The following is a 57671-nucleotide window of genomic DNA, read 5'->3' as shown; positions in this document are numbered from 1 at the left end:
CCCATACATAGTAGTTTTTATTGTAATTATAACTGTCGATATCCCAGTATGAGGTATGTTCCATTATTTCGTTGTATTTCTGATTGTCTGATATCTCATAAAGCAATTTCTTATACTCGTTGAAGGAGTACTTCATTGCCTTTCTGTTTACTAATAGTCTGATTCTACTGTCAAGGTTAATCACACGTCTTGCAACCGCTTTCTTAAGCTGCTTTCTTGTGTTTACCTTTTCAAGTCTGCCATACGCAACTACATTGCCTCTTGCAGCAACTACAGTCCCACCTGTATCTGCACTAACACTCTCAGAAAATGTTGGCAAAAACGACAGGCTAAGGAGTATCATCATCGACAACAACAACTTAAAATAGATTTTTTTCATCGTTACCTCCAAATTTCTAATATTGACGATAATACTATATCATATATAGTTTACTTTTTATTTAAATATTTTATAACTTTTATATTACGTTTTTATAAATCGGGTAGGAGGCGATGACTAACCGCCGTCCTCTCACAGCACTGTACGTACGGTTCTCGTATACAGCGCTTTCAATAGTTGACGTGCACAGACTGATAGGCTGTGGCTAAATCATAAAAGCCACTGTTTATCAGTCTTTCTTTTGTCATTGCCATATTTATGGCAACCGTATGTGTTGTAAACCAATAGCCACGTCTGCTGTTTGCCGCTTTCCATGCCAGGTCTTTAGGAACACCCATTCCCCTAAGATTTCTGTATCTAGTTCGCACACGTTTCTTCCTCTCCATCTATCTGCCTCATCTATCATGCATGATTCCGTGTAGTTATCGGACTTTGGCTTGTTATGCAGTCTTATCCTCATGCATAACCTCATATGAGATTTCTGTTCGTCAGACCAGAGATTTGCCCATGAATTAGTATCTTCCTCATATCCAGCTTCCTTCAGATTCGAGGTCGCCCTCGACACCCTTGCTTTCGGCTATATCCTTCCCACTACCGGGCGGATTCGGGACTTTAACCCGTTAGAAACGTGCGCCGCTAGGCGCACCATTAAAAAAGGAACCGATTTCTCGATTCCTTTAAGTTAATACTATTTAATTTTTATATTTCATAAAGCTGATTATTCTCGATTCTGCAGAGCAAATAGCTTGCGTTCTCGCCAAGTAATACCCAGTACTTAGTGGCGAAACGCCACTAACTGGGCAATGGCTGCGCCCTTGACCTGCTAAAAGGGCTTTGGACTTAAACTTGATTAAGCCTTTACCTACAGAGCTTGTATAAAGTTCTGTGTTTATCACTTTTCAAATAATGATTTATTAATCAATATCTCAAACACTTATGCTCTTTGTAATATGGTTAAGTTAAATATAAATAGCAATTGGGATAATCATAATAACCGGTGCACTTATGACGGTCTTAATTCCACCATCACCAAAAAACTGGTTTAACGATGGATCCGAAAATAAATCCTTAAATTCTTTCATTTTATCTAATTGAAGCTTAGAGAAAACAGTATTTCTAAGCAGACTTATCTCACCATCTTCCATAGAAATTTGAATAACTTTACCTAATATCTTATAGTTTCCATCAGTAACTTCACTCATATTGTTGTTTAGAAAATAATTCTCATCTGTCGGAAGAACAATACTCATCTTATCCGCTACGCAAATTATATCTTTCTTTCCATCTGCTTGCAGACCTTTAATCAAAGCATCCACTTGTGAATTGAATCTGTTATCTGCCATAAACTTGTCTTTTTTAACCTGATTGCTCTTAGGCTTATTGTCTGTAAATAAGTTCGCCAAATCAATAAATTCCTTCAAGCCAGACAACATCTCAATAACTGGATTATTTTTTAGAATTCCTTGCACTTCAACAAAGTCACCAATACACAATTTTGTAATATCGCGATTAATTAGCTTCTCATTGTCCAGTTGACCCTTTAACTGCTGAAACAAAGAAACCGGAGTATGTGTTCTTTCTTCAACAACAGTCTCTCCATTACTTGAATTACCTTTATGATTTCCTCGAATTCCTACATTCAAAAAGGCAAACAGATTATTAGTACCGACATTTGCCTCTATACCGTCTTCACGATTTTTGTTTTTTGATGTTTGAACATTCTTAACCTCCGTAAAACCATCCTCAATTGTTGCTAACATATCAAACACAATTTTGGTATTAAGATAAATCGGTATCGTGAGTTTATCCTTTTCTATTTTATCCATTAGTATATAACCGCCTTCCTTAATAAATAGTATGCTTGTAAGGTATACAAATTTCTAATTTATAGGTATAAACAACTCCTAGCAAATCAATCCTTATATAATAAGCTATATCCATTTCATCAATATACACTTTCTACACTAGAATCTTTCATTATGTCCTTAACAACATCATCAAAGACCAGCCTTGCTTTTTTATTCTTTCTCCACCATAATGATATAACACTTTTCAAAGTCCTACAATTATATCTTGGTTAGCATGCGGTTATCTCTTGGTTAGTCTTTGGTTATCATTTTACTATTTTTTCTATTCCTTGTAACATTCATATCATCAATCGCAATAACTTTATCTCCTTCTCCATTGAGGTATAGCTTAATAGCTGTTGCAATTTCATATGCAAGATTGACTGGAACTGCATTTCCAATCATTTTATATGCATTGTTAGTGTCTTCATATATAAATTTAAAATCATCCGGGAATCCCTGTACTCTTGCCACTTCTCTAATTGTCATTCTCCTGTAAAGTTCTTCTTTTCCTGTGACAAACCTGCAATCATTAAGTCCATGCTTAACCATTTTAGGTGCCTGAGGGTGTAGCTGGCATTGCCTGCCTGATGCTTGTACAGTAAAGGCTTGTTCATCCCATCCTTTTACTCTATTGCGACTCATAAATATTGGTGAATAGGCTCCTGTAAAGTATTCGTTGTTATTTATTGCATTAGGATTACGACGATTCTTTTTTGCAGATGGCACTGCTGTTTCCTGCAAATCCCATATAGTATCCCTTAAAGTGATTTTTTTATCATCATCTTTTGTTGAACCAGCAGGAAATCTAAAATTTATTTTCAAATCTTTCCTAAATCCAATGTAAAAAACTCTTTTTCTTTCTTCTGCTACACCATAGTCTTTGGCATTAACTAATGTCAAGGACACATCATAACCAGCCTCTTCAAACATCTTTAATATATTTTTAACAGCTTCTGAATGCCTGTTCGCAAGCATTCCGCTTACATTTTCTGCTAAAAAAAACTTAGGCTGAAATTCCTTAAGAATACGAATATAATCAAAGAATAATTGTCCTCTCGCATCCTCAATCCCTTTCAAAGCTCCAGCTTCTGACCAAGATTGACAAGGAGGCCCTCCAATGATTCCATCCACCTCTTCTGACAAATATGGTAAAATATCTTCCTTTGTAATTTGTCTTACATCTCCTTCTATAAGATGGGTTTTAGGGTGATTTACCTTAAATGTTTCCCATATAGTTTTATCATACTCATTAGCTACCGGTATGTTAAATTCAGCACGCTCAAATCCAAGATCAAGCCCACCACATCCGGAAAACAAACTAATAACATTCATATATCAATAATCTCCTAAATTTATTCTTTTAATAAATCTTCATCAACATCAATTCCTGGTCTTATATCAGATATATTTCTTTTTCCAAGATAAGCTAATGCTCTTCTAACAAGTGGTGCCATATCTTTTTCTCCAGTATACTTTAACGGATTATCATAATGAAAAGATGGAGTCATTTTTCCATCAATCACTTCCCATTCAATCCTAACCGCTAAAGCTCTTTGTCCATCTGCACTTTCTTCATCCGTTCTATAGTTATTAGCTGTAAAAATAAAATATGTATCACCTATATTTGCATTATCAATTAATTCCATTTGGTTAATCACATCATTTGAAGCATGAATTTTTTCAATACAAGTAACCAGTAAGTAGTCTGCTACACCTGAATTTGAGACTTCCTGTCCATTCACTATTGAATCCTTCTTATCCTTGGTTAAATTAGTTCCTTTATAAACATAGTCTCTAATTTCTCTATCACTCAACGGAATCGGTACAGATAAGGCTCTTGGTCTGTCTGCAATTTCCAACTTCCACCCAACTGTAACTGAGTTTTGCTTTATTGGATAATGTCCCGATGCATACATAAGTACTCTTGTCTCAAAAGAACTTCTTAGTGAAGTGCTTGCATTAATAAGAATATTCTCCCAGTCTGGACCCAAATAAGCTTCAACATCCTCTTTTTTCAGCTTATTTCCCATAAACTCCTTATTCTCATTTTTTACAGAAATTTTTATTTCAAACTCTTCACCAGTATTTTTGTCTCTTGCTTTAACAAAAACATCTGTTTTACACTCTCCTCCACCCTTTGGTCTTGGTTTTCCAGCATATATTACTTCACATAGTTTTTCATGATACTGGAACAATCTGTCATTTTCAAAAGTATTAATAATATGTTCTTCTAATAAACCATAATTTTTGCTTGGCATTCTACAACCTCCATAATACATCAATTGTTACTTATAGTCAACATTACATATCTTTAAAAAACTCACTAAATTTTACACCAAGAGCATAAATTATTTTTTCTAAACTTTTAACAGAAGGATTCCTTTTCCCTTGTTCAACTCCTGCTAAATATGTCCTATCAATTTCTGCTTTTAGGGCTAACTTCTCCTGGCTTAGTCCAAGTTCAGTCCTTAGCTCCTTTACTCTTAATCCAATTTTATCTGTAATCATTGCAATCCTCCTCTGCATAAGATTATAAATCTTAGTTACTTATAAGCCAACGGATTATAAGTAACATATCCTCATAAATATTTATTAGATAATTATCGAGTAGGAGGCGGTGACTAACCGCCGTCCTCTCACAGCACTGTACGTACGGTTCTCGTATACAGCGCTTTCAATAGTTGATGTGCACAGACTGATAGGCTGTGGCTAAATCATAAAAGCCACTGTTTATAAGTCTTTCTTTTGTCATTGCCATATTTATGGCAACTGTATGTGTTGTAAACCAATAGCCACGTCTGCTGTTTGCTGCTTTCCATGCTAGGTCTTTAGGAACGCCCATTACCCTGAGATTTCTGTATCTGGTTCGCACACGTTTCCATTGTTTCCATATACACATACGTATTCTGTGATAGAGCCATCCATTTACATCACTCATGTTGCTCTTCATACTTGCTATTCCATAGTAGTTAAGCCACCCTCTTGCATATACCTTAATTCTTTCTAGGCTCGGCTTGATTGACTGACAGTGCTTACGGGAAGAAAGCTCTTTCAGTTTCGACTTAAACTTCTCCCATGACTTTGCATGAACTCTGACATATATGCCACTTTTGTTCCTTCCCAATGCAAAGCCAAGGAATTTAAAATTTCGGATTGCAAATACGCTGACAGTACGGCTTTTCTCTCTGTTCACTGTAAGTTTCAGCTTCTCCTCGAGATACCTCGTACTGCTCTCTAAGAGTCTCTCTGATGCCTTCCTACTTTTCGCAAGAAGCACTATGTCATCTGCATATCTTATGCATGGGACACCTCTTTTCAAGAACTCCCAGTCGAATTCATTGAGGTAGATGTTCGCAAGCAAAGGGGATAGATTCCCTCCTTGTGGCGACCCTTCCTCTGTTTCGATAACCACTCCATTTTCCATTACGCCACTTTTCAGATACCTCTTGATAAGTTGCACCACACGTTCATCTTTTACGTTTTTCCTCAGAAGGTTGATAAGAATCTCGTGGTTGATTGTATCGAAATATTTCGATAGGTCTAGAACTACTGCATATGTGTAGCCCTGTTCGGCGTACTCCTTAACCTTTAGTATTGCTCCTTTTGCGTCTCTGTTTGGGCGGTAGCCGTAACTGCCGTCTACAAAAAGTGGCTCATAGATTGGCACTAACTGCTGTGTTATCGCCTGTTGAAGTGTACGGTCTATCACTGTTGGTATGCCAAGCTTCCGCACACCACCATCTAGTTTGGGAATCTCAACTCGTCTTACTGGAGACGGAGTATACTTTCCACGATAAATACGTGCCGTTAACTCTTGTTGATGTTCCTGAAGGTATGGAAGCGCCTCTTCGATAGTCATTCCATCAACTCCAGATGCTCCCTTGTTTGCCTTAACCCTCTTATACGCTCTGTTAAAGTTATCCTTATACAGTATCGCTTCCAAGAGCTTCGGCTGTGCACTGTCTCTTTCTTTCCATATCAGATTAAATGACCTGCGCGCTTTTGCATACCCTTCATGTTCCGCACTATCTCTCTGCAAACAGCCACTGTTTTCAGTGTTTTCTGCCATGACTAGTCATTCCTCCTTTCTCAGTTATACTTGAGACTCCTATTGATTCGGTCCTTTGTCTCTCGACTACTATGACCTCTGTCCACTTCTGTGTGTTCAGCATTGCTCCCAGCAATGGTTACCTCTTTCAAGGCTTATCACACAGACCTCCCTAGGTACCACACGTTTCTTCCTCTCCATCTATCTGCCTCATTTATCATGTCAGATTGCGTGTAGTTATTGGACTTTGGCTTGTAATGCAGTCTTATCCTCATGCATAACCTCATATGAGATTTCTGTTCGTCAGACCAGAGATTTGCCCATGAGTTAGTATCTTCCTCATATCCAGCTTCCTTCAGATTCGAGAGCACCCTCTACACCCTTGCTTTCGGCGCATCCTTCCCACTATCGACCGGATTTGGGACTGTACCCGTTAGAAACGTGCGCTACTAGACGCACACAAAGAAAAAGAGCTGTTATCAATTAAACAGCTCCTTTTATCATGTGCACAATTACTTAACCTTTATATCTTTTATTATCCTGTCTTTTTTACTTGATATGCTTAGTCTGATTTTTTTATTTTTAGGATTCTTCTTAAACCTAAATATAATTACCTTATCATTTTTAGTCAGCTTACTTAATCCTCTTACTGCAAGTTTTACCTTATAATCCTTAAATTGCAATACTATATACTTGGCTTTATTGATTGTAGCTCTTTTCAAAACCTTTGAATGTATCTTTAATACACCGACATCATTAATACTTAGATTCTTTAAATTTATAATGCCGTTAAAGCCTGAAAGCCTGATAGTTTTTATACTCTTGTTTACACCATTTATAGCTGCTTTAGATGAAAGCGGTATCTTTTCAGTAGCAATATCAAGTTTTTTATCGTTTTCTCTATCTACCTTTTTATCCTGTAATGTATCATTACTTTCTTTTCTTGATGAATTATCACTAACAGCAGTAGTTATGATAGGTACGAGTGGGGCAGCAGGATTTGATTTGTACTTCAAATTATCTGCCGCATCTTTTGCTGCATCCTTTACTGCATTAAATATGCCTTCTGCGTGATATTTATATATATCTTCATACTGTATCTGACTGAAATCACCTATATTTTTGGTAACAATATCATTAACATTTAAGCCTTCGTACATCGCTAAGGTTGCTAATGCTCCTTCATGGTAACCTTGATTGTCCTCATCTACATTTTCAATTTCCTTACCATATTCATTTTTCTGCCCCTCACCTATGGTGTAACTCATATCAAATACATATATAATTTTCCCCTGCCTGTCATAATATAGGTTTACACCAATATAATATTCCGGTATAGGAAGTGGAGTATGCAGTAAATATACGCCTTCAGCCAAGTATCCCTTTGATATTTCTCCAATGTTGTTGCACAAATCACCTAAGTAATATAGCTCTTTCTCTATTCTCTTTAATTTATTACCGACAACTGCAGAATTATTATAAACGGTTTCTCCATATTTAATCTTAGCCTCTAACTTTTTTAGATCTGACTTGTTGGCTGTCTTGGGTGATTGTAAAGTGTTAGTTGCATATTTTAATGCCTTATCAAGCGGTATTCTTGTAAAGAACCAGCGGACATCATTTATAAATTTAAGCTTCTTAGACACTGTAAGTTTCCCCTGATTTAAGATATCAATCAGGGTTTCACCTTCTTTGAGCATATCCTCATACTGCTTCACGGTGCTTTCCCTTAGTGCTGTCTTATCAAGTTCCTTGATTTCATTGTTAACCTTTATTAAATCTTCACTTTCATCGGTATAATTATAAGGATCCAATATGTGTCCATCACCGTCAGGAAGATTGTTTGGATTTTTGCCATTTATCGTTTGTATAACTACCTTATCAGGATTTCCTGTAAAACTGTTGAAAGCAATATCGGCAACTGTTTCAGGCAAGTTTATTTCATTTAATCTGTTTTTTGAAAAAGCTTCTTCTTTAATTGTTTTCAAGTTTCTTGGTAAGTTAACTTCTGTTAGTTTATTATCTGCAAATGCTTGTACAGGTATAAATGTTATTCCATCCGGAATCGTAACGCTTTCTAAGGCATTTGACAAAAATGCCATTTCTCCAAGAGAGGAAAGATTTGACACTTCCTCAAATATAACAGTTGTTGCTTCACATTCTCTAAAAGCTGAAGAACCTATCTTTTCAACGCTCTGCGGGATTATTATTGCATTTAACTTATTGATATGAAATGCGGCATTGTCTATAACTTTCAGACCATTGTTTAACTCGAGAGTGTCTATTTTATTGTTCATAAAAGCACCCTGGCCTATTTTTACCAGTTCTTCACACTCTCCAAGTACCACATCCGTTATATTATTTTACTGAAATGCAAAATCTCCAATAGTTTTAAGTGATTTTGGCAGTGTTACAGCCTCTATATCAAGCTTATTTAGGCTTTGTCCCTCAAAGTCAACATTTCGAAATGCTGAATCTGAAATCTCAGTTATAGGCTCATTATTGTTGTTAAATCCCGGAATAACTACCTTCTTGTTTACCTTTACTTTTAGAAGTCCCGTTCCAGAAAATCCGGTAACCGCTGTCCCTTCAAACTTAAAATCTCTGTTATCCCACTTCTTGTAGTTTAATTCTATCTTAGAAACCCTTTTGTCGGCAGAGGGATTTATAAAATAATTTTCCTTGTCAGGTAGATTATTGGTATTTTCACCATCTGGCGTCTTTAAGACGACAAAATAAGCATACTCCGCCTCTCCATCGTTACCGTTAAACGCCGCCTCTTCTATCATGTTTATACTGTCAGGGATATTTACGGTCTTTAGGTTATTATCCTCAAATGCCTGCTCGCTTATACACTCTATCTTATTTCCCTTAAATATAACATCTGTAAGCCTATTCCCCTTAAAAGCACGCTCTCCAAGTGATGCAAGGTTCTCAGGTAATATCAATGTGCCCTGTATATTTGAATCAAAAAATCCTGTATCACCTATGCGCTCAAGTCTTTTAGGCAATGTCAAATTGGCTATATTGCAATGACCAAATGCATATTCACTAATGTAGGTTATTGTATCTGCGAATTTTATAGAACTTAATTTTACATTGTAAATGAAGGCATCCTGACCTACATAAGTATAACCGTCCGGTATAGTCAATGAAGTTATATCGGTCTTTGCAAATTCCTCACCTATATCTTCTATTTTGTTTCCATCAACATCATTTTCTTCACCATACTCCTCAATTGCAGTATGTTTATTATAGGCAAAGGCAAAGCTTCCTACCTATGTAACAGGCTTTCCCTCTGCATCCTTAGACGGAAGTTCAACGGAATGATTTGAGGCAAGTTTTTCTATACCTGCCTTAGAAAAACCATAAACAACCCCTTTTTCAATTACAAAATCTTCATAGCCCCAAGTACCCTCTGCTTTTGCAATTGTCAGTTTACCAAACAATATAAAAACAGCAATAAAAAAGAACAATAAAACACGTTTTGACATAACTACCTCCCATAATATAATAGTATCCCCCATAATTAAACAGATATGTGGTTACAAAATTTGTTAGTTATAGCTAACTGATAAATGTTAACATATTATATGATTGTAGTCAACCAGATTAATTGGGTATGTACCATGATAAAAGCTCTAACCTGTGGATATTTGAAGGGTTATCAAATGCAAGCGAAAAACTAAAATTATCTTTTATAATTTTCCAGTTGATGAAATTATTACTTGTTTTGTAACTTGTATTTTATAGCCCATACTTTGTCCTCAGCTCCCCTAATGCTTGCCTTGCATCCTTTATCTGGCCTTTTTCTATCTGTTGTTCTGATATTTCTATATCTCTGTACATAGATAACTGTTTCATCGTCTTTCGAAACGTATCAGAGATTTCAGAAGTGTTTTTCAGATCTTTAATTGATATAATTTGCGGCATAATTCTATCTCCGTGTAGGTATTGGTAGTGTAAAAAACCATCTGTTTTTTATTGTTAAAACATCTCCAAAGCACTTAATTTAGATAAAATGAATCTAAAAAGAGCGATGTAATTACCTTGAAAATATAGCATTTGCTTTAAGCAGTATGTTTTATTTCAATCACATACTTTTCTTTTAGTTTTGAGCATCTGTTCTGGGCGATTATTCCTTCGTGCTGTAATCTTCCGGCTACAATGCCTGGGTGAATTCCAATTGTATTTGCAAATTCAACTATTTCATCATCAGAAGTATATTTTGATGGAGCAAACCTTTTATAGTCCGCAGGAGAAATCAGATAATTTGTTGCAAATTTATCTGCTTCTATTTCAAGATTATTATTAATATCCATCATCTCCTCAACTGTAGTACTAATAAATACCATTTTAATTTTCTGCTGCAGCACATGCTTTATTTCATGAAATAATGAAAACCAAAACTTATCTGCATTAAGTCCTCTATTATTCATCGCAAGCACTACTCTATCCTCTGTCACCCACTTAACTGCTCCATTCACTCCTGAATTCTTCAAATGCGGTAATAGAACAAATGCGATGCCACATTCGGCAAAAATTTCATTCATTCTTGGCAAGAACTCTTCAGGTTCCTTTAGAGTCATCCCTCTAAGCTCCGGTAAATATCCTTTTAATTTTGCAGCATTATAAGGCTTAGTCTCAATGCTTTTTGAAAGATTCATAGCTGTTTGAATCCAAGCTCTGGAATTAATAATGTGTTTCATTTTATTGCAAGATGAACTTGTTCTAAAGTTCACTAAAAAATCCTCTTTCAACATAATTCTTAAATCTGCAACTCTGAAAAACTTACATAAGTTTGCCACTTTATCCTTGATACTTCTTGTCGTTGGCAAACCAACTACATCAATAAAATACTTATAATCTATCTCTTTCACAAGTTCTGCCTGTGCATCAATATCCTTAGCCAGTTGTATCTCAATAAGCTTCTGATCATAAGTATTCTGTAAGTTCTGCCAAACATCCAGACTGGTGCCAAGCATTACAGAAAGCTTCTTCGCTAAGTCATTAGATATATTAGCCTGCCCATTTATCAACTGGCTTAATGTCTTTGCCGTTGTTCCCATTCTTGTTGCAAACTCAGCCTGACTAATTTCCATGTCTTCAATAACATCTGCAATATAATACCCAGGGTGAAAGGCCACTATATCTTTGTATTCATTTACATTACTCATAATGGTTTGACACCTCCGTCACCTTTACAATTTTAATCATTTTACACTGTGCTAAAATATCTCCTTCTGTGATTTCGTTTCCACTGACATCACAAGGAATCATTGTAACTCTATATCCTGTATTCCCTAAACGTATGCTCCATTCATCTTTTCTGTCACCTTTTAAGTGTTCAAAATGAAAAGGAGGATAATTAGCAATATCCAATAAAGATTCTGCATTTAATATAAAGTTTTCTGTAGACTCAAGTTTCTTTTTTACCTGCTCAGGATATCGCCATTTTTTCTTATACTCAGAACAAAACTGTTTCTTTGCAGTTTCATTCTTATACAGTATCTTCATCCCCAATTTTAATTTTTGTCCCCCTTTAATTTCATTACTATTTTGGTAATAAAAATTATAGCACAGTTTATGTTCAATGTAAATATTTTTAATACATATCAGAGATTTCAGAAGTATTTTTCAGGTCTTTAATTGGTATTATTTGTGGCATAATTCTACCCCACAAGCACTGCCACTCCCCAGTCTTCTAGCCTTAGCTTATCCCCTTTTACATAGCTTTTTCCGGTAATGGCATCTGTATAGCCCTTCTCAGCCTCCACGCATATCTCTACTTCAACAGGCTTACAGGAGTAATTAAATACATAGTTTAGCTCCTCGTTTAGTTCGTTTACACCTCTTCTGGTTATCACCGGAAAAGCGGTCTGTACAGGGAGATTTTGCTCCTTATACACTTCCTTTAACGCCTCTCTTAAGACCTCCTTTAGCACAGCCTTATCCAGATATGAAGCTATATAATAAGCCTTTCCGCTTCCGTACTCATTGCAGGTTACGGCAGAATAATTACTCCAGTAAATATGCTCATAAGGATGGATTTCTTTAGCTGTATCGGCGGTCACAAGCTCTGCCACATACTTTACTTCTTTTCCGCCTGCTCCCATATTAAGAGTATGAGTAAATTCATCATAATGCACTCCAAAGCAGTCAGTAAGCCCCGCAGGAAGGGTTTTAGTATATACGCTAACTCTTCTGTCTGCTACAAATGAGCGAAAGCTCCCTATGAGGATACCACCGTTTTTCACAAACTTGTCAAGCTTTTTAGTAAGCTCTTTAGATACACAGTAAAGTGCAGGGCAGATGATGGCTTCATACTCATTAGGATTTGCGTACTCGGAGAAAACGATGTCACATTCGAGGTTTTCCTCATAGAGGCTGTCATACATATATCTTACAACATCATTATAACTAAGTTTTTTATCTATAGGAAACCACTTAAGCGCACTTAAAGACAGGGTATCAACCAAAAGGGCAATCCTGTTTTTCTTCTTTATGCAAAGCTTTTCCTTTGTAAGTGTCTTGATTTCATTGCCAATCTCGGAAATCTCATTGTATATTCTGGATGGCTTTAAGTCATGGCTTAAAATGCCCTTCCAGTAAGTCTCAAAGCTTTGATGGATGGAGTGCCAGTTCCAGTACATTACTCCATCTGCACCAGATGCAATATGGCTGAAAGCGTGAAGCCTGAGCTGTTTTGGGAATGGGCACCAGTACTTAAATGCCTGTGACTGGCATTCAAGCACAAAGTAGTTGTCATTTTTAAGACTTCTTATTTCATCTCCGCAAAACGCTATCTCTGCACCTGTCAGCTGAAATCCAGTAGGATGATAGATGTCAGTTCCCACGTGGGTAAGGGCATCAGAAGCTCTTAGGTGATGGATACCATCCTGTATCCCATAAGAATAGCCATCCTGAGCTATATCAGCTCCAAACTTTCTCCATTCAAAGTCAAAGTTGTGTGTAATAAACTGCTCCGGTTTTTTATATTCATTTACAATCTCAGCCTGCATTTTAAGGAAGTTAACTGCCATATCTCTCTGAAATTCTTCAAATTCACAGGCAAGGCTTGCATTTATTGTCCCCGATATGTCAGGAAAATCCTCCCACGAGTGGATACTGTTACTCCAGTAAGCAAGTCCAAAATCTTTGTTAAACTCCTCTATGTCTGTATATCTGCTTTTAAGCAGACGTATAAACGCTTCCTGAATCCCTGCTCCGAAGTTGTCATAATGCTTGGTTTCATTGTCTATCTGAAATCCTATAACCTGTGGATGATTCGCTGTATGCTCTAAGAGTTTTCTGATTATTCTACCACCGTAGAATATATATGTATCTGATAAAAGGTTGAATATCTGCCTTTTACCATATTTTACATCGCCGTTTTTGGTATGGACAAGTACGTTTTTATCAAGCTTTGCAAGCCAAGATGGTATAGCATATGTAGGAGTGCCAATTATTACCTTGAGACCATACTTTCCAGCTCTTTTTAGAACTTCATCAATATGGTAAAAATCATACTCTCCCTCTTTTGGCTCTAGGGTACTCCAGGTAGATTCCGCTATTCTTACTACATTCATCCCAGCCTTTTGCATAAGGGCAAAATCTTCGTCTATCCTCTCATAAGGCATATATTCAGGATAGTACGCACAGCCATACAAGAATTCATTTTCCATTATCGTTCTCCTTATCAGGTTAAACAAAACATCTGTAGACAGTATAACTCAAAATGTATGAAATTACACTGCTACAGATGCTTTTGAGGTTCAGGTTGGACTTAAACCATAGCTTTATTCTTCTTTATTAGTTACACTAAAATAATCAAAATCAGCTTCCTTCTTGTGAAACATACTGTCTACTGCGAATATACCTACCATCGTGCCCGTAAACTCACCGTATTTGCAATATTCATCCGAAAGCTTATCCGTAGCAAAAACAGGTCCAATAGGCTTGGTATCCTCGCCCTCATATCCCCATTTGAAATAGCTTTCTCTGCCCGATACGATTAGTTCAAATCTAAGCATACGGCAATCAACAGCTGTTCTTGTGTCCAGATGTTCTTTCTTTTCACCATTTTCAAGGGATATAATTGCAACCGCAGGCTGCTTAAGAGTATCTGAATAATACTTCCTAAGCGCTATATAATTCATATTGTCATAATAAAGCACCAGGCCGGCACTATGTTGATATATCTCAGGGTTAAAATCTAAGCATACAGAAGCCTCAACTTCTACTGATGGTAGTTTTCTGCAAAGGAGGCTCACTCTATTAAGTGAAGATAGAGATTCCTGCCCCCTAAGTCTGATAAAGCCTTCCCTGCTTTTGCAGTCTGTAAATTCACTGGGGAATATTCTTGGGGAATAATAGTCCTTTCTTAATACCGTCTCATCAAAATCATCTCTGTCCGGTAGTATCTCTGCATCAAAAGCAGGCAAATCTGCTTCCTCTGTTTCAATCTTAGCCAGATTAGTGCCATCTGCCATTCTAAGCCAGCCATCATCAGTCCATACCATTTTCTGAATCGCACTTTCTCTCCCCAGAGTACATCTAAGCTCCGGCACAAACGGTCTTGCACATAGATGAACCAGATAAGCAGTTTTTTCATCCAGATTAACATAACTACCATGTCCTGACTTTTGCAAAGCCGACTCAGGATTATAGTATCTTGGCTTTAGGTGATCCCAATCTGCCCTTTCATTTGAATTATTTGGCGATGAGGTCAGTATGGGATTCATAGGGTCCTTTTCAAACGGCCCATATGGAGACTTTGACCTTGCCATAGTAACACAGTGATTGTATCCCGTTCCGCCTTCTGCACACATTAGATAGTAATACTCTCCCCTTTTAGTAAGGTGAGGTGCTTCAATACAGCCTCTATCAGTACCACCGTTGTATACCCGCTTAGGATATTCCTTCAGGCATTTGTTCTTAGTATCATACTCTGCAACACAGATTACACCTGGCTTTTCATAACCGTCTCTAGTCTCCCACTCCAGAGAAACTATGTATTTTCTTCCATCATCATCGTGTAGTATAGACGCGTCAAATCCCGCAGAATGCAGATATACAGGTTCTGTCCAAGGACCTCTTATATCCTTTGCTTTTATAAGGTAGTTATCTACATCAAAGTATCTGGCATTCATAGAGTTCATCACACCATAGATAACATAAAAGCTATCCTCTTCCTCGCAGTAGGTAAGGCAGGGAGCCCACACTCCTTTTGCAGATGGAAGCTTCCTAAGTTCAACCTGCGAATTAAGAGTTAATACATGTGTGTATAACTCCCAGTGTTTCAAGTCTTTGGAATGATATATGGGGATTCCGGGTAACCATTCAAAAGAAGATACTGCTATGTAAAAATCATCTCCCTTTCTGCAAATGCAAGGATCCGGGTTAAATCCTGTAAGTATTGGATTCTTTATCATAGTCTACTCCGTTTCAAACCACCCAAAGGCTGCACTTCTGCCAAGATCCCAAGGATCCCAGCCTTCCCAGCCTTTGGTATTTACAGTATCTGTAAGTAACTTGTAGCTCCAGTAATAATAGCCGCTTCCCCCATTCCACGCCTCAAGCTGTGCCTTACAAAGAGTTTTGTAAATATGCTTTTTTTCTTCATCACTAAGCACTTTAGTTATATCTTCCATCTCACCATTTAATACAGACCGACCGCCCTTTGTATCCCTTCCACAAGCGAGAGAGTTAAAAAGGCACCACTCTCCGCAGATTACAGGAAAATACTCCTGCATTTCCTTTACGTCCTCTTCATACACATCTTTTATATACTTTACATAAGAATCAAGAGTTTGTGCGGTTCCCTGCATCTCAGCCACCATCAGATACTGATGGGTATCAAGGACAACATTTTCAAACCTATCCTCCCTCATAAAGTCCTTCCACTCTTTGAGGCGGAAGCCATCGTGAAATACAACGTATTTTTCCTTAGGGAGGTATTTTCTTAGCCTGTCATAAGCTTTTACATAAAACTCACGTAAAAATTTACTTGTAACAGGACCTGAGCCCTCAGCCTTTTTACTATCAACAGGCGGATATCTCTTTTGAACCATGTCCCACAAATCCTCAGATACAGGTTCATTTATTATCTGGATGCCCCAAAGTCCCTTTCTCTCTCCATAGCGGTGTGCAAGCCTTTCAAGTACAGTCAGCACAAATTCAACCTCTTCGGGTTCGCTAGACCACTTGCATACTCCACTTATTCCGCCATTGTCAAAGCCGTTCTGACTATCAGGTGCAGTATGTAGGTCTATAAGAATACTGAGCCCATATCGCTCTGCCCAGTTGAATGCCTTGTCAAGCTCTTCAATACAGCCTATAAATGGTTCTCTGTCACCAAATATGAAGTATGGAACGGGTATCCTTACTGAATTTAAGCCAAGAGACTTTATGTATACAAAATCTCTCTCAGAAATATACTCAGCCCTGTGCTGGCGTATTCTTGCTTCATATACTTCTTTTGGAAGCTGTGTAGGAAGATAATATTCATCTTCCGCTGTAGTCCCTGCAAAGAGCTCCGGACTCATCCATTTCTCTAGAACCAGCCAGTTCCCTAAATTTACACCTTTTACTTTATCAATTCTTGTATTCATTTTTTACCTTTCTAATATTTGCTAGTTTGTTAAATGTATCACGATCTTTACTTTATAAATATCAACCCTTTACAGAACCCACTGTAATACCTTTTACAAAGTACTTTTGTACAAAAGGATATACAAGGAGTATAGGGCCGGTTGCAACTATTGCCATTGCCATCTTAAGACTGTTAGACGGCAAATCAGCCACACTGATGCCGGACTGCGAGGCTATTCTTGCGAGCGCCTGCGTCTGCTGTAAGAGATTGTATAGCATATACTGTAGAGGGAACTTAGTATTGCTGTTTATATAAAGCATTGCATTGTACCAGTCATTCCAATATCCGAGTGCCATAAACAGTCCTACAGTAGCAAGGCCCGGCTTAAGAAGCGGGAAGACTACCTGGAAAAAAATCCTGTACTCCCCTGCACCATCTATCTTTGATGCTTCTATAAGTGATGGCGGTATTGTGTTTACAAAGCTCCTCATTATGAGCAGATAAAATACGTTGAATAATCCAGGCAATATGAGAGCCCAAAGACTGTCCTTTAATTTCAAATACTGAATGTAGAAGATATAGGTTGAAACCATTCCACCGTTAAAAAGGGTGGTAAAGTAAAAGAAAAATGAAAAGTGGTTTCTGTACTTAAAATCTTTTCTACAAATTACATAGGCTGTCATAGTGATTAGTAAAGTACCTAAGATAGTACCAACACCTGTTATTAAGATAGATATACCATAGGCACGAAACACTGTAACCGGATTCCTGAATATGAGACCATAGGCCTTGGTTGAAAAATCATTGATAAAAAGGCTGTATCCCTGTGTCCTGATATAGTTCTCGGATGTAAATGAGCCTGATATCAGCACTATAAACGGTATTATACATATGAGAGCCATAAGTCCAACACATACATAGGCTAATATATAAAATAACTTTGAAGAAGTGCTAAGCTTAACCTTAGAGCCTAAGCCGCTGCTTTCTATGTCTTTATTTTTAGCTGCCATATTTTCCTCCTTTAGAATAAAGCATTTGATTCATCAACCTTTTTAACTATCTTATTGACGATTATAATTATTACAAAACAAAGTACTGACTGATACAGCGATGCCGCCGCACTCATCCCCAGGTTCGAATTCTGTAAGAGGGAGCGAAATACATAAGTATCAATAACATCGGTTGCATTAAACAATTGACCGTTTTGTCCAACTATCTGGTAAAACATTTCAAAGTCTCCACGAAGAATACGGCCTACGTTTAGAAGAAGCATTGTGATAACTGTTGCTCTTATCGATGGTAGGGTGATATTTCTTATCCTCTGGAAAATATTTGCTCCATCAACTGATGCAGCCTCATATATCTCAGCATCTACACCAACTATTGCGGCTATATATATAACTGAGTTGTAACCACACCATTTCCAGGAGTTAAAGCAGGCTATGATTACAGGCCAGATACCGGGCATTTCATAGACATTTACCGGATCTCCTCCAAAGGCTTTTATGATGCTGTTTAACAGGCCTGTTTCATAGTTAAATATTGCAAACACAAAGGTTCCTACGATTACCCAGGATATAAAGTAAGGCAGGAAAATCAATGACTGAGACACTTTCTTAAATACCTTTTTGTTTATCTCAGAGATGAAGATTGCTATAGCTATCGCAAGCAGCTGCGAGGTTATAAGATTAACCAGATTATATACTATGGTATTCTTTGTAATCAGCCATCCCGTGCCTGATTCAAAGAGATATCTAAAGTTCTCTATACCGTTCCAATCACTTCCAAATACTCCAAGGTCAAACCTATAGTTCTTGAAAGCCAAGACAAGTCCTGACATAGGAAGATACGCCATAACAATAGTAAGAATAACTGCGGGACAAATCATCACAAACAGCGGTTTATTCTTCTTAAATTCCGCTAAAAAACCGTTAGTTTTCATTGCTGCCTCCTCATAATATTTCATTTTCTTAATTGTAGCTTTTTATCAAATGAGTTTACACTTATATAATTATGAAATAGGGGAAAAATTTAAGTTTTAAATTACATCTAAAAATCAGTGCCTTTATTAAAGGAAAAAGCACAGCCCATAATGGACTGCACTTTTCCTGTCATTTTATAAATTTTTATTTACCAAGACCTGCTACATATTCATCAAGCTGTCTCTGTATTTCAGCTCTAACCTTGTCAACACCTGCTGCCTTCATCTTTGCTTCATACTCAGCAAGACCCTTGTCAATATCGGTATAACCAAGCTCTAGTGGCCACCAGTACTGCTGATGTACGCTGTTGCAGGCTGCATATTCTGTCTCAATCTTAGATGTATCTATAATAAAAGATGAGAACTTCTCTGCTGTATCATCAGCCTTTATCTTCTCTTCCCATTCCTTACGAAGTGTCTCGTAGGAGTCAGGGTATTTAGCATCCATACGGTGAAGCTCATTGGTTCTTACAGCCCACATAGCTGATGTATTGTAATTGTTAGTATCAAGCAATGTGAAACGTCCCTTGTCGTCAAGCTCGTAGCTTGTTCCAAGTACACCAAAGTAGAAAGCATCGTAAACTTCTCTATCAGTAGTTACAAGATTCCAGAATGCCAGGGCTCTCTCAGGGTTCTTTGAGGTATGGGATATAGCAAGGGCATCCTGTGTATAAGGAAGATGTGCCTCATACTTAACAAAGTCAGCAAATTTAAAATTCCACTCAGGATGCATTGAATAATACCCTCCATAAGTATCTATGTTGTGAAGCCTTGTAGCAGCTACACCATTCTGTGTCTTTGTTGCGTCTGTATCAGACAGGGCTGACTTTGAGAAGAAGCCTTTTTCATTCCAACGCTTCATCATGGAAAGATAATCCTTTACCTGAGGGTACTCATAATATGTGAAAAGCTTAGGATTTGCTTCCTTAGGGTCGAAGAAAAGGAAGTCGTTTGTAGCACCCTTTGAGTTGCAGAAACCATTGATGTACATCCAGTTATCATCAGCTGCTGTTCCTTCTGCATATACTTCAAAAGGCTGTATTCCAGGTTCATTCTCTTTTACCCAGTCTAAGTATTTCTCATAGCTTTCAAAGTCTTTAACTTCTTCTTTGTATTCCTTGCCATCGTCAAACTTTGTACGGTAGATAGGTCCATATCCCTTATAAGTAGCGAGCTGGGTAGGGATTACATAGTAGTGGCCATCTACCTTTGCCTGTTTCTTAGCATTGTCAGTGGTTGCCTTAAAGTTATCAGGTGCATACTTCTCCCAGAGGTCATCAAGGTTCATAAAAGCACCTTTTCTTGCAAGCTGTGTCCAGTTAAGCCAGTTTGATGTATAAGCCATGTCAAACTCTTCTCCTGAGGAGAATAAAAGCGGATACTTGTTTGCAAAGTCAGACCAAGGTATCCAGTTAATAGTAAGAGTTGTATTCATCTTCTCCTTTAGAAGCTTGTTGAAATTCTCATCTATTAAATCCTGTCCTGCCGGTCTGTCACTTACAACATACATTGTAAGGTTTACTTCATCTGCAAACTGGTTTGCAGCACTCCCTGATTTTGCTGTGCTTGCAGCAGTTGAAGCTTTTTCTGTACTACCCTTACTTCCACAGCCCGTCAAACTGCAGGCTATGAGACAAGATGCAACAAAAGCAGATAATAATCTTTTTTTCATTTTTTTCCTCCTTTTTACCGCCTTAAAGTTATTCATGCGGATTACTGTTGGTATAATTTTAATTTATTTTTACCGCATTTTACACAGACGATTTTAAGAAAAGGGGGAAATTTTTGTGTATCTACATCAATGCTTCTTCGAGCTCATTTATTGTAAGTGCTTTTATCCTTATGGTTACGTCAGTTCCATGAGGCTTTACATTGTCATAATGTATACCGTAATCTTCTCCATAACAGAGCTTAAGTCTGAAGTTTACGTTATTTATGCCAAAGCCTCTAAATCCTCCAACAGGCCGCTCGTTAAGAAGCTTTTCTATCTCATCCTTGTCTACTCCCAATCCGTCATCAATTATATGAAACTCTATATCATCCTCTAACTTGTTAGCGGTTATCTTTATATTTACCTCTTTGATGTCAGAATGCTCAGCTATTCCATGTACTATTGCATTTTCTACAAATGGTTGTAGAAGTATGTTTAGACAGGCGAAATTTTTTATATCCTCATCTACCTCTGTCTCAAGATGAATAGCACCTTCATAATGTACATTTTCAATTCTTATAAAGCACTCTACATGTAAAAATTCCTCTGCTATACTTATAACGGCACTTCCATGGTTTAAGCTAAGCCTGTAAAACTGCCCCAAATCTCTTGCAATTTTGGCAACTGATTCAGCCCCGTAGTCAAGTGCTCCCCAGTTGATTAAGTCGAGTGTGTTATATAGGAAATGTGGATTAATCTGTGCCTGTAATGCCCTCATTTCTGCTCTTGTCACATCTTTACCAAGTCTGTACTGCTCTTTCATAAGCCTCTTAACTTCCGATACCATGAATTCAAAGTTATTGTAAAGCTCATCCATTTCATCCTTTGTACTTGAATCCACTTCTTCATTTATAACCGATAAATTACCTTCGGTTATATCATTTACTCTCTTTTTTAGAGCAAATATCTTACCTGAATAATACTTAGAAAACACAAAAGAAATAGTGAAAACTATTGCAATCATAATTACCGTTGCTGCTATATAGATAGTAGTCACTATACTGCTCTGTTTCTTTATTTTCACTTTAGGTATAAGGCTTACTATCTTCCAGTCATTATCCATGATTCTCCTGGTATAATAGAACTCCCCATCCTCAAGCTTAACCAGACTCATCGCTTTGTAATTCTTTACATTTGGAAGTTCCATATTAGCCCTGTTATTTGGATGAACAAGTACAGTACCTTTTTCATCGACAAGATAGAGAAGGGCACCTTCCACGCTCTTTGCACTTTCAAGCACCTTTTTTAGCTTCTCAATGTCAACCTGCGACATGACAGAATAAGTTTCTAACTCTCCGTCAGTCTTTTGTACGTTATATTTAGTTATGAAGCTTAGATATTCATAGTTATTATTTTTTTCTTTTACCTTAAATATGGCATAATAATTTTTACCTATAGGCCCTGGATGTGCAAATAAATCAGATTCCGGATAAAAGAAATGTTTATTGTTTGAATATAGTATCGTATCTTTTAAAAACATTCCTATCTTAAAATTAGGATGAGCAACCTCAATGGAGCCAAATGCAGAGTTAAGCTTAAGGAACTCCCTATAATTATCTCCCAAGTCCTTCTTATTGCCGAAGTTCTTATCTGCAAGGACACTTCTTATATCTCTGTCAGACTTAATCTGGTCTGCTATAAATCTTAGATTACTAAGGTAATTGCTAATAAATGCATCCGCCTGTGTATTTGCTCTTTCTATGCTGTAATTTATTTGTTTTTTATATAAACTTTCAAAAAGAGAACCCATACCTAAAAGCAGTACTCCCAAAAGTAGAACTATCGGAAGCACAAACGAGATATGCATCTTCTTATTCATTGGGAGAGCATTAAACTTATTTTTTAATTTGACTAAAAGTTTCATGGCATATTATCCCTATATTCTGATGGTGTTAGTCCCATCTTCTTCTTAAATGCTTTGGCAAAATACTTGGCATCATCATAGCCTACCATTTCAGCAACCTCATACTGCTTATAAGCAGGATTCTTTAACAACTCACATGCCTTATTTAGTCTCATTTCCTGGATATAAGAGCTTATTGTGTTACCTGTCTTTTTGCGAAAGAGTGCGCTCAGATAGGTAGGCGCAAGGCAGGCAACCTCAGAAAGCTCAACTATTGATAAGTCAGTTTTTGATATGTGGCTGTTTATATAGTTGCAAACTTCTTTAATAATATAATTACTTGAGACATTTTGCTTTACTGTCTTAATTTCCTTAATGTAACTGCATATATAATCACAGATTTCCTCTACCGACTTTGCTTCTTCTATAAATACATAACTGCCTTCATAAATAGTATCTTCCGTTTTGCTTCCATAATGCTTTTCAATCATATTATGCAGGGTATAAAAGCTATTCTTTACCGACAGATTCATGGCGGCCCTGTCCTGTATCAGCTTGTTACACCAGTAGTTTACCTGCTTTAGCATACTCTCAGTCTCACCAGCATTTATCATCTTTTGAAAGTCTGCAAGCTCCACATCTGATAAACTCACATATTTATCAACAGCCTCATCTTTCTTTGTGGATATTTTATTCCAGCCAAGATATGAAAGTGAATTAAGCTGCTTCTTTAATCTCGCAATTTCTTTTTTTAATTCTTCAGGTTCAGGGCAGGCAAAGCCTTTCATCTCACTGCCAAGAGCAACAAACCATTGCTCATCATTTTTTCTGACCGAGAGTAACTTTTCACCAATCATCTTGGCGTTAATATCATCTAAACTCTCATTGCTCTTAAGAAGAATGAGGTAAATATTGCCTCCAAGAGAGTCCGTGAGGGAAGTGTACTCCTTAGCTGTTCCTTCTGATAACAGCTCTGTAAGGCCTTTAGCTACTGAGCTAAGGCTTACAATACCTTCCTTAGCTGTAAATAAAATTGGAGTAAAAATGCCTTCCGCCTCCCCGTTTTGATGCAAAGAATCCTTTATGGCTTCTTCCGGAAGTGTAAGCACACTATGTAAAAGGTTCTTATGCTGTCTGTTTATCTTAACTACAGCATCTACAGCCTTTTTAATCGACTTTTTTAACTCTTCAATGTCAATAGGCTTTTCAATATAGTTAACTGCACCCAAAGAGATTGCGGTAGTCAGATATTCCTTATCCGAAAATCCGCTTATAAAAATGATTTGGCAGTCCTTTGCCTTATTTTTATAAGTCTTGCAAAGCTCAATACCTCCCATCCCAGGCATTCTTATGTCTGAAATAATGATATCAGGCTTATATTCGCTCATAATCTCCAGTGCTTCTTCAGCACTGGAGGCACTTCTTACTTCATCTACACCAAGCTCCGCAAAGGGAACATGTCTTATGATTCCGTTCCTTATCGGAGCTTCGTCTTCAACAACCTGTAGTCTAATCATCTTTTATCCATTCTAAAATCCAAACTGTTTATTATAAGCCTCTATATCCTCCATTCCTATAGTCTGGAAGATAACCTTTATAAGTCTTGCTGCACAGGCTCTTGCTATGCTTCTTGGAAGAGAACCGTCCTTAAGTGCAGCCATTATGTTGTCAATGTCTATCTGATTTGCAGGCATTATAAGATCATTTCCTGCTATAGCGCAAGCAGATGACTTGCTTCCGCCCGCAGTTGTCGTAGTCCAGTCTGTCATTATTATTCCTTCAAATCCCCACTCATTTCTTGCTACTATCGTACAAAGGTCATAGCTGTTTGCTGTATGTATGCTGTTGATGAGGTTATAGGAGGTCATAATGCACATTGGCTGGGCTGTTTTAATGGCTATTTCAAACCCTCGGAGATATATCTCTCTTAAAGCTCTTTCAGATACTATGCTGTTCGAGCTCATTCTATTGTCTTCTTGATTGTTGCAGGCAAAATGCTTGATAGTAGTACCCACACCCGGAATGGACTGTACTCCAAGTGTAATGGCAGCTGCCATCTCCCCTGAAAGCAGCGGATCTTCTGAATAATACTCAAAGTTTCTTCCACAAAGAGGATTTCTGTGAATATTAAGTCCCGGAGCCAGCCACCAGGCAATACCAAACTCAGTCATTTCATCCGCTACAAGCTTGCCGAGATTTCTAACCAATTCAAGGTCAAAGGTCTGTGCAAGATGAGTGCCTATAGGAATAGCAGTCGCGTACATATAGTACTTGTCTACATCCTCATTCTTATAGTCCCTCCTAAAAAGGCCGCCTTCAAGGCTTCCTATAAGCCCCACTCCATATATTTTCCCGGTCTTTCTGTCCACATCGTAGCTTCTAAGCACTCTTAAGCCGGCAGGACCATCTGCCATCGATATTCCTGGAATACCATACTTTTCTTCAAGCGCACAGGTTGTCTCCCCTGCTGCTCCAGGAACACAGATACCTGTTTCAATCAGCTCATTATCCTTTATGTTGTCCTGTCCCTTGCTTATTTCTCCCATTAAAAGAGCTGTAAGCTCCTCATCTGAGAGCTTTGCTGCCAAATCCTTAGAAATAAGGTCAAGGTCACTACGCCCCTTCTTTGCTCTTTCTTCTGTAACGGGAACAAAGGTGATGGCTTTAATCCCCTTATTTTCTGCTTCTTCCTTCCATTTCTTTGTAAGCTCACTTATCACACTATCAGGCCTTACTATTTCTTCAAGTTTCTCCTGAAGCGGAAGAATATGCTCAACCTTTTCTATTACATAATCTTCTTTAACTGATACCATTCCCGCTATTTCTGCTTTGTCAGAAGAATTGCCCACAAATATACCGTATTCCCCATTTTCAAGCATCCAGTGGCTCTTCTCTTCATCAAAGGAAGCAAGCGCTTTAGAGGATATAGTCACCTTTAAGGCTTCGCTTTCACCGGGCTTAAGCTCTCTCGTTTTCTTAAATCCGACAAGCCTCTTAAATTCTTTTTTAATACCTGTCTGAGGGCAGGCAGCGTAGACCTGTACCACCTCACGTCCACTATATTTGTTACCGATATTGGTGACTTTAGACTCTACTGTGATTTCTCCGCTGCTTGCTGATATCTTCACATCAGAAATCTCAAAGTCTGTATAAGAAAGACCGAAACCAAAAGGAAATGCAGGTTTTACGTTAAAGCTGTCAAAATATCTGTAGCCAACATAGATGCCTTCAGTATATCTCTCATTTTCAACATCTCCATTATTATGGCTAAATGTCGATGCATTTGGATAATCCCCATAAAGAAGAGCCCAGGTAGCAGACAGCTTTCCACAAGGAGTTTCCTTGCCTATTACTACATCAGCCACAGCATTGCCTAGCTCCATACCCGGCTGTGATATATTCATTATAGCCTTTACGCTCTTGTTGCTTAATATATCACTTAGGTCAACAGGGCCTCCTGCATTGATTAGAACCACTATGTTATCAGTGTATTTTCCCAGTTTGTTAAGCTCTTCTTTTTCTATGTCGCTTAGGTAATAATCGCCTTTCTCTAAGACTCTGTCCTTTCCTTCACCCGCAACCCTGCTAACTACATAGAAGGCGGCATCAGAAGCCTTTACTGCTTCTTCATCTATAGGAACCCTCTTAAAATCACGTCTTTTCTCACGCATAAAAAGTTCAAAGAAATCCTGGCTTGATATATTTGACATATTGTTAAATATTTTTTCTACATATTCAGCCTGTGCATCCTCATAATCCGTGGTAGAAGAGAGGATAGCCTCTTCATTTACAACTGTGAGTCCCGCATTCTTAAATCCTGTCAGAATACTTACTACTTCTCTTTCATTAACGTCACCTGAGCCTGTTCCACCCTTTATGGCGTGAACCGCTCCCGTACCGGCTAAAAATACCCTTGCATCACTTGTTAGTGGCAGTAACCCATCATTTTTTAGAAGCACAAACCCTTGTGTAGCAGCATATCTGGCTATTTCTCTATGCTTTATTTCACGGCTTGTTACTTCTGCACTCCTTACACCACTGTACTTTCTTGTTCTTTTTTGCATTATGACCTCCTTAGGTGATTGTTTATAACCTCTACACTATCTCCCACATCCTATCAAGACATTTATCAAAAAACATCTTATAGCTTAAGCAAAACCTGTTTTCATAATCCCCTGTAAATTCGTTCTTCACCCTGTTTCTCATACATCCTCCTCTGCAAACTTGGATGTATGGACAGACTTTACAGGACTCAGGAAGAGGGATGGAGCGTTCTATGAATTTACTCTTAAGCCTGTTTTCATTTATTACATCGAGGTTATCCGTATTAAAATTGCCCAATTTGTACTCATCAAGGGCATAGAAGTCGCACGGATAAACACTTCCATCAGCCTCAACCGTATTTTGAATGCCGCAGACTCCACGCTGTTCGCAGGCCTCAGGCATGTAGCCCATCAATATCCCTACATAGTTTTCAAAGCTTCTTATGTAGGGCTGTCTTCCCTTTTTCCAGTCCTCAAACCAAAGATCAAAGAGTTTTATGAGAAATTCGCCGTAAACTTCAGGGGTAAGTGCGAATTCTCCTTCTTTTTTGTCCTCTGTAAATGCCTCAAGGCAGGGAATATACTGCTGGTACTTAAAGCCTTTTTCGGCATAATCCCTGTATATTTCTTCAATGTTCTTTGCCACATCTGCAGTAACAACAGTTAATATGTTGTATTCCACTCCAAATTTATCAAATAGTTTGGCAGTTTCATAAGCCTTATCATAGGCTGATTTCCCATTCAAATGCCTGTATTTGTCGTGGGTACATCTATTTCCGTCAATGGAAAGTCCGACAAGAAAATTGTTTTCCTTAAAGAAAGCACACCAAGCCTCATCAATGAGGGTGCCATTTGTCTGAAATGCATTGTTCACCCTCACATTGTTTTTATTGTACTGTTTTTGAAACTCTACTGCCTTCTTAAAAAAATCAAGCCCACGAAGAGAGGGCTCACCACCTTGAAATGCATAGCTTGCCACCCCTTCAGCTCTAAGTAATGTCTTCCTTATCACATTTTTAAGTGTTTCCTCAGTCATAAAGCCAAAGGAGGCATCGGTGCGGTTCTCCATCTCATCCTTGTAAAAGCAGTAGTCACAATGCATATTGCAAAGCCCCGAAGCGGGTTTTATAAGTACACTGATAGCGGGCATTTAATTCTCCTGTCTATATCTCTTAAAAAACTATCTATCAATATAAATGTCAAATGAATTTATCATCTTTTGACACCTTTATGATTTATTCCATTCCCATTATAAGTATTTACATCCATTATTTCAATTATCTTTTGACGCATAATATCCTCGTAGAAAAAAAGGACTAATATCCTATGCCTTACACTTTAGAATACTAGTCCTTAAAATTATTCTTTAATTATTATCTCTACCTTTCCCTCGCCTGCTGCCTCTATCTTCTCTATCAGCTTTTTCGCAAGCTTCTTTCTTATCTCCAGAGTAGATTTGTCATTTACGAGGTTGTTTAATTCATAAGGGTCCTTACGTAAATCGTAGAAGAACTCTTCCTCGTAGACATCGCTCCTATCCTCATCCCAGCCGTTACTTTCAGGTGCAAATGCGCTGTAAAGATAGTCTTTGCTTCTTATACATCTTCCAAGTCTGCTTTCACTAATCTGTGCATATACGAACTTGTCCTCGTCTATTGGCTTATCTATAAGGGTTTCAAGGTTTTCACCTATCATATTATCTCCCACATCAACTCCAGCCATAGCCAGGATTGTCTTTGGTAGAGAGCAGGTAGAAACAACCTCCCGGACTACCTTCCCCCCCTTAAATGCGCCGCCTGCGATTATTAGAGGTACCTTAAGTGCAGAGCTGTGGCAGGTTCTCTTGTAGTCATCAGAGCCCTTTAAGTAAGTCTCTCTGTTTCTTGTCTTAAAATGAGAGCCGTGGTCTGAGGAATATATTATTATCGTGTTGTCATATAAGCCTTTTTCTTTTAGCTTATCAACTAATTTTCCAAAATTATCGTCTAAGCTCTTGCAGCAACCCAAATAATCAGGATACATCTGCTTTGCATCACCGCCAAGCACCTCTAAGTCCTTAGGCAGCTTACAATCCTTAAACCTCTCCTTAGAGCCGTCTGGCCCCTCATAGTCAGCCCTGTCATTTTGATGATGTGGCTCAATGTGTGAAACAGTAAGGAAAAACGGCTTTTTACCATCATATTTATCAAGAAATTCAAGTGCAAAATCATTAATCCTGTCAACTCGATAGCCCTTAAAGTCAATCCTATTCATATTTTCATCAAATACATAGCCGTCATAGCCATGGGAGGTCGCTTCAAGCACATCAGACACCCTCCAGAAGCCGTTATATCCGCCTCTTCTCTCCTTAGGTATCGCATGTGTCTCATAGTCAGGATTTGCAGGCACGCTGTAGCTTGCCCTATCACTTGCCAGGTGCCATTTTCCTACATAAGCATTTTCATATCCTGCCTCTTCCATATAGTTAGCGAGAGTTTTGATGTCTCTTGGGAGGGACTGTCCGTTTCTGTAGCAGCCTATTTCCGTAGGATATTTGCCACTTTGAAATATTGCTCTGCAAGGCCCGCATACCGGCTGTGCCGTAAATGCATCTCTAAAAAGTACTCCCTCATCCGCAAGCCTGTCAAGGTTAGGGCTTATATCAAGCTCCTGTCCATAACAGCCCATAGTATCAGCTCTCTGCTGGTCTGAAAACATGAATATTATATTTGGCTTTTCCATAATTACCTCCGAAAAATAAAAATCTCTATGACGCATGTCTTTAATAATAACTATGCCCGGTTAGATTTAGCATTAAATACTTTTGCTAAACTTTAACTTTCGTCAAATTATTTATCTTCAGACATTGTATTATTAAGCCATGTGACTGTCAAGAGATTATGTTAAATGGTGTGGGTTTAGGCTGGTTTTACCTTTATTTTACTATAGGTTAACTCAAGCATTCCGAAGTTGATAATGGCAAAAATCAAGAGATATGTAGGCATAATGGCTATGCCGATTTTCTGCTGAAGAAGTCCGAATATCATAGGCATAAAGGTACTTCCGACATAGGCTGCTGCCATCTGAAGCCCTATAACAGCTGCACTGTATTTCTTCCCAAAATTGGCAGGTGCCATGTGCTGGATGGCAGGATAGACAGGCCCCATACCGGTTCCAATGACAACAAAGCCTGCTGCTGCCACCATATAACTTTCCACAGGTAAAAATACCATTATTATTCCTAATAATTCCACGAAAATGCCTATGCGTATAAGCCTTCTGTCTCCCAGTTTATTTGAAATAAATCCTGAAATCAGCCTTCCAAGCATAAGTCCGCCAAAGACAAGCGAGCCAAACGAAGCGATGGTTTCAGCACTAAGCCCACTCTTTGTACCTGCAAAATAGCTCGGAGTCCAAAGGAAACAGGTGGTCTCTCCCGCGCAGTAAGCGTAGAAAGCAATCAAAGTGAAAATAACCGCAGGCACCTTAAGCGCTTCTTTAATTCCAACACTGTCACTGTGGTCTTCTTCCTCTTCTTTTCCATTAGTTTTCCACAAAGGAAGGGAAATAATGCACACGAAAAGAATAAACATCTGGATATAGGATGTCCAACTGTAGCCCTCATTCCATCTTGCGTATTTAAGTGCGAGTGCCATAATATACGGGCTTATCACCGCTCCTACACCGTAAAAGCAGTGCAGAAAGTTCATAACCGAGCCTGAATAATTATTTGCCACATAGTGGTTTACCGAAGCATCTATAGCTCCTGCTCCAAGTCCATAAGGAACAGCAAATATAAACAGCATCCAGTACCGGCTACACATTGAAAATCCTAAAAGCCCGGCTATAGTAAGCCCTATTGACACTATCGTAATCCATTTTGTATGGAAGTGCTTTATCATACGAGGACTTAGAAGTGCTGAGATGATTGTCATAAATGATATAGTCATCGACACATAACCCGCATAAGATGATGGCACCGAAAACACAGCCTGCATCTTAGGCCAGCCTGAACCAAGGAGAGAGTCAGGCAGCCCCAGGCTTATGAAAATGAGATAGATGACTGCTAAAAGTAGTGAAGACATGAATTTCCTCCGGATTTAAAATAATGTCAGTAAGCAAAGAGCTGAGGCTGGTCTTGTAGTTTTGAGCAGGAATTATTTTACTAATGCTTTGTTGTTAATTCTTTTAATAGTCCTTCACAGCCTTCAAGTACGTCTCTATACGTAGCGTCAAAGTCTCCGGTATACCAAGGATCTGCTATATCACCATCTTTTCCTGCAAAAGAGAGAAGCTTTCTTATCTTCTTTTTCGGATCACCACTTAGAATTCTATCCAGATTTCTAAGGTTGTTTGTATCCATAGCGATAATGTAGTCAAAATCCCTGTAATCTTTCTTGGTTATCTGGGTAGAGGTATGTGGCAGAACAGGCACCCCCACTTCTCTAAGCTTTTTCACTGTCCCATAGTGAGTGGATTCTCCAAGTGCCTCCGTACTGGTGGCCTTGGAATCAATGAGGAACTCGTCTGCAAGGCCTGCTTTGTTAATCATATCTTGGAATACAAAGTGCGCCATGGTGCTGCGGCAGATGTTGCCATGGCAGATAAAAAGTATTTTTGTCATTAAATTTTTCCTCCTAAAATGCAGTGAATTGCCTTAATTTGCAAGGTTTTGCCTACTCACCTTTTAACGGTAGTATCGTTAAAGGGGTTTCAAATTTAGGGTTATCGTTATAAGGTATGAACTAATGCTTTTATTTTACCAAATAAAGATACGTTTGATAAGGCTTAATACAGAAAAAACAGGCGGCATTTTGCTTTGCCACCTGCTATAAAGTTATATGAAAATGTGGTTATCTTTGGTTGAGTAACTTGCGAGTTATCAGATATCATACTATCTAAGTCCTTAAGTTCCGGATAAAGTGGGATTGAGTAAGATGATAAACTGGGAGTTATCAGGCTCATTTAGCTTTCTTGGGTTTCTTTTCCGGAAGTTCAGCATACATACCATCCAGAAGTTCCAGAATTAGAGCCTTATCATCAAAATTATCAAATACATGCATCAAGGTCTTTGAACCTTCATACGGATAACGCAGCTCGGAATCTGCAAGCAGTCTGTCCGATGTCAGCGTTCTCTTTAAAAACAGTTCATTATTGCAAATGTCACCTATCAGCTTACCATTAAAATATACAAGGTATCCGCCCATCATAGCTTTTATGACAATATCGCCAGATTCAGAAAAACTATTACGAACATATTCATTAAATTCATTCACCTTGATTATCCCCCATCAACTTAAAATTTGTTGCTATTATATACTCAGAAAGTTATATTTCAATATTTAATTCATTATATTTTCGTAGTCTTGCAACTCATGAAAAATATTATCCACATATACTGTATCGTTTTCAATACGATATAACATAAAATATCGATGAGATAGAAAATTGATTCTTCGATATCCTAGTTTTCTAAGTTTGGGATTATCACAAAGTTTCAGACTCCCAGCAACATTTGACAGACTTGTTTTTGTTGCCTCAAAATCATTTAATAAATTTCTTGCAGCCTGATCACTTTTCTTTTCAAACAAAAGATATGTGATGAAGCTATCAAGATCTTCCTCCGCACCACTCATCAAAACAATCTTATAATCCATACTTTGACCTCATGTCTGAGATTACATCGTCTGCATCCCTGAACATCTCCTTTTCTCTGGACTTTTTCAGTTTTTCAATTATCTCTTTCTCGGTCATCGGAGCATATGGTTTTGATTCTAGCTGTCTTTTTATTTCAAAGGGGAAGCCGTTTGCTGCAATAGCCTGTGTTAAAAACATTCTGATTGCAGTTGTTGTATCTGTACCCAAGTCCTTAAATAAAGCATCTGATTTACTCTTTAACTCATCTTCTACTCTTATCTGAATTGTACTCGCCATGTCTTACACCTCACTTCCACCTTTTTATTTAAGTATAACGCTAAATCATTTCTATTTCAATGCATTTGTATTATTTTATCATAGCATAACACCCATACTTTTTCTATCACAAAAATAACCCCGCCAGCACATTACCACCGGGGGCATCATCCTTTTTTATTAAATTACCTTGAACATTTTCTGACTTATAGGTCTTTCCCCTGCTACCTTTTCAACTTCTTTCTTTGCTGCATTAAGTTCCTCAAGTCTTACCATCTCATCCTTTGTATCGTCAAATCCAAGGTGGGTTTAAACATTCATTGTGACGGAGATGTCTGAATGTCCCATAAGGTACTGGAGTGTTTTAGGATTCATCCCAGCTTTTGCTTGATTCGAGCAGTAGGTATGTCTAAATGCATGAGGCGTAATGTTTGACATCTTCACTCTGCGGATGTCGTTATACCTTATAACAGAAAGTGCCTTGTTCATTGCAAATTATTCGTTTTTCTTATTTTCTACCTGAAGATTAAACATTTCCTTCTGTGTTTCAATCTCAGCGCGTAATTCTTCTTCCGTTGGAAGATATAACTTATATTTCGATGCAAATAGCTGCTCATTTCCATTAAGAATTGAATACTTGGCTATATCTTCATCTGTATCCGCACATAGCACAATTCCAAGAGTGGGATTATCTCCTTCCCCACGTTTGAGATCATCATACATTCGAATATACATATCCATCTGTCCTATATCCTGATGCGTTATTTTATTTGTCTTCAAATCAATAAGTACAAAGCATTTCAAAATATAATTGTAGAAAACAAGATCAATATAATAATCTTCCTTCTCTGTATGAATGTGCTGCTGTCTTGCTACAAAAGCATAGCCTTTTCCAAGCTCCATCAGAAACTTTTGAAGATTATCTATAATACATTGCTCCAGGTCAGACTCCAGATAAGACGTATCCTCTTTCATACCCAGAAATTCAGCAATAACAGGGTTCTTAATGAATTCAAGCTTTGTCTGATATTCGGAAGTCAATTCCTTCATTTCAGTTTCTACTGCTGATTTATCCTGTGTTTTAAGAATTCTATAGTAGTATTGCGAAGATATATTCCTTTGTAATGTACGTACACTCCAAACCTGTCCAAATGCTTCTTTCTCATACCATTTCCTTGCTTCAGGATCTTCTACTTGCAGCAATACTCTATAGTGTGTCCATGATAACAATCCAGATTGTGGACTCACTGAGTCCACAATCTTCGGGTACATCTGATAGAATCGTGCAAATTTATACAGTGAACTCTTATCAAATCCTTTTCCATATTCCTTAGTCAATTCTTCTGAAAGTGATATAATTATCTCTTTTCCATATCGCTCCGTGCGCTTTCCTTCCAGTTCTTCTTCAACAATTCTCTTACCCAGAAGCCAATTTCTGTGAACAAGCGTTAAATCAACCGCAGAGTATGCAACTTTCTGAGCAGTTTCAATAATATTACAAGCATCTTCAAAAACACTGCCTGTTTTTACATATTTCAATAATTCGTTTGTCATAAATCACTCCATTTTGTGTCACCACCAGTAACATAAATACAATTATTTAATATACTTCTTATGCACAATCTCAACTCCACATATACTCAAAAATTCTTCCTATCTTTTCAGCCACTTAATTTAATTATAGTACTTAGTAATTATACTTTCAATCCATTTTGGCTTTAGAAAAATTGGTTAAACCTATATATATAATAAGAATATACTTATCTTTGGTTAAGATTTGCTAGTTATCAAATATAATGCTTTCTAATTTCTTACTTTCCTTAAATTTTTGGTAAAGCAATTCTGAGTAGGTTTACAATCCGGGATTTGGCAGAGCGATTATGCTGAAATCTCGCCAATGTTAATCACATGATTCGCCCATTCTCTTATAACTGCGTTCGTGCGATCTGTGATAGCATCATGGTAAAGACGATATCCCTCTGCATCACTTTCTTTCAGATATGCCACTGCTTTTTTGCTACCAAAATAGAACAAATCTCTAAGCAGAAAATAATCTGTTATACTCTCCCATAGAAACGCTAAAGCTCTGTAGTTTCCTTCATCGTCATTCTTCTCAACCCTGTGCATTGTTTTTTTGATCCAACTTATAATGAATTTTTTCTCATCGTAAGAAATAACAGAATGTTCTTCCACATATTTTCTTACTCGTGTTTTTAACTCTGCCGCGATTTCATCTGTGTCCATAACAATATTACCGTCATATACGGTAAGAAAAGTATCCGGATTCTCGCTGATTACTTCGTCTTTTGTGAAAATAAAGCAATCCAACAGAATTCCATCAATAACGGTATCGTCATGACTATTGTCTTTTTTGTTAACAATGATTATGCAATCATAATCACTGTATGAATCATTCATACCACAACTAAACGAGCCATAGGTGACAATTGCCAATGGGTTATATTTTTCTTTCAGATAATCAATTATCTTCTTCATTGACTACTCCTTAAATTTGAAAATTTTCTTTGCTCTTTTTATTATCCCACAGTCTATATACAGCATAGATAACCCAAATAAACCAAGACCACGACCATGTATGAAGTGTAAGGCTAATAGCCAGATATACGATTGCCACTGCTATTGCAATATACCACTGCTTCATATACAACGCCTCCACAAATATAAATTTGTTGCTATTATATACTCAGAAAGTTATATTCCAGTCTTTAATTCATTTTATTTTCATAGTCTTGCAACTCATGAAAAATATTATCCACATATACTGTATCGTTTTCAATACGATATAACATAAAATATCGATGAGATAGAAAATTGATTCTTCGGTATCCTAATTCCCTTAGTTTTGGATTATCACAAAGTTTCAGACTCCCAGCAACATTTGACAGACTTGTTTTTGTTGCTTCAAAATCATTTAATAAATTTCTTGCAGCCTGATCACTTTTCTTTTCAAACATAAGATATGTGACAAATCTATCAAGATCCTCCTCTGCATCCCTCATTAAAACAATCTTATAATCCATACTTTGACCTCATATCAGAAATCACATCATCTGCATCCCTAAACATTTTCTCTTCTCTGGACTTTTTCAGTTTTGCAAGTATCTCTTTCTCGGTCATCGGTGCATACGGATTCGATTCTACCTGTCTTTTTATTTCAAAGGGGAATCCATTTGCTGCAATAGCCTGTGTTAAAAACATTCTGATTGCAGTTGTTGTGTCTGTACCCAAGTCCTTAAATAAAGCATCTGATTTACTCTTTAACTCATCTTCTACTCTTATCTGAATTGTGCTCGCCATGTCTTGCACCTCACTTCCATCTTTTTATTTTAGTATAACGCTAAATCATTTCTATTTCAATGCATTTGTATTGTTTTTGTAGTAATTTACCTCATTCCACCATAAGGTGTCCACATACGTGCCACCTTTACAAATCCTTCATACGCTTCGCCGTCTTCATAAGTCTCCTGAACATAGACTTCGTAAACTATCCTGTGCTGTATATTTATTCTTCTTGAATAGAAACCACTTAGATTCCCAACCAGCCTCTCATATGGTGGTGGTTCTTTGAATGGATAATCTGCTATGATATTTAGAAGTTCTTTTGCTTTTCCATCAAGCCTTGCACCCTTTAATAGCTTTTTGTCCTTATCAGCCTGTTTACTGAATTTAATTAAATACATCTACCACTCCTCCTCCGGATTATAAGATGTACACTCAGAAACATCTTCTGCTCTGGAATCTAAAATACTTTGCGTCATACCTGGTATGGGATTAAGATACAAGGTTTCCTGAATCGCCAGCCAATCATCTTCTGATACTAATACTGCATTTTTCCCTCTATTATTTGTTATGGTTATAGGCTCAGAGTATTCATTTACATCTGAAACTGTCTTATATAAGTTTGCTCTTGCCTTTGTTATACTAATTGAAGTCATGACATCATCTCCTTTCGCCTTAAATATAGCGTACTTTTTAGCGTACGTCAAGTTGTGGTCGATTTCAATGGTCAATATGTAGTTACCCTAAAATATAATAGTCAAATCTTAGTCAACTTTTACGGTTTGACTACTCACTTTTTAACGGTAGTATCGTTAAAGGGGTTTCAAATCTAGGGTTATCGTTATAAGGTATGAACCAATGCTTTTATTCTACCAAATAACTTCAAATTTTGTAAGCTTTAATGCAGAAAAAACAAGCGGCATTTTGTTTTCCACTGCTAAATAATGAACTTGCAAATACTATAATAAATTATCTAATGATAACCATACTTGCCTTTATAGTTTTTATGAAAAGAGAAGAACAGCTTAATTAAGATTTATAGAGAAAAAGATAGATGATATTGTATGTATCCCCTATCTTTATTTAGTTATCTATATAATTATTTTTGTGCTACCTTCAATATTTTAGTCCCCAGAACTTACAATGTTTTTTTTATTAGAAATTGCAAACTCGCAACCTTTTACTAAATCATTTGCGAAATTTTCAATTTCGTTTATCGAATAGGAGGATTCAATGTTCTTAAACCAATCATTATTTTTTATTTTATTCACGACATCTTTATTTTGCAATTTTTTCCCAAATTTGAGCAAATATTTAATATTTTCGGTTTTAATTAAAGTATCATCGTAAGGATCTATGCTTATCCAAAAATCTATTTCTTCATTTTCAAATAAATGCTTATTTTTGAAAATTACATATTCAAGCTCAGAATCTAAATTTGCAAAGATTTCAACCTTTTGCCGTGTTTTATATCTTGTTTCAAGTTCTTTTAAACTTTCTGCGAATATGTATTGCATTTTAATATCCTTTCTAAGAAAATATAACCTTCTCTATTCTTTGTGTTGTTTTTTATAAATAAACTTCAGAGCCAATCATAAATCTCACATAGTGTCTTGTACAATGAAGCATAGGTATTGATGGACATTCTAATATCTGCAATGGCTGGCACAAAGAAAAACATTCCCTCATTAAACACCTTATTTTGCGTGGATTTGCAAACTACAGTTTATTGCTTCGTTGCTTTCGAAAAGAACAACAAATAAACTCCAAATATGAATTTAATAATTGCATCAATATAGGCAAACAGTACCAAAGAAACATCTGAAAAAATATACCCCATAATAATATTAACGGTACACATAATCCCTAATAAAATCATTGATTTTCCATGTACAAAATAGAATGGGAAAAAATGCAATGCTGTGGCTAATAGTGCTCCTAACCATATCAATCTCCAATTCTCAGTGGCAAAAAATGGTCCACCTAAAAATATCATTAATATAAAAAGTAATATTATCGAATACTTAGAAACATTTTTTTGAAATTTAGTCGATGAACCAGTGGACAATTTATGAAGTAAGTTTTTATTCATATTAATTGAAAAAAAGCTAATCATGTAACCTATGCTAAATACTTGCATATTTATTATTTGTTTTCCCCCTATTAAGGTGGCAACTGCGATAACTAAGGCAACCGCAATTAACCATAAACCACAGGATTTTTTATAATTAAACTCTAATTTTTCATTTTTTACATATCCTAACATTCCCTTAAACCTCCTATTAAAATGATATTGGATATTATATTACAACACTTTTGGTAAAGCAATACCATGTGGGTATACAAGATGGGAGTTGTAGGATACCTCATTTTCAGACTATAGACCAGCCCTCGGCCAATTCGCGTATCTTGACAAAACGTTTATAAAGCCCCTCCTGCCCTACCAATTGCTGATGCGTACCTTTCTGAACGATGTGCCCATCGTCAATTACAAGGATCTGATTGGCATTTTCAATTGTTGCCATCCTGTGGGCGATCACAATCACCGTCTTTCCAACTGTCAGTTCAGTCAATGCCTCCTGTATCAGATGCTCATTTTCAGGATCAAGGCTAGCAGTGGCCTCATCAAGTATAATAACAGGGGCATTCTTCAAGATGGCACGGGCGATAGAGATGCGTTGTTTTTCGCCACCGGAAAGCGTGGAGCCTCCCTCCCCAATTACGGTATCATACCCCTCTGGAAGAGCCATGATAAAGTCGTGGCAACGTGCCTGTTTTGCAGCACTAATCATCTCTTCCTCTGATGCCTGCTCTTTCCCAAAGCAGATATTCGCCCTGACAGTGTCGTGAAACAGGTAAACGTTCTGGAACACCATGGAAATATTAGACAACAGGCTGTCACAGGTAAATTCCTTTAGATTATGCCCACCGAGAGTAATCCTTCCTCCGCTCACGTCGTAGAAGCGTGCCAGAAGCCTGCAAAGCGTTGTCTTTCCGCTTCCGGATGGTCCGATAATTGCTGTTGTCGTGCCTTCCAAGGCTGTAAAGCTCACGTCTTCAATTACATTCCTTTTTTCATTCCCTTTGTCGTAGGAAAATCGCACCTGTTCAAAATGAATGTCATAACTAGAAAGTGAAATGTCCTTTCCGTCCTCATCAATATAGTTGTCTGGAGACAGGGCTTCTATATGATCCATAGCATTATTGATAACGGAAAGGATATGTGCACTGTCTGCAATCGGCTCAAGAGAATTAAATACCGTCAGTGAAAGCAGGGAGAATACAAAAACCATTGGCAGGGAAAGATGACTAGAGAGTCCTGCTCCCATGACAGAAATAATCATAACGATACTGGCCGACTTTAACGCAAGCAGGTGTAAGCAGTTAAATGGAATAAATCCCCATTCAATTCTCAGGGCAATCTTTCTTGCTTCTGCACAGGCCTTTCGAAATGCGGAAAAAGACGCACCCTCCATACCGAATGATTTCACCACGGGCAGTCCTCTGGTATATTCGACGGCCGCTCTTGTCAGTTTTTCATTCACTTCGGTCTGGATAAGTGTATTTCTTTTGCTGTACCTTGAAATGAGATTTAAGCAGATAAAGGACAGCAGAACACCTACCAGGCAAATTAATGCACCTAAGGGGTGTATGACAAAAAGCAGGATAAAAATACAAAAAAAGCTAAGATATCCTCCGACAAAGGTATCTATCATCCTCATTCCCATATTTTCCAGGGTATAAAGTCCTGTGGTAATTGAATTGAGTATAGTGCCTGTGTCTTTCTCCTGAAAATACCCCAGAGACACCCTCTTCAATGCCGTCCCTATTGCCAGACGATCTCTTGCAACCAACTCATAACTTATAGTTTCCTGAAATCTTGCTTTTATATAGTCGAGAAGGAACCTAAATAGAATCGTTGTAAAAATCACACCCAGACTCTGCAGCCAAAGCCCTGATGGAACACTGAGACCTCTGGCTCTCCACTGCACAACATTTCCAATGATATAACCGGCATATATGATAGGTGCTGCGGCCGCTAGGCCAGAAAGGAATGAAAAGAAGAAGCCTATATAGAGCCTCTTTCTGAAATCCCCACACCAGTGGATGATGCGCCTTATCGTTCTAAACATTGACTTTATCCTCCTTTCCTTGCAATGTCCATCTCTTTGCCCCAATGTGTGCACTCCACATTTTCTTATAGAGCGGCGAGCCTTTCAAAAGTTCCTCATGGGTACCCACTGCTTCTACCCTGCCCCCATTTAAAACAACAATCTTATCTGCATCTTTCACCGTAGACAGCCGGTGTGCAATGACAAGAAGGGTCTTGCCTTTTGTGAGCTCCGAAATTGACTGCTGAATCAGATGCTCATTTTCCGGATCGGTAAAAGCGGTGGCCTCATCCAAAATAACAATCGGTGCATTTTTCAGCATTATACGTGCAATGGCTATACGTTGCTTTTCTCCGCCTGAAAGTTTTTTTCCTGCTTCACCAGCAGATGTATCATATCCGTAAGGCAGCTTTGAAATAAACTCATCACAGCGTGCTCTCTTTGCAGCGGCTATCACCTCTTCATCCGTTGCTGAAGGTTTACCGATACGGATGTTCTCTTTGATTGAAGCCTGAAATAGAAAATTATCCTGCGTAACAAAGCTCACCAGTTCTGATAGCTGTGCGATAGGAATATTTCGTATGTCAACTCCTCCTATTTCGATGCTTCCGTCACAAACATCCCAGAACCTGGCAATCAGCCTTGCCAAGGTAGATTTCCCTCCTCCGCTTGGGCCAACCAGAGCGGTATAGCTTCCCTCAGGAAGTGTGAGATCAATTCCGTGTAGGATTTCTCCGCTTTTTTCTGAATAGAAAAAGTGGACGTTTTTCAAGTGGACATCCCTGCCATTTAGTATCGCTTCAGCTTCCGGTTCTGACAATCTTGTCATGTTAAGAAAAGCCTCCGTCTGATCTACAGTATATTTCATCTGCTGTATACTATTGGCAAAAATTTCCAGTTTTGCAAAGCTCACAACCATAGACAAGGCTAACATAACCGCAAGTGTCATCTCAGATACTGAAAGACTTCCACAGGAAACCAGATAGAGGCTTACAGGAACTACGCCAAGAAGTGTGGCTGGCATAAATGCAAACGCGAGCTTCATTGTTACCCAGGTGTTCCTCATCCAATTGATTACAAATTCTTTATATTCAAGGACAGTGTCGGCATATTTTTTGTAACTGCTTCCTGCCTTCCCAAAAGCCCTGATTACCTCAATCCCCTCAATGTATTCAACAATTACACTATTCAAACGCACATTTGATTCCATATACTTTTCCATGCTCTTTCCACTGATTGCAAATGTAATCAACATAAACGCAAATCCAATTGGAAGAGATAGAAGGGAACCAAATGCCACTCTGAAATCAAGTAAGAACAACGCAATCAGACTCACTGCAGGAAATACAAGATGTCCGCTTCCCTCCGGGATCATATGGGCTAAAGGCGGCTCAATCTCCTCTATTCTGTCTACAATCACATTTTTGATCTCTCCAATTGAATGTGCCTGCACCTCTCCAAGAGGAGCTTTCAAAAAAGTCTCTGCTATTTTAAGCCGCAAGCCCTCCAAGACATAGTACGCAACATAGTGTGAAAGGCCTGTTGAAAAGCCAAAACAAACTATTTTGACTGTATAGGCAAGAACACCTATTGCTCCCCAAAAGATAATGACTGCGTTCCCAAGCGCCCCCACCATATATGCATCAACCATTCTGTAAACACAGTAAAAAGGAATAAGTCCACTCACAATGCTGACAATCGAAAGGATAACTGAAAGCCACAGCCTATGCTCTCTTCCATCTGCGTAAGATAGCAGCGTACTAAACCAATTTTTTCTCTTTTTCTTATATTTCTTCTGCACTCTGCCTTCCCCCTTTCACAGCAATTTGCTCACCTAACTGAATCACACTGTGACAAACCAGGTTCAGGAATTCATAATCATGTGTAATTACGAGAACTATATATCCCTCGCGGGACAGTTTCTGAATGATCTCTCCTGTCTGTATCATGTGCGTATAGTCTAAACCACTTGTCGGCTCGTCAAATATCACTACCTTTTTCTCCGACAGCACTGCCTGGCATACTGCCAGCCTTTGGCGCTGACCCCCTGACAGTACGGCAGGATGCACCTCCTTATAGGAAAGCAAATCAAATCCTTGCAGAAGTTTATCAATCTTTTCTTTCGATGCTTTCGGTGCCGCCAGCTCACATTCATCCACAACACTGTCTGTAAATAATTGATGGTTTACATCCTGCATGACCATGGCACAGAGCCTCTGTCTTTGCCTCCTTGTAAGCTTTTTCCCTCGGTAGCTGACTGTACCTGATTGCTCCTTAAGCAATCCGCAGATTATCTTGCATAGAGTTGTTTTTCCTGCCCCATTCTTTCCCACTATTCCAATAACATCTCCTGAATTAGCCCCAAAACTGATTTCCTCTTCCTTATAACGGCTAATAATCCTTTCAACACAAAGTTCACCCTTTAGGTCTGTACATTTAGGAATTGTAATCTGTGTCTCTTTTAAGGTTCGAAGACCCATCGAAATCCGTTCCCTTTCAGTAAGCGTACGAAACTGTGCTGCAGTAAATTCCTGCATAATCCGTCCGCCTTTTAGATATACGGCCCTGTCTATTACAGAGCTAAGATAATTCAGCCGATGCTCCGCAATAATCACAGTTTTCCCCTGTGCCTTAATATAGTGAAGCAGTTCCTTCAATCGCTCAACGGATGTGTTATCCAGATTGGAGGAGGGTTCATCGAGCACATAAATTTCCGGCTCTGCTGCATATACAGAAGCAAATGCGATAATCTGTTTTTCACCACCTGAGAGTTTTAAAATGTTCCTGCTAAGCAAATTTTCAATTCCCAGCTCATTCGCTGCTGCCACAATCCTCTGTCTAATCTTTTCCGGTGGAACACAGCGGTTTTCCAGTCCGAATGCAATCTCAGCAGATGAATCCGTATAAAAAAATTGCGATTTAGGGTTTTGAAATACACTTCCTATCATTTCCGCAAGCTTATACATACTTGTTTCCGCCACTGGTTCTCCATTAACATTTACCTCTCCATCAAGCTGCCCACTGGAATAAAAATGAGGAATCAGCCCATTGATAAGTTTCGTTAAAGTCGTCTTTCCACTGCCGCTTTCTCCTGCAAGCAGGACACATTCACCTCCGCGTATCTTCAGGTTTATTCCCGTCAAAATCGCATATTCGCCCACTCTATAATTCACATCAATAAACTCAATCATTTTATCCTTTCACAAATACCAAAATAAGAACAACTGCTATGGCAGTAAACAACATACAGAAAATATCTGTAAAGCTGAAACTAATTTCTAACGCACAAGTCTTTTTTTTTGGATTGTCAATCCCCCTGACTGTTGCCGCCGCAGAAAGTTCTTCTGCGGTTTTTGTTGCAGACAGCATTATTGGCACCAGATAACACTCTACTTTCCTCCCCATGGGTATCCTCTGGAGCTTCATTGCATCCTTAATGTGACGAACCTCTTCTGAAATGGCAGGGAAGTAACGAACCGTAACAGCCATGGCAGTAATAAGATTTTGAGGGAGATGCATTTTCCTCAAGGCGGCAACAAACTGATGGACGCTGCACTTCTTAACTAACAATGCCCCTGTCAGGAGGCAGGGCAACATCCGTCTTGTCATATTCACAAATACTGAAAACAGGGCAGTAAAAGCTATAGGCGATGCAGGAAGCACAAAGGTCTGCAGACAATATAAGATTAGCAGAAATCCTGCTCCGCCTACCGCAATTTTAGAGCAGCCATACATAATGAGAACTACGATAATTACCCCCGTCAAAGCATTTCCCTGTCTTCCGGTTCTTTCTAAGAACATCCCTATGTTGGCAAGCAAAAGAATGAAGAGGCCTGCACGAGGGTCAGGCTTCCTATAACGCATTTAGACGATACCTGCTTTCTTGAAATGTTTTTTGAATATCCCTCCTGCAATCAATGCACCAAAGAACCCGCCGGCAATCGGGGAAACCAGCAAAAGTATCAGCATAGGGGTGGTGATATAGGAAGAAATTGCTGCAACATATTCCTGACTCATAGTCTCGCCAATTTGTGCCAGAAAGCTCTCACGATACACAAATAAAGCAAGCGGCGATCCTGCCATACCGTAGCTAAACAAGATGAAAGCGACCATAAGATTACTGAATTTGAGATTATATTTTGTTATGTACCTATAGGCTTCTGAAACAGCACAGGCAATTAGCATCGTGAGCAGAATGAGGACGGTAAACTGCCCTGTAACAAAATACAAAAAAGCAGTGATTAGACCCATGATTATAACAGCTCCCGGCTTAGGAACTTTTACCTCCATCAGCAAAAAGGGAATGCCGGTGAGTATTGCCACCGTTCCGGGAAGTAAAATCCAGAGTAGGGGAATTAATCCTGTCATCATTGCCATAAAATTCAGTACAAAGTAGATTGCAGAATAGATACCGATTGCGATTACATCTTTTCCTGTCAGTTTTCGATTTTGGTTCATCATTTCATTGGCCTCCTATATATTGATCAAATTGTCTGTAGGCTTTGTACGGTACTTGCGGTAGTCCAAAGGTGTAGTGCCGATGATTTGCCGAAATGCTGCAGCAAATTTGCCTGTAGTCTCATATCCTACAAGGTATGCAATCTCTGATACGCTAAGGTCAGGATTTTTTATCAGCAGAGAAGCTGCAGTATTCATACGGCACCTTTTTAAATAAGAATATATAGAATCCCCATACATCTCCTTAAAGCTTATTTTGAGTTCTGTCTGTGGGATGTCATATTCTTCAGATAACTCCCTGATTGTAAAATGTACGGATAGATTTTCCGTAATCTGCTTATGAATTTCCCGAAGCTTATCGGCATGGCTTAAGAAAAAGCAAATCTCCTTTTGGTTATCTTCCTGTATCTCCACCGTATCAAGATATAGAAGCAATTCAAGTATTTTAAGTCTATAGTAATCAGGACCAATATTGGCAGGAGGGTTATATAAGCAAGCCATAATGCCATTTACTACCATATCGTCTTTTAGAATACTTGGAACGCCTTCTTTACAGAACTTACTTTTTAGTTTATGAATATCGGCAGAGAATTGTGGTATAAACGCAGCAACCCCCTGTGGTGCAATATCAACATTCAAATAAATACTAATCCCATGGAAATGGTTGAGCGGCATAAATACCTGCCCACTATGATGCCTGCGGTCATCAATCCTAAGCTGTTTTTCCTGGAGTACGCTGTAACTGCCATTCGAAGTCCCCAGCTCAATCCTACCCTCCTTGCAATAGTCGAAACAGATGACATTTGCATTTTCTTCCAGAAGAAAGCCTGAACTACAACGTTGCATATGCATATCACAAATATTTATATATACTCCTGCAAATGGCATATATATCGTCATGACACCCTCTCCGGTATCATCTTTAACTTCAAGAATAGCATGGCTCTCGTCCCGTGCCAGAACCTTTACGTTATCTCCCAAAGTCCTGATTGAATTCATTCCAGCACCTCCGGTCATAAATTGTTGGTTAGAAGTAACTAATCTATGTTTATATTACTTCCTTTAGAACAAAAAATCAAAGTCCATTTAGACATTTTCATTCCATTTAGCTTTATACAAAAAGGACTTTACCAATTGTTTTCACAACTGATAAAGTCCTAAGTTTCTTGTTCATTTCTTGCAGTCTTCTCACTTTTTTCAAACAAAGATATGACATTTTGCTTTGCCACTCACTATAAATTAGAATTCTAGTTCTTCCCAATCACCGCTATCGCACATGGCAGCTTCCCCTTTATAAGCTTATATTGAACCTCTTCAAAGCCTGCTTTAGCAAAGAACTGCTTGTAAGAGTCAAAGGTAAACTCCTTCTTAAAATCTGCCCCTAGTTTTTCTAAGCATTTAACAACAAGTTTTGGCTTACCCTCAGTCTTATTATTGATATATGTTGGAACGATGACATATCCACCATTTTTACATACCCGCATAAGCTCCTCAAGGGCTTTATAGGGTTCATCAAGCAAATGTATAACATTTCCTGCTACAACCTTATCAAATGCTTCATCCTCATACCCAAGGTGCATAATATCAGCTTTTTCTATCTTCACATTCTTTAAGTGAACGCAGTTCTTTCGCGCCTGCCCTAACATGCCTTCAGAAAAATCTGTTGCCACAACCTCTCTACATCTAGGTGCAATACCCCTTGTTATCATCCCTGTTCCACAGGCACACTCTAAAACTGTATCATTTTTATCAATCAGGCCTGCAACTTCCGTCACAAGCTTTTTGTTCACTTCCCCATTGAAGCATTTTTCAAAAAAATCATAAAATCCCGCTATCTTATCCCAAAACATTGCTACACCCCCTTAGTACAAAATTACAGCCAAGCTCCGTATTTTCTGGTATAAAACTTCTTTACAATCTCAATTGTGACGCTGTATAGCACTAAAATTAGTATCAAGAACACAAAGAATTCTGCCGGCATCTTGGTAAATACAGCATTTGAAGTCCTGTCGAATATGAAAGGAATTGAAATAGCTGCCAGTATGCCAAGTGCAGATGCCAGTCCAAGCCTTGCATCACATCTTGATTCAATAATCGGCCTCTTGGCAGTACGTATAAACTGAACTATCAGTATCTGCGAGATGAGTCCTTCAACAAACCATCCCGTCTGGAAATAGTTCTGCATTCCAAGTGTATTGTAGCCCAGAACGAACCAGAGAACTAAGAAGGTCATTACATCAAATACTGATGACACACCGCCCATAACATTCATAAATGACACAAGTGAGGCACTGTTCCACTTGTGTGGTCCCTGTAGGAACTCATCATCAACATTGTCCCAAGGTATCGCAATCTGAGTGAAATCGTATATTAGGTTCTGAATCAGAATCTGCAGAGGCAGTATTGGTAAAAATGGCAGGAAAATGGAGGCAATAAGCACTGAAAATACATTTCCGAAATTGCCTGAGAGAGCCATTTTCATATACTTAAGTATATTGCCATAGATTCGTCTTCCCTCATAAATACCGTTTAATATGACAGTCAGACTCTTCTCTAAGAGAATGATATCTGCACTTGCCTTTGCTACGTCTGTTGCATTATCTACTGATATACCTACATCCGCATCGTGAAGGCTTGGCGCATCATTTACACCATCTCCCATATATCCTACAACGTGGCCGTTCTTCCTTATGGCATCTACCACACGCTTCTTCTGCATTGGAGATAGACGTGCAAATATGTCATTGTTCTCAACAACGGATGACAGAGCCTCATCACTCATATTTTCAATGTCAGAGCCTGTTATGGCCTTCTGTCCATCTGTCCTCATTCCAACCAGCTTACATACGTGTTCTACAACTACAGGTGCGTCTCCCGAGATTACCTTTACGTGAACTCCTGCATCGTAGAGACCGTGTATTGCTTCCTTTGCATCAGGCTTAGGAGGGTCAAGAAATGCGACAATTCCTAAGAATGTCAAATCATTTTCATCCTCTGCATGAAAGACTGTTGGAGCGTCAATACTTCTTTTCTTTGCTGCAACCCCAATTACGTGCATACCTTCTTGATTTAGCCTGTCAGCCAGGGCTTTTATCCTATCCAAATCAGCCTCACTGATATTGTTATACTCCCCCTTCACTCTAATACGGCTGCAGCACTCAAGTACAGACTCTAGGGCTCCCTTTGTAATAAGCACCTCTTCATTTGGCTTAGGAAGCAATTCCTCAACGCCTCCGTCTAAGTGCATTCCTCCAGGATTAGATACAAGCACGCTCATTCTACGGCGCTCAAAGTCATAAGGAATCTCGTCAGTCTTTACATATCCTCCCGCATACTTATTTACATCATTTTCTTGCCCATAGGCTAAAATAGCCCTATCAATCAGGTTCTTAACTCCTGTTGAGTAATATGCGTTCATCCACGCATAATTAAGTACCAGATGTGATTCTTCACCGTTAATATCATAATAATTCTGCAAAATTACATTGTCCATTGTCAATGTTCCAGTCTTGTCTGTACAAAGAACGTCAATCGCGCCAAGATTCTGAATGGCTGACATGTTTTTAACAATCGTTTTCTTCTTTGCAAGAAACTTTGCACCCTTTGCCAGAGTACCATTTACAATCATTGGGAGCATACCGGGCGTAATGCCTACTGCAACTGAAATTGCAAAGAGGAAGGCCTCAAGCCAGTTCTTCTTAACCAGTCCATTGATTAGGAGCACAAATAAAACTACAACTACCATGTAGGTAATAAGTATCCTTGTTATCTTTGCAAGACTGCGGTCAAAGTCAGTCTCTTTCTTCTTTGTATGTATTGTGGAAGAAATTTTGCCAAGATATGAGCTCTTCCCTGTGCGTACCACAACACCAAGGCCTGTTCCTGAGTTAACAGTAGAGCCACCAAGGCATATATTGTTTAATTCAGCAGCATTTACATTTCGTAAATCTGCACCAACAGTCTTTTCTACAGGAATTGATTCCCCTGTAAATGCTGAAACGGATACAAACAAGTCCCTGCTTTCAAGAAGATATAAGTCACCGCATACAATGTCTCCTGATCCAATTAACTGTATGTCTCCCGGCACAACCTCTTCAACAGGCACTTCTCTTACTTCAGGACCATTTTCACCCGGAACCTGTATCCTGACTGTATCATGTTCCATTTCCTTAAGCTTTTGCATGTCAAGGTAAGAACCGTAGTCCTGCACAAACCTTATGACTGCACTCATGCAGGCAAGAGCAAGTATAATTACTCCGGAAACAACATCCTTCTCAACAACGAAGGTAACTAACGACAATACAAGCAACACCAAAATAAACGCATCAGTGAAGCTGTGAACTATAAAATACAGCCAGCTGTGCTTTTGATTTGCGGATAGGTCATTGTATCCGTATTTTTCAAGTCTTTCTTCCCTTTCATCATCACTTATTCCCTTATCACTGCAGCTAAGCTCTTTAAGAAGCTCTCCCTTCTCTTTCGCGGCAATACCCCTAAACTCTGCCTCAACCCCCTCTGATTTTGACACAGAGCTCGTTATCTTTTCATCCATTAAGCCCATAGTTTGAATCCCTTTCCTTTGGCAGGTAGTATCAAAACTATCTGTTTTGTTATTCATTTCTACCTTTGGAGTATATACCTCTTTGGGGGAATAATCAATAAAAATATTAGCTCATTTATCTAAATCTTTAAGCTAACAGCTGTATCTTCGCTTATCTACATAAAAAAATAAAGCACGCCTTTATGGATACACTAACTGTAAATGCCATAAAGCCGTGCTTACAATATACCTAATTACTTTCCAAGTCTCTTTTTTCCTAAAGCATCTGTTGCAATGATAGCGCAGTAGAGTTCTTCAGGTGTTACATCTCCTGCAAGGTTATGAATGGTTTCACCTTCTACACAGGCATTTTTAGACATAGTATGAATCTCTTCATCTGTGAAATCACCAAGTTCTGAAAGTGTGATAGGAAGTCCTACCTCAAGGCAGAAGTCCTGAATATCCTCAAACTCTGCTTTGTCAGCTCCCTCAAGAGTAAGCTGCACTAGGGTACCAAATGCTACGCAGTTACCATGGTAGGCATCATGTCCACCCAAAGATGTAAGACCATTGTAGAATGAATGTGGCGCTGCACAGTTTACATTATCAGCACCTACGCCTGATAGATAAACAGCTGCCTCTATAACAGCATCAAGAGCAGGGGTAACAACATTATTCTCACAGGCAACAACTGCTGCCTTTCCATGAGTTCTTAAAGTCTCATAGCAGGTCTTTGCAATAGCCATACCAGCCCTTGTGATACCGCCACCCTCAAGGCTAGGAGACTCAGTACGAAGTGAAGCTCTTCCCTCGAAGTAGGTACCCAAAGCATCTCCCATTCCTGCAATCAAAAACTTAACAGGAGCCTTTGCTATTACGTCACTGTCCACTAAAACCGCATCAGGATTCTGTGGATAGAAAAGGTATTTATTAAAGCTTCCATCATCATTATAAATAACTGAAAGTCCGGTACAAGGTGCATCTGTAGCGGCAACTGTCGGGATAATAACTATTCTCTTATTCTCATAGTAAGCTGCTGCCTTGGCTGCATCAACTGCTGAGCCACCACCTACTGCAACTACTACATCTATTTTATCAGCCACAATTATATCCTGCATCTTCTTTATCTCGCTGATACTGGATATTCCTCCGAATACCTCATATCTGCGGTAATCATCCTTACCCTCAAAGCTCTTTTCTAACTCATCGTGGCAGCATTTGTAACCGCTGTTGGAACAGACAAATAACCATCTCTTGCCCATGTATTCCATTTCTTTGTGAAAGTGAAGAAGGGCTCCTTTTCCCTGTACATACTTGAGTGGTGCACGCATCATTCTTAAACGTTCCATAACAAACCTCCATTTAATTTAATTGTTAACATAATACTTTAGTAAAGTATGTTAAATATTTAACATTTATATCTGGAGGTTATTCTAGCACATTAATAATTTTTTTGCAAATATTAATTTTACTTTTTAGAAATTTTTGCAGTGTTTTTGCTTGATAATATATTTCTGCCTTTATCATTTTAAATCATTCCGTTACAACCATAATTAACCATCAATTGATTAACCCACACCAATTATTATATTCTTCAATAAACACCCTCATTTATATCTAAAAACAATTTTACTAAACGCCACACAATCGTTATCCTTAAAACGTTATATATTCGGAGATTGCACCATGCAAAACTATGAGTGACAATCCTTTTAAGGTATAACTATTACAAATCCGGGAGGAAAAAAATGAAAAAGAATCTGAAAATGTTGTTAGCATTAGGCATGGTAGCCTGTATTACTGTGGGCTGTGGAAGTAAGGCAAGTAATAATGCTGCCAGCTCTGCAAAGAGTGCTGCAAGTTCTGCAAAGAGTACAGTAAGTGAGACTAAGAGCGCTGCATCTACTGCCTCTACCACAACCTCAGCCAGTTCAACAGCAAGTACAGCGACAAGCTCTGTAAGCTCTGCAAAGACTGACGAGAAACAGTCTGTTGCAGGTATGGTAACTAACGTAATTAATATGACCAAATACGAGAAGGGCAAGAAGGTTCGTGTTTGGCTTCCTGTTCCGCATAACAGTGAATATCAGACAGTTGAAAATGTAGTGTATGAAGCAGGTATGGTAAAGGCTCAGATGAATACAGATTCAAACGGCAACCAGATACTCTATGTTGAATGGGATAAAGATATAGTGCCTCATCACAGAGTAATTAAACTTATGTTTGATGTAAAAAGAGATGAAGTCCTTCGTCCTGAACTTAAAGAAGATGATAAAGAAGAACTTACAGCTGAAATAAAGAAATATCTTGAGCCTTCTAAGAACCTTCCTCTTAATGACCAGGTAAAGAATAAGGCTAAAGAAGTTACCGAAGGAAAGACTACTGACCTTGAAAAGGCAAGAGCCATCTATGACTGGGTTATTGCCAATATGAACCGTAACGAGGATGTAAAGGGCTGTGGAGAAGGCGATGTCTGCGCTCTCTTAGATACAACAATGTCAGGAAAATGTACAGATATCAACTCTATGTTTGTAGCACTTTGCCGTGCATCAGGCATCCCTGCAAGAGAGCATTTCGGTATCCGTATAAACGCTGATGACATCACAAAGAATCAGCATTGTTGGGCAGAGTTCTACTTAAAGGGTACAGGCTGGGTATCTGCAGATCCTGCAGACGTATTAAAGGCAGTCCTTAAGAATGGCTGGACTAAAGACCAGAAGGAAACAAAGGAGAAGCAGGAATACTACTGGGGCAACTGCGATGCAGAAAGAATCATACTTGCTGACGGTAGAGACCTCACCCTAACTCCAGCACAGGATGGTGAGCCACTTAATGACTTCGGTTATCCTTATGCTGAGGTTGACGGAAAAAAGGTTGATAATTATACTCCTGATCAGTTCATTTATACCTATAGCTTTGTAAAGAAATAATTTGATTACGTATAGGCGTTGTAAAGCCGGCCCATTTGGCAGATGGACCGGCTTTATTTATTAACAACAGGATTTATTTAAGTAAAACGTACTTCATAAAAGTACTTCTACTTACCAAGTTTATTAGGTAAAATCAGGTAGTCTGAACCCTTTGATATTTTAAGAGTTATCACTCCCTTGCTCACAGCATTTACTTCACTTCCGCTAGCTTTTTCTATCCTGTTTTTCTTCTCATTGTATTTATATACATAGAGCTTTGTATTCCTTGGATATTTAAAGAGCTTATCGTGTAGCTTAATGGTAGCAGTAGCAGGGAATTTACCCCTATATGTGAATGAAACCACAGTTCCATTCTTACCTTTAAGCAATGATTTTAAAGGCTTTATCTTGGCTGATGGAATAACCTTTAAGCCTAAGCCAAGGTCCTTAAACTTACTCTTAGAAGCCGCAAGTTCCTTTCCGCTTATAAACCATGAGTAAATCACCTTCTTTTTCTCATCTCTTACAGAAAGGCTCAAATCAGCCGGCTCCTTCGCAGCCTTCTTCAGTGTGATCTTTTTAACCAATATCTTGGAAAGTTTCTTAATACCTTTCTTTACCTCAGCCTTTGTAAGGTTAAAGTTAAGCCTTATCTTTTTAAGTGCAGTATTCTTCTTTTCTCTGGCAGCGTTATTGCTACTTCCATCTATCACCTTACCCTCAGGTGTCTTATCATCGGCAACCTGAACTTCAGGTGTAGAATGTTTCTTGGCAGGAATTACAGGGATTACAGGAATACCTGTAGTCTCAGAAGACTTATTTGTTTTTAATCTTACCACAGCATAAGAGGTATCACCGTTTTTACCTGCAGTATTTACAACAAGATGAACCTTTCCGTTATTTGCGGCTACAGTAACATTAGGATCTGCACTGATAACCTCACCAAATTCCTTGTCGATGTCTACTTCAATTGTACCAAGATTTTTCATGGTAGGATCGGATACCCCGATTTCAACCACATCACCACTTTGCTTCACAATGATTGATGCCTTCTTATCAGAACTTATGCCACTTACACTTGCCACCTTGTCCTGCCAGAAGTTTGCACCGATTACGCTCTTGTTCTTGTAGCCTACAGCCTGTACTTCATCGGTATTTGCAAGGATTTCTACAGAAGGATTCTTCTCATATTCCTTCATCTCTTCCTCAGTTCTACCCGGAAGAATTACATATGAATACTCGGCATTCTGAGGATTCTTGCCATGGTCAAACCACAGTTCAAAGTAGTTTTTAACTACATCCGCAGTAGCTGTAAGGTTGATATTGCCCCAGTTACCTGTGCTGGCTGCTATCCTTGCCTTTAACTCTCCCGCTTCCTTAGGGAAATAGAATCCAACCTTATCTCCCTCTACATTGCCCTCAAGGTGAACCCACTTAACATTCTCAAGCGCCTTTCCTTCCATGGAAGCCACTCCTGTTCCAAGGCCTTCACCCTTTACAATCTCAGCCACATTTACATTAACAGGTGTGAGTTCAAGCTTATTCCCGTTCAATGTAATCTGATTTGATGCAGTATCATTTAGCTTCCTATTTTCAACAGTTGTTTCTGTGATAAAATTGCTGTCTTTATCATTTATTCCTGAACCTAAGCATACTATTTCATCACCAAACATAAAGTATGACTTTAACGCTCTAAGATTAGGCTCATAAGGTGTCTTTGAGTCATTTTCTCCTGAAAGTGACATACCGTTTATACCATAGCCACCAAGCTCACTTCCGCCAACCCAGGCCTCTTTAGATGTATAATCTCCGTCCTGATAGAAGCCGCTGCTATCCTTTACGCCATTTCCTATATTCTTTGACACAGTTGTAGTTCCCGGTAAGCGGAAAGGATTGATGGTATTCCAGTAATTATCATTGTAGTAACTGGTATCCTTGCCATAAAGATAGGTCATACCATCACTCTGATGCCATCCATAGAGATTCTCGCCGTTCATAATCTCAGTATTTAAGATTCTTTCAGAATACATACTGAGGGCAAAGAGCCAATTGTCAGTTCTGTGAACTGCCCTATCCATCAGAGGATAGTTCTTATGAGCTCTTTCAACAACTCCTGAAATACCTGCATTTCCGATTATTTCCTGAGCCTTTTGCTTTACAACGATTTCATTAAGTTCTTTTAGGGTTCCAACAAACTCAGAGTCTGCAGCCAGCCAGTTCTTAAGATAGTTCAATAATGTCTGTCGTCCGGTTTCACTAACAGTGTCTAGTGACTTGATAATATATGTCATTACCTGGCGTCCAATTGATTTGTCAGTAACCATTTCTCTTGAGACAGCTCTGCCTCTTAAGTTATCTAACATTAAACCATTGTAAACACCCATACCATAGGTTTTTACAAAGATATTCTCCAATATATTTGCCTTGTCAGAGCTGAACTGCCAAGGAGAATTGCTTAAAATTGCTGATATATTCACTATACCCTCAAGTACTACTATTCCGTAAGAACCTGCATAAGGAGTACGTGAGTGGTCTATATAGGAACCGTCCTTATAATATCCGTTTGGGTAGCCTTTTTCAGCAAGTTTTGTACTATCCTCAACTGAAACAAATTCAAGCACAGAGGATGAGGCTTCACTTGCAAGATACACAGACTCATTGTCTTCAAGCAATAAACCTATTCCAAGTGCAGTCATCGAGTTATCCACTCTATTTGCCGCATACTGCATGCGATATCCTAGTACATGAGTAGAGCCTGTGCCAATAGAGCCACCATGATAAGGGTCAGGCTGGAAGAATCTAACTCCCTCAGTGAACTTTTCTTTCTGCTCCTTGGTTAAATCATCCGCTAAAAGTATGAGGGTAGGAACTATATCCTTAGGAATACCTATCTCCCAGGTCCACCAGTTGTCAGTCTGAGACTGTGGACGATAGCAGTTATCTGTCAGCCAATCAAGTATGTTTATCATGTCATTAAGCAAGGCTTTGTTGTTATACAGCGCACCATGCTCCAAACGATATGCTTTTGCCATCAAAAGTACATTCTTAAAGGTCTGTCTGAATTCAACTGCATCCCTTGCAAACTCTATGTTCTTATTACCCTTCTTGCCGATTTCATCAGGCCAAGGAACATCTGCGCAGGCAGACTGTCCCTTATATCTGTAACTATCCCACAATGCCTGAGCCTGTGTGTTTAGACTATTAATTGTCTCCATAATAGCGGCATCATTCGTATCAGGATTTTCTCCTACCAGTTGAGCAGTCCACTTCCCTATAAGCCTCTTATAATCTTCAGAAGTTACTGCCGGAAGATTTTCTTTTGCTGTATATAATACATTTACCTTCCACTCTTTGCTCTTACCCTCGCTGTCAACAGCCTTTGCATATACCACTCCCTTTTCAAAAGCCGTTATAAGTCCACCGTCATCTGTGCTTTCTATCTTTGCTATATGGTCTGTCTTAGCTATACCCTCAGAGCGGTCCCCATCTTTTTCACCGTTCTTTAATTCATCCTTCTTTTTCTTGCTTCCTACGTTTTTAATAGGATTGCCATTTGAATCCTTGAAAATAGTAGTCCAGGTGATTGGCTCCTTAAATCCCTCAGGAGTCTTAATTAAGGCTGTACTTCCTTTTACAACCTCAATACTGTTTACTTCACTTTCTGTAGCGCTACTTTTATCCGACATGGTTGTATCCTCCGCCAAAGAAGCCTTTGCAACTACAGGTGTAGAAGGCATAAGTATTTGTGTACATAAAACAAGTGCTAAAATCCAACTGACTTTTTTTCTTACCCCACTAAGTTTCATAACAACCTCCATTAAGAATGTTTTATTTACAGTGAATCTTTACACAGGATTCCTTTGTTAAGGCTGCTTTCCGATGTACGCAAGTATTCCTCCATCCACATATAGGATGTGTCCATTTACAAAGTTTGACGCATCAGATGCTAAAAATACTGCAGGGCCTGCCAAATCTTCAGGCTCACCCCAGCGTGCGGCAGGAGTCTTGGCAATTATAAATGAATCAAAAGGATGTCTTGAGCCGTCTGCCTGCTTCTCTCTAAGAGGAGCTGTCTGAGGCGTAGCAATGTAGCCCGGTCCTATTCCATTACACTGGATGTTATGCTCGCCGAATTCAGATGCGATATTCTTGGTAAGCATCTTAAGGCCACCCTTTGCTGCTGCATAAGCACTTACAGTCTCTCTTCCAAGTTCGCTCATCATTGAGCAGATATTGATTATCTTTCCATGTCCCTTTTTAATCATGCTTGGTATTACAGCCTTTGACATGATGAAAGGTCCGTTTAAGTCAATGTCTATTACCTCTCTGAACTCTGAAGCCTTCATCTCACACATAGGTATGCGCTTGATGATACCTGCATTGTTGACAAGAATGTCGATGATTCCAACCTCTTTTTCAACCTTTGCTACCAGCTCTTCCACTGCATCCTCATCTGTTACATCGCATACATAGCCGTAGGCCTTTATTCCCTCTTCCTTGTAAGCCTCAATTCCCTTTTCCACAAGTTCTTCTCTTCTGTCGTTAAACACTATGGTCGCACCTGCAGAAGCAAGTCCCTTAGCTATGGCAAAGCCTATTCCGTATGAAGCACCTGTAACAAGTGCCACCTTTCCTGTCAAATCGTACTGTTTCATTATGTTTTCCATACTCTTCTCCTATCTCAAATCAGTAGTTGCTATATTGTCCATATCATCAAATGCCTGGTTTTCTCCACCCATAGCCCATATAAAGGTATAATTAGATGTTCCTGCACCTGAATGTATGCTCCAGGATGGTGATATCACAGCCTGTTCATTCTGCATTACAATATGTCTTGTCTCCTGTCCCTCACCCATCATATGAAAGACAACCTGATTCTCAGGTACTTCAAAGTACATGTAGATTTCCATTCTTCTCTCGTGTGTATGCGCAGGCATGGTATTCCATACACTTCCCGGCTCAAGTACTGTCATTCCCATTGAAAGCTGGCAGGTCTTAAGTACATCAGGATGAATGAACTGATTAATTACTCTTTTATTAGATGTCTCCATACTTCCAAGAGGCTTTTTTGCAGCCTTTTCAATAGATATGAAAGTGGTCTTGTATGAGGTATGGGCAGGTGCACTTACCATATAAAATTTAGCAGGATTTTCAGGAGAATTGCTTTCAAATGTCACTTCCTTTGTACCCTTTGTAATATAAAGGCAGTCCTTGTAGCCCATTTCAAAAACTTCTCCATCCGCCTTTATCTTACCTGCCCCGCCTATATTGAAAATACCTATTTCACGTCTTTCAAGAAAATAGTCTGTACCGAAGTTTGCCCATACATCTATGCCCTTGCTGATGGAAACTGCCTCATTTACAGGCATACAGCCAAGTGTCACCATTCTGTCAACGTGAGAATATACTGCAACTACCTCATCCTTTTTATACAGATTCTCAATAAGGAATTCTCCCCTTACTTCCTCTGTGGTATAACGCTTAAAATCTCTCTGATTAACCGAATATCTAATATCCATTTCATCCTCCTATTATAATTTATAGAGTATTTCTACTCCTTAGCCATTTTAGTAATACTTGTAATTTGTCCATTTCTTAAAGGGCTGTTTCCTACTCATATTTAGCCTATGTTTCTACGCTTCCACTCCCCAGGCCTCTATCTGAGTGAGGGCTGGGAAAGGTGATTCTCCTTCAGCTTTTATAAGCTTGTCAAGGACAAAGCTTTTAACCTTCTTTTCCTTTATCTTAAAGCACTGTGGCTTCTCTGACTTTTCAAGCTTTAATACCTCTTTGCTTCCGTCATCAAAGGTTACTGTTGCGCTTATCCAGTAATTATCGTGTGGATAATCTGCTCTTAGGGTAAGCCTAAGCTCTCTAATCACTACCTCTCTTCCAAAGTCCACAGTGAGAGCGGCATTAGGATCTCTGTTTATGCCCCAGCTCTGATAAGGATACCTTCCATGTGAAGTATTGGCATACATTCCATCAACTGCATTTCTGGCTGCAAACAC

Annotated in this window: 52 protein-coding genes and 1 pseudogene (2 of these 53 running past the window's edge); 1 reads left to right on the top strand and 52 read right to left on the bottom strand. The window is 38.6% G+C overall.

Annotated features, from left to right (window positions below; all coding sequences use genetic code 11):
- The 48 genes and pseudogenes from JJN12_RS13980 to JJN12_RS13745 all read right to left on the bottom strand — a co-directional run.
- Positions 1-379: the start of a transglutaminase domain-containing protein gene (locus JJN12_RS13980; protein WP_208430261.1), read on the bottom strand. Its footprint begins 857 nt before the window's first position; only the first 379 of its 1236 coding nucleotides appear in the window; its start codon is at positions 377-379; its stop codon lies beyond the left edge, outside the window.
- 170 nt (positions 380-549) lie between these two features.
- Positions 550-765: a hypothetical protein gene (locus JJN12_RS13975; RefSeq protein ID WP_208430260.1), complete on the bottom strand. Its 216-nt coding sequence runs from the start codon at positions 763-765 to the stop codon at positions 550-552.
- Positions 766-1338: 573 nt separating this feature from the next.
- Positions 1339-2205: a DUF6414 family protein gene (locus JJN12_RS13970; protein WP_208430259.1), complete on the bottom strand. Its 867-nt coding sequence runs from the start codon at positions 2203-2205 to the stop codon at positions 1339-1341.
- A gap of 273 nt (positions 2206-2478) precedes the next feature.
- Positions 2479-3561: a DNA cytosine methyltransferase gene (locus tag JJN12_RS13965; RefSeq protein WP_208430258.1), complete on the bottom strand. Its 1083-nt coding sequence runs from the start codon at positions 3559-3561 to the stop codon at positions 2479-2481.
- Between the two features lie 20 nt (positions 3562-3581).
- A complete protein-coding gene (locus JJN12_RS13960; RefSeq protein ID WP_208430257.1) occupies positions 3582-4487 on the bottom strand; it encodes a hypothetical protein in 906 nt (301 codons plus the stop codon).
- Between the two features lie 43 nt (positions 4488-4530).
- A complete protein-coding gene (locus JJN12_RS13955) occupies positions 4531-4737 on the bottom strand; it encodes a helix-turn-helix domain-containing protein (RefSeq protein WP_208430256.1) in 207 nt (68 codons plus the stop codon).
- A gap of 166 nt (positions 4738-4903) precedes the next feature.
- Positions 4904-6298: a group II intron reverse transcriptase/maturase gene (gene ltrA / locus JJN12_RS13950; RefSeq protein WP_208430255.1), complete on the bottom strand. Its 1395-nt coding sequence runs from the start codon at positions 6296-6298 to the stop codon at positions 4904-4906.
- Between the two features lie 491 nt (positions 6299-6789).
- Entirely contained in the window at positions 6790-8625 is a 1836-nt protein-coding gene (locus JJN12_RS13945) for a leucine-rich repeat domain-containing protein (RefSeq protein ID WP_328706809.1), read from the bottom strand.
- Between the two features lie 15 nt (positions 8626-8640).
- The gene (locus tag JJN12_RS13940) at positions 8641-9465 is read right to left on the bottom strand and encodes a leucine-rich repeat domain-containing protein (protein WP_328706827.1); all 825 of its coding nucleotides are present in this window, start codon (positions 9463-9465) and stop codon (positions 8641-8643) included.
- 90 nt (positions 9466-9555) lie between these two features.
- Complete coding sequence (locus JJN12_RS13935; protein ID WP_208430252.1) at positions 9556-9771, bottom strand: hypothetical protein; 216 nt, start codon at positions 9769-9771, stop codon at positions 9556-9558.
- Positions 9772-10024: 253 nt separating this feature from the next.
- Positions 10025-10210: a type II toxin-antitoxin system Phd/YefM family antitoxin gene (locus tag JJN12_RS13930; RefSeq protein ID WP_208430251.1), complete on the bottom strand. Its 186-nt coding sequence runs from the start codon at positions 10208-10210 to the stop codon at positions 10025-10027.
- 137 nt (positions 10211-10347) lie between these two features.
- On the bottom strand, positions 10348-11454 hold the full coding sequence (locus JJN12_RS13925) for a HigA family addiction module antitoxin (protein WP_208430250.1): 1107 nt from the start codon (positions 11452-11454) through the stop codon (positions 10348-10350).
- On the bottom strand, positions 11447-11800 hold the full coding sequence (locus JJN12_RS13920; protein WP_408610924.1) for a hypothetical protein: 354 nt from the start codon (positions 11798-11800) through the stop codon (positions 11447-11449). Before JJN12_RS13920 ends, JJN12_RS13925 begins: the two co-directional genes overlap by 8 nt.
- A gap of 149 nt (positions 11801-11949) precedes the next feature.
- Positions 11950-13962: a beta-galactosidase gene (locus tag JJN12_RS13915; protein ID WP_208430249.1), complete on the bottom strand. Its 2013-nt coding sequence runs from the start codon at positions 13960-13962 to the stop codon at positions 11950-11952.
- Between the two features lie 114 nt (positions 13963-14076).
- Positions 14077-15711, bottom strand: coding sequence for a glycoside hydrolase family 43 protein (locus tag JJN12_RS13910; protein ID WP_208430248.1), 1635 nt, complete (start codon positions 15709-15711; stop codon positions 14077-14079).
- A gap of 3 nt (positions 15712-15714) precedes the next feature.
- Complete coding sequence (locus tag JJN12_RS13905) at positions 15715-16890, bottom strand: glycoside hydrolase family 5 protein (protein WP_208430247.1); 1176 nt, start codon at positions 16888-16890, stop codon at positions 15715-15717.
- 61 nt (positions 16891-16951) lie between these two features.
- Positions 16952-17881 (bottom strand): carbohydrate ABC transporter permease, encoded by a 930-nt coding sequence (locus JJN12_RS13900; RefSeq protein ID WP_208430246.1) that lies wholly within the window; start codon positions 17879-17881, stop codon positions 16952-16954.
- Between the two features lie 11 nt (positions 17882-17892).
- Positions 17893-18813, bottom strand: a complete 921-nt coding sequence (locus JJN12_RS13895) for an ABC transporter permease (RefSeq protein ID WP_208430245.1) — start codon at positions 18811-18813, stop codon at positions 17893-17895.
- A 184-nt stretch (positions 18814-18997) separates the two neighbouring features.
- Complete coding sequence (locus JJN12_RS13890) at positions 18998-20524, bottom strand: ABC transporter substrate-binding protein (RefSeq protein ID WP_208430244.1); 1527 nt, start codon at positions 20522-20524, stop codon at positions 18998-19000.
- A 121-nt stretch (positions 20525-20645) separates the two neighbouring features.
- On the bottom strand, positions 20646-22427 hold the full coding sequence (locus JJN12_RS13885; protein ID WP_208430243.1) for a sensor histidine kinase: 1782 nt from the start codon (positions 22425-22427) through the stop codon (positions 20646-20648).
- Positions 22424-23923, bottom strand: coding sequence for a response regulator (locus tag JJN12_RS13880; protein WP_208430242.1), 1500 nt, complete (start codon positions 23921-23923; stop codon positions 22424-22426). The genes JJN12_RS13885 and JJN12_RS13880 overlap by 4 nt, the downstream gene beginning before the upstream one ends.
- 12 nt (positions 23924-23935) lie before the next feature.
- Positions 23936-26470, bottom strand: a complete 2535-nt coding sequence (locus JJN12_RS13875) for a beta-glucosidase (protein WP_208430241.1) — start codon at positions 26468-26470, stop codon at positions 23936-23938.
- A gap of 31 nt (positions 26471-26501) precedes the next feature.
- Entirely contained in the window at positions 26502-27599 is a 1098-nt protein-coding gene (locus tag JJN12_RS13870; protein ID WP_208430240.1) for an anaerobic sulfatase maturase, read from the bottom strand.
- A 209-nt stretch (positions 27600-27808) separates the two neighbouring features.
- Complete coding sequence (locus JJN12_RS13865) at positions 27809-29170, bottom strand: sulfatase-like hydrolase/transferase (protein ID WP_208430239.1); 1362 nt, start codon at positions 29168-29170, stop codon at positions 27809-27811.
- Positions 29171-29346: 176 nt separating this feature from the next.
- A complete protein-coding gene (locus JJN12_RS13860) occupies positions 29347-30513 on the bottom strand; it encodes an MFS transporter (protein WP_208430238.1) in 1167 nt (388 codons plus the stop codon).
- Positions 30514-30593: 80 nt separating this feature from the next.
- Positions 30594-31052 carry a low molecular weight protein-tyrosine-phosphatase gene (locus JJN12_RS13855; RefSeq protein WP_208430237.1) on the bottom strand — a complete coding sequence of 153 codons (459 nt, stop codon included), beginning with the start codon at positions 31050-31052 and terminating at the stop codon, positions 30594-30596.
- 337 nt (positions 31053-31389) lie between these two features.
- Positions 31390-31704 carry a TfoX/Sxy family protein gene (locus tag JJN12_RS13850; RefSeq protein ID WP_208430236.1) on the bottom strand — a complete coding sequence of 105 codons (315 nt, stop codon included), beginning with the start codon at positions 31702-31704 and terminating at the stop codon, positions 31390-31392.
- A 66-nt stretch (positions 31705-31770) separates the two neighbouring features.
- Positions 31771-32085, bottom strand: a complete 315-nt coding sequence (locus JJN12_RS13845) for a type II toxin-antitoxin system RelE/ParE family toxin (protein ID WP_208430235.1) — start codon at positions 32083-32085, stop codon at positions 31771-31773.
- Positions 32075-32362, bottom strand: a complete 288-nt coding sequence (locus JJN12_RS13840; protein WP_208430234.1) for a type II toxin-antitoxin system RelB/DinJ family antitoxin — start codon at positions 32360-32362, stop codon at positions 32075-32077. The genes JJN12_RS13845 and JJN12_RS13840 overlap by 11 nt, the downstream gene beginning before the upstream one ends.
- 159 nt (positions 32363-32521) lie before the next feature.
- Positions 32522-32806: pseudogene (locus tag JJN12_RS14750) on the bottom strand (tyrosine-type recombinase/integrase); the annotation flags it as partial.
- A 30-nt stretch (positions 32807-32836) separates the two neighbouring features.
- The gene (locus JJN12_RS13830) at positions 32837-33895 is read right to left on the bottom strand and encodes a PDDEXK nuclease domain-containing protein (protein ID WP_208430233.1); all 1059 of its coding nucleotides are present in this window, start codon (positions 33893-33895) and stop codon (positions 32837-32839) included.
- Positions 33896-34219: 324 nt separating this feature from the next.
- On the bottom strand, positions 34220-34837 hold the full coding sequence (locus tag JJN12_RS13825) for a nucleotidyltransferase domain-containing protein (RefSeq protein WP_208430232.1): 618 nt from the start codon (positions 34835-34837) through the stop codon (positions 34220-34222).
- Positions 34838-34847: 10 nt separating this feature from the next.
- Positions 34848-35003, bottom strand: a complete 156-nt coding sequence (locus JJN12_RS13820; protein WP_208430231.1) for a WxxxWxxW domain-containing protein — start codon at positions 35001-35003, stop codon at positions 34848-34850.
- 64 nt (positions 35004-35067) lie between these two features.
- Complete coding sequence (locus JJN12_RS13815; RefSeq protein ID WP_208430230.1) at positions 35068-35382, bottom strand: type II toxin-antitoxin system RelE/ParE family toxin; 315 nt, start codon at positions 35380-35382, stop codon at positions 35068-35070.
- Positions 35372-35659, bottom strand: a complete 288-nt coding sequence (locus tag JJN12_RS13810; RefSeq protein ID WP_208430229.1) for a type II toxin-antitoxin system RelB/DinJ family antitoxin — start codon at positions 35657-35659, stop codon at positions 35372-35374. The genes JJN12_RS13815 and JJN12_RS13810 overlap by 11 nt, the downstream gene beginning before the upstream one ends.
- 86 nt (positions 35660-35745) lie before the next feature.
- Positions 35746-36042: a Txe/YoeB family addiction module toxin gene (locus JJN12_RS13805; protein ID WP_208430228.1), complete on the bottom strand. Its 297-nt coding sequence runs from the start codon at positions 36040-36042 to the stop codon at positions 35746-35748.
- The gene (locus JJN12_RS13800) at positions 36043-36297 is read right to left on the bottom strand and encodes a type II toxin-antitoxin system Phd/YefM family antitoxin (protein ID WP_208430227.1); all 255 of its coding nucleotides are present in this window, start codon (positions 36295-36297) and stop codon (positions 36043-36045) included.
- Positions 36298-36765: 468 nt separating this feature from the next.
- Positions 36766-37158, bottom strand: coding sequence for a hypothetical protein (locus tag JJN12_RS13795; RefSeq protein WP_208430226.1), 393 nt, complete (start codon positions 37156-37158; stop codon positions 36766-36768).
- A gap of 209 nt (positions 37159-37367) precedes the next feature.
- Positions 37368-37907, bottom strand: coding sequence for a DUF6609 family protein (locus JJN12_RS13790; protein ID WP_208430225.1), 540 nt, complete (start codon positions 37905-37907; stop codon positions 37368-37370).
- 106 nt (positions 37908-38013) lie between these two features.
- Positions 38014-39774 (bottom strand): ABC transporter ATP-binding protein, encoded by a 1761-nt coding sequence (locus JJN12_RS13785; RefSeq protein ID WP_208430224.1) that lies wholly within the window; start codon positions 39772-39774, stop codon positions 38014-38016.
- Positions 39767-41554 carry an ABC transporter ATP-binding protein gene (locus tag JJN12_RS13780; RefSeq protein ID WP_208430223.1) on the bottom strand — a complete coding sequence of 596 codons (1788 nt, stop codon included), beginning with the start codon at positions 41552-41554 and terminating at the stop codon, positions 39767-39769. Before JJN12_RS13780 ends, JJN12_RS13785 begins: the two co-directional genes overlap by 8 nt.
- A complete protein-coding gene (locus tag JJN12_RS13775) occupies positions 41538-42944 on the bottom strand; it encodes an ABC transporter ATP-binding protein (protein WP_208430222.1) in 1407 nt (468 codons plus the stop codon). Before JJN12_RS13775 ends, JJN12_RS13780 begins: the two co-directional genes overlap by 17 nt.
- Position 42945: 1 nt before the next feature.
- On the bottom strand, positions 42946-43617 hold the full coding sequence (locus JJN12_RS13770; protein WP_208430221.1) for an energy-coupling factor transporter transmembrane component T: 672 nt from the start codon (positions 43615-43617) through the stop codon (positions 42946-42948).
- Positions 43618-44214, bottom strand: coding sequence for an MptD family putative ECF transporter S component (locus tag JJN12_RS13765; RefSeq protein WP_208430220.1), 597 nt, complete (start codon positions 44212-44214; stop codon positions 43618-43620).
- Positions 44215-44226: 12 nt separating this feature from the next.
- A complete protein-coding gene (locus JJN12_RS13760; RefSeq protein ID WP_208430219.1) occupies positions 44227-45210 on the bottom strand; it encodes a helix-turn-helix domain-containing protein in 984 nt (327 codons plus the stop codon).
- A gap of 248 nt (positions 45211-45458) precedes the next feature.
- The gene (locus tag JJN12_RS13755; protein ID WP_208430218.1) at positions 45459-46061 is read right to left on the bottom strand and encodes a class I SAM-dependent methyltransferase; all 603 of its coding nucleotides are present in this window, start codon (positions 46059-46061) and stop codon (positions 45459-45461) included.
- A 23-nt stretch (positions 46062-46084) separates the two neighbouring features.
- The gene (gene mgtA / locus JJN12_RS13750) at positions 46085-48829 is read right to left on the bottom strand and encodes a magnesium-translocating P-type ATPase (RefSeq protein ID WP_236013809.1); all 2745 of its coding nucleotides are present in this window, start codon (positions 48827-48829) and stop codon (positions 46085-46087) included.
- A gap of 176 nt (positions 48830-49005) precedes the next feature.
- Positions 49006-50100, bottom strand: a complete 1095-nt coding sequence (locus JJN12_RS13745; RefSeq protein ID WP_208430217.1) for a glycerol dehydrogenase — start codon at positions 50098-50100, stop codon at positions 49006-49008.
- 399 nt (positions 50101-50499) lie between these two features.
- On the opposite strand from JJN12_RS13745, the gene JJN12_RS13740 reads away from it, so the two are divergent.
- A complete protein-coding gene (locus JJN12_RS13740) occupies positions 50500-51681 on the top strand; it encodes a transglutaminase-like domain-containing protein (protein ID WP_208430216.1) in 1182 nt (393 codons plus the stop codon).
- A 107-nt stretch (positions 51682-51788) separates the two neighbouring features.
- On the opposite strand, the gene JJN12_RS13735 is transcribed toward JJN12_RS13740, so the two are convergent.
- The 4 genes from JJN12_RS13735 to JJN12_RS13720 form a co-directional block, all read right to left on the bottom strand.
- Positions 51789-55466 (bottom strand): polysaccharide lyase 8 family protein, encoded by a 3678-nt coding sequence (locus JJN12_RS13735; RefSeq protein ID WP_208430215.1) that lies wholly within the window; start codon positions 55464-55466, stop codon positions 51789-51791.
- Positions 55467-55523: 57 nt separating this feature from the next.
- Positions 55524-56327 (bottom strand): gluconate 5-dehydrogenase, encoded by an 804-nt coding sequence (locus JJN12_RS13730; protein WP_208430214.1) that lies wholly within the window; start codon positions 56325-56327, stop codon positions 55524-55526.
- 9 nt (positions 56328-56336) lie between these two features.
- Positions 56337-57179, bottom strand: a complete 843-nt coding sequence (gene kduI, locus JJN12_RS13725) for a 5-dehydro-4-deoxy-D-glucuronate isomerase (protein ID WP_208430213.1) — start codon at positions 57177-57179, stop codon at positions 56337-56339.
- Positions 57180-57293: 114 nt separating this feature from the next.
- Positions 57294-57671, bottom strand: the 3' end of a protein-coding gene (locus tag JJN12_RS13720; protein ID WP_208430212.1) for a carbohydrate-binding protein. It continues 411 nt past the right edge of the window; the window shows 378 of its 789 coding nt (coding positions 412-789); the start codon falls outside the window, past its right edge; the stop codon is at positions 57294-57296.

The sequence above is a fragment of the Catonella massiliensis genome, from assembly GCF_016651435.1.
GTDB lineage: Bacteria > Bacillota > Clostridia > Lachnospirales > Lachnospiraceae > Catonella > Catonella massiliensis.
Note: the sequence above shows the minus strand (reverse complement) of the source record. Positions and strands in the feature narration are given on the sequence as shown.

Excerpts from the sequence above, each read along its gene's own strand:
- JJN12_RS13905 (WP_208430247.1), bottom strand. The coding sequence starts at position 16,890 with ATGAATACAAGAATTGATAAAGTAAAAGGTGTAAATTTAGGGAACTGG.
- JJN12_RS13930 (WP_208430251.1), bottom strand. The coding sequence starts at position 10,210 with ATGCCGCAAATTATATCAATTAAAGATCTGAAAAACACTTCTGAAATC.
- JJN12_RS13955 (WP_208430256.1), bottom strand. The coding sequence starts at position 4,737 with ATGATTACAGATAAAATTGGATTAAGAGTAAAGGAGCTAAGGACTGAA.
- JJN12_RS13865 (WP_208430239.1), bottom strand. The coding sequence starts at position 29,170 with ATGGAAAAGCCAAATATAATATTCATGTTTTCAGACCAGCAGAGAGCT.
- JJN12_RS13855 (WP_208430237.1), bottom strand. The coding sequence starts at position 31,052 with ATGACAAAAATACTTTTTATCTGCCATGGCAACATCTGCCGCAGCACC.
- JJN12_RS13970 (WP_208430259.1), bottom strand. The coding sequence starts at position 2,205 with ATGGATAAAATAGAAAAGGATAAACTCACGATACCGATTTATCTTAAT.
- JJN12_RS13925 (WP_208430250.1), bottom strand. The coding sequence starts at position 11,454 with ATGAGTAATGTAAATGAATACAAAGATATAGTGGCCTTTCACCCTGGG.
- JJN12_RS13735 (WP_208430215.1), bottom strand. The coding sequence starts at position 55,466 with ATGAAACTTAGTGGGGTAAGAAAAAAAGTCAGTTGGATTTTAGCACTT.
- JJN12_RS13770 (WP_208430221.1), bottom strand. The coding sequence starts at position 43,617 with ATGCGTTATAGGAAGCCTGACCCTCGTGCAGGCCTCTTCATTCTTTTG.
- JJN12_RS13960 (WP_208430257.1), bottom strand. The coding sequence starts at position 4,487 with ATGCCAAGCAAAAATTATGGTTTATTAGAAGAACATATTATTAATACT.
- JJN12_RS13795 (WP_208430226.1), bottom strand. The coding sequence starts at position 37,158 with ATGCAATACATATTCGCAGAAAGTTTAAAAGAACTTGAAACAAGATAT.
- JJN12_RS13885 (WP_208430243.1), bottom strand. The coding sequence starts at position 22,427 with ATGAAACTTTTAGTCAAATTAAAAAATAAGTTTAATGCTCTCCCAATG.
- JJN12_RS13815 (WP_208430230.1), bottom strand. The coding sequence starts at position 35,382 with ATGGATTATAAGATTGTTTTAATGAGGGATGCAGAGGAGGATCTTGAT.
- JJN12_RS13910 (WP_208430248.1), bottom strand. The coding sequence starts at position 15,711 with ATGATAAAGAATCCAATACTTACAGGATTTAACCCGGATCCTTGCATT.
- JJN12_RS13840 (WP_208430234.1), bottom strand. The coding sequence starts at position 32,362 with ATGGCGAGTACAATTCAGATAAGAGTAGAAGATGAGTTAAAGAGTAAA.
- JJN12_RS13765 (WP_208430220.1), bottom strand. The coding sequence starts at position 44,214 with ATGATGAACCAAAATCGAAAACTGACAGGAAAAGATGTAATCGCAATC.
- kduI (WP_208430213.1), bottom strand. The coding sequence starts at position 57,179 with ATGGATATTAGATATTCGGTTAATCAGAGAGATTTTAAGCGTTATACC.
- JJN12_RS13745 (WP_208430217.1), bottom strand. The coding sequence starts at position 50,100 with ATGGAACGTTTAAGAATGATGCGTGCACCACTCAAGTATGTACAGGGA.
- JJN12_RS13935 (WP_208430252.1), bottom strand. The coding sequence starts at position 9,771 with ATGTCAAAACGTGTTTTATTGTTCTTTTTTATTGCTGTTTTTATATTG.
- JJN12_RS13785 (WP_208430224.1), bottom strand. The coding sequence starts at position 39,774 with ATGTTTAGAACGATAAGGCGCATCATCCACTGGTGTGGGGATTTCAGA.
- JJN12_RS13740 (WP_208430216.1), top strand. The coding sequence starts at position 50,500 with ATGAAAAAGAATCTGAAAATGTTGTTAGCATTAGGCATGGTAGCCTGT.
- JJN12_RS13900 (WP_208430246.1), bottom strand. The coding sequence starts at position 17,881 with ATGGCAGCTAAAAATAAAGACATAGAAAGCAGCGGCTTAGGCTCTAAG.
- JJN12_RS13875 (WP_208430241.1), bottom strand. The coding sequence starts at position 26,470 with ATGCAAAAAAGAACAAGAAAGTACAGTGGTGTAAGGAGTGCAGAAGTA.
- JJN12_RS13805 (WP_208430228.1), bottom strand. The coding sequence starts at position 36,042 with ATGTATTTAATTAAATTCAGTAAACAGGCTGATAAGGACAAAAAGCTA.
- JJN12_RS13895 (WP_208430245.1), bottom strand. The coding sequence starts at position 18,813 with ATGAAAACTAACGGTTTTTTAGCGGAATTTAAGAAGAATAAACCGCTG.
- JJN12_RS13830 (WP_208430233.1), bottom strand. The coding sequence starts at position 33,895 with ATGACAAACGAATTATTGAAATATGTAAAAACAGGCAGTGTTTTTGAA.
- JJN12_RS13730 (WP_208430214.1), bottom strand. The coding sequence starts at position 56,327 with ATGGAAAACATAATGAAACAGTACGATTTGACAGGAAAGGTGGCACTT.
- JJN12_RS13965 (WP_208430258.1), bottom strand. The coding sequence starts at position 3,561 with ATGAATGTTATTAGTTTGTTTTCCGGATGTGGTGGGCTTGATCTTGGA.
- JJN12_RS13800 (WP_208430227.1), bottom strand. The coding sequence starts at position 36,297 with ATGACTTCAATTAGTATAACAAAGGCAAGAGCAAACTTATATAAGACA.
- JJN12_RS13760 (WP_208430219.1), bottom strand. The coding sequence starts at position 45,210 with ATGAATTCAATCAGGACTTTGGGAGATAACGTAAAGGTTCTGGCACGG.
- JJN12_RS13860 (WP_208430238.1), bottom strand. The coding sequence starts at position 30,513 with ATGTCTTCACTACTTTTAGCAGTCATCTATCTCATTTTCATAAGCCTG.
- JJN12_RS13820 (WP_208430231.1), bottom strand. The coding sequence starts at position 35,003 with ATGAAGCAGTGGTATATTGCAATAGCAGTGGCAATCGTATATCTGGCT.
- JJN12_RS13880 (WP_208430242.1), bottom strand. The coding sequence starts at position 23,923 with ATGATTAGACTACAGGTTGTTGAAGACGAAGCTCCGATAAGGAACGGA.
- JJN12_RS13890 (WP_208430244.1), bottom strand. The coding sequence starts at position 20,524 with ATGAAAAAAAGATTATTATCTGCTTTTGTTGCATCTTGTCTCATAGCC.
- mgtA (WP_236013809.1), bottom strand. The coding sequence starts at position 48,829 with ATGAATAACAAAACAGATAGTTTTGATACTACCTGCCAAAGGAAAGGG.
- JJN12_RS13810 (WP_208430229.1), bottom strand. The coding sequence starts at position 35,659 with ATGGCGAGCACAATTCAGATAAGAGTAGAAGATGAGTTAAAGAGTAAA.
- JJN12_RS13845 (WP_208430235.1), bottom strand. The coding sequence starts at position 32,085 with ATGGATTATAAGATTGTTTTGATGAGTGGTGCGGAGGAAGATCTTGAT.
- ltrA (WP_208430255.1), bottom strand. The coding sequence starts at position 6,298 with ATGGCAGAAAACACTGAAAACAGTGGCTGTTTGCAGAGAGATAGTGCG.
- JJN12_RS13755 (WP_208430218.1), bottom strand. The coding sequence starts at position 46,061 with ATGTTTTGGGATAAGATAGCGGGATTTTATGATTTTTTTGAAAAATGC.
- JJN12_RS13915 (WP_208430249.1), bottom strand. The coding sequence starts at position 13,962 with ATGGAAAATGAATTCTTGTATGGCTGTGCGTACTATCCTGAATATATG.
- JJN12_RS13825 (WP_208430232.1), bottom strand. The coding sequence starts at position 34,837 with ATGAAGAAGATAATTGATTATCTGAAAGAAAAATATAACCCATTGGCA.
- JJN12_RS13790 (WP_208430225.1), bottom strand. The coding sequence starts at position 37,907 with ATGTTAGGATATGTAAAAAATGAAAAATTAGAGTTTAATTATAAAAAA.
- JJN12_RS13775 (WP_208430222.1), bottom strand. The coding sequence starts at position 42,944 with ATGATTGAGTTTATTGATGTGAATTATAGAGTGGGCGAATATGCGATT.
- JJN12_RS13975 (WP_208430260.1), bottom strand. The coding sequence starts at position 765 with ATGGAGAGGAAGAAACGTGTGCGAACTAGATACAGAAATCTTAGGGGA.
- JJN12_RS13870 (WP_208430240.1), bottom strand. The coding sequence starts at position 27,599 with ATGCCCGCTATCAGTGTACTTATAAAACCCGCTTCGGGGCTTTGCAAT.